This is a genomic window from Tepiditoga spiralis, assembly GCF_014701195.1.
GTDB classification, from domain to species: domain Bacteria; phylum Thermotogota; class Thermotogae; order Petrotogales; family Petrotogaceae; genus Tepiditoga; species Tepiditoga spiralis.
In genome coordinates this window covers 57,672-115,342 of record NZ_AP018712.1, presented here as the reverse complement: position 1 = coordinate 115,342, position 57,671 = coordinate 57,672, and the positions used below count along the sequence as shown (strand labels likewise).

Here is a 57,671-nt window from a genome sequence, read left to right as displayed (position 1 = left end):
AATCAAACCATATTGGAATATAAATTTAAAATTATATAATGATTTAAAAGAAGCTGGATTTATAATAATCAAACCATATTGGAATATAAATAAAATATTTCATATTAAAATAAATGGTGCATCTGAATAATAATCAAACCATATTGGAATATAAATCAATAATTTTAATTCATTGTCATGTAAAGTATCTTTATAATAATCAAACCATATTGGAATATAAATGAGGACAAAAATAATCATTGGATAGACGCTTTAAGAATAATAATCAAACCATATTGGAATATAAATAAAATTTGTTCACTAATTGCAAAACCTTTACTTTTGATAATAATCAAACCATATTGGAATATAAATGTGAAATCGGATTAAATAATAGCCAAATTCTTTTTTATAATAATCAAACCATATTGGAATATAAATAAGTTTCAATATTATTTCCTCCAACGTTTCTATCTATAATAATCAAACCATATTGGAATATAAATTTTTGGAATATAAATTTTCTGTTCGTTAATAGATTTTTTATAGAAAAATTATACAAAAAAGGCATTCTTAGAGTGTCTTTTTATTTTTTATATTTTGTTTTATCAAAATCATAATCGTATACTACTTCTAAAAATATTACTTATCTTCTCTATATATAATCTTGTTCTTTTCAATTAAAATCTTTCTTGCTTTTAATTATATAATTTTTTACTTTAATCACTAAATATTTAATCTTACCGTTTATAATTTCTTTTATTTAAATTTTTTTGGATTATTTATATAAATAAAATTATGATATATTTTAAATATATTAGTGATATATCACATATATATCATATGAAAATAAAAATAATGTATCGGGAGGTAAAGATTATGATTGAAGTAAGGTGGCACGGAAGAGGTGGACAAGGTAGTTTTACTGCTGCAAGACTTTTAGGTTCTGCTGCAGCATTATTTGAAAATAAATACTCTTTATCTTTTCCAAGTTTTGGACCAGAAAGAAGAGGAGCTCCTGTATTGGGTTTTACAAAGATAGATGATACAAAAATTTTTGATAGAAGTGAAGTAAAAGAATCAGATTATGTAATTATTTTAGATGAAACTTTAATTAATAAGGATATTCTTAATGGTATTAAAAAAGGAGCAAAAATTATTATAAATACAAAAGATGCATCTAAATATACAATTTTTAATGATTATGAAGTGTATGCAATTGATGCAACTACAATGGCGTTGAATATATTAAAAAGGCCAATAACTAATACTGCTATGCTTGGAGCACTAATAGGTGCTTCTGAAGTTGTTTCTTTGGAATCTGCAAAAAATGCTATAAAGAGTGAAATGAAAGAGTCTTTAATAGAAAAAAATATAAAAATATTAGAAATTGCTTATAATGAAATAAAAAAGGCGGTGAGATAATGAACTATAAAGAGAATAGGCCAAAAATAATAGAGTTTAAGAATCCAGAACATATAGATGATTTTCCTGTAGGAACAACTGTTCCATCTGGCCAATTGGTTAAAAAAAATTCTGGTTGGAGAACCTTTAAACCAGTAATAAATAAAGATGTTTGCGTTAATTGTTTGAATTGTTATATTTTTTGTCCAGATGGAGTTATTTATAAATCCGAAAATAAAGTTGATGTAGACTATGATTTTTGTAAAGGTTGTGGTGTATGTGCAAATGAATGTAGAGTAAATGCAATAACTATGGTCAAGGAAGGTGAAGAATGATGAAAAAATTTGTTTCAGGAGATGAAGCAGTTGCAATGGGAGTTAGGTTGGCAAGACCACATGTTATATCGGCATACCCTATTACACCTCAAACGATTGTAGTTGAAAGATTATCAGAAATGGTTGAGGATAAATCTTTAAAGGCAGAGTTTTTACATGTTGAATCAGAACATTCTGCAATGGCTGCAGCAATGGGCGTTAGTTCTGTTGGTGCAAGAGCTTTTACTGCTACGTCATCACAAGGATTGTTGTATATGAGTGAAGTTATGCATTATGTTTCTGGTGCAAGGTTTCCAATAGTAATGATGAATGCAAATAGATCAATAGCAGTACCTTGGAGTATATATGGAGATCAAAGGGATTCATTGTCTCAATTAGATTCAGGATGGATTCAAGTTTATGTTGAAGATGCTCAAGAAGCTTTAGATATGATAATTCAAGCATATAAAATAGCAGAAAATAAAGATGTTTTAACTCCAATGATGGTAAATTTAGATGGTTTTGTATTAACTCATACATATGAATTAATAAATCTTCCAAATCAAGAAAAGGTAGATGAATTTTTACCTCCTATAGATAGTATAGTTAAAATGGATATAAATGATCCAAAGAGTTTGTGTTTTTCAACTTCACCAGAACACAATATGGAGTTTAAATATAAACAGCATGTTGCAATGTTGAATGCAAAGAAAGTAATAGAAGAAGTTGATAAAGAGTATGGAGACATGTTTGGAAGATATTATGATGGTTTAATTGAAGAATACAAAACAACAGATGCAGAAGTATTATTGTTGACTGTTGGTAGTATAACAGGAACAGCAAGAGTAGTTATTGATAAGCTAAGAAAAAATGGTCAAAAAGTTGGATTGATTAAATTGAGATACTTAAGACCTTTTCCAGAAGAAGAGTTACAAAAAATATCTTCAAAAGCAAAAGTATTGGGTGTCCTTGAAAAGGACGTGTCTTTTGGTTATGAAGGAACTGTATTTACAAATGTATCTTCTGCTTTATCTAAACTTGAAAATCAACCACAAATATATAATTTTTTAGGTGGAATGGGTGGAAGAGATATATCAAAAGAAGATATAGAAGATATTATTTTAAAATTAATAGATGCTCATAATGGAAAAAAGATAGATAGAGTACAATTTGTAAATTTAAAGGCAAGAGTATAAGGGGGTTAATGTATGAATAATATAAAGCCAGTAAATCCAAGAACAATTACAGATGAAGAATTTTTTTACGGACATTATGCTTGTGCTGGATGTGGAGGTAGTTTAGCAGTTAGACTTGCATTAAAAGTGTTAGGACCTGGTGCTTTTTCAGCATTACCAGCAGGATGTATGTCGGCAGTTGGGTTTATTTATCCTCAAATGGCCTTTAAAAATAATTCTATTATAACTCCATTTGCATCAACTGCTGCTGTTATGTCTGGTATGAATGCTGGACTAAAAGCTTTGGGTGTAAAAGACTATCAAGTAGTTGGATTTGCAGGAGATGGTGGGACTGCAGATATAGGGTTTCAAGCTCTTTCAGGCGCTATTGATAGAAACGATAATGTAATATATATTTGTTATGATAATGAGGCTTATATGAATACTGGTATACAAAAAAGTGGATTGACTCCTTATGGAGCTAAAACTACGACTACACCTGCTGGTGAAAATTTGCCTGGATCTATTAGACCAAAGAAAAACATGTTTGAAATTGTTGCTGCTCATGGTATAGAGTATGCTGCAACAGCAAGTATTGCATATCCACAAGATTTTATAAATAAATTAACTAAAGCAAAAAATATAAATGGAACATCTTATATTCATATTTATGCATCTTGTCCTACTGGATGGGGTATACCAGAAAATAAGTCAATTGAAATTGCAAGAAATGCTGTTGAAACTGGATTATGGTATTTAGCTGAGTATGAAAATGAAGAATTTAAGTTAAATAAAAATCCAAAAGACTTTAAACCAATTGAAGATTATTTATTAAAACAAGGAAGATTCAAACATCTTAAAGAAAAAGATTTAAATAAGATCAAAGAATTAAGAGATAAAAAATGGGAAAAAATGAGAAAAAACTGGATTCTTCCATGAAAGGATGAATTTTATTGAAAAAAAATGACTCTATTTACAAAGAATTAGAAAGAAGAATAATTGAGTTAACTATGAAACCAGGAGAAATAATTAATGAAAAAGAATTAGCACAAGAGTTTGATGTGTCTAGAACTCCTGTTAGAGAAGCTTTATTGAAATTAGCAGAAAAAGAATTAGTAGAAATAATTCCAAGAAAAGGAACGTATGTTTCACAAATAGATATAAAAAAAATAAAAAACACATATGAAATAAAGATGTATTTAGAAGCTTTAGCAGCTTCATTAGCGGCTGAAAGGGCAACTGATGAAGAAGTTGAAGAAATGTTAAAAGTCATAGAAGAGTTGAAAAAATTAAATCCTAAAAAAGATTATAAAAAGTATATTGAATTGGATCAATTATTTCATAAGTTAACAAGAGATGCATCCAGAAACTCAATGCTAATAGAATACTTAGAAAATTTAAATATAATTACAGAAAGATTTTTACAATATATACAGTATGTAGTTTCTGATAGCACTTGGTATATAGAGTCGGTAATCTTAATAGCTCAAGCTATTAAAGATAGAGATTCCAAAAAAGCTTCAAAAGAAGCAGAAGAACATGTTGTTTATTTTTTAAAGGAATTATCTCAAAGATTTTTTATGTAGATTTATAAACAAAATTATATTAAATAAATGTATGGTTTCTTTAGAAACCATACATTTATTTTTTGAAAATCTTTAGTGTATAATAAAATAGAGGTGATCAAAATGAAAAAAGTGCCATATGGACTTCAAAATTTTGAAGATTTAATATTGGAAAATTATTATTATGTAGATAAAACTAAATATATAGAAGTATTAGAAAATATGCCGGAAAAATATATATCATTTTTAAGACCAAGAAAGTTTGGTAAGAGTTTGTGGCTCGACACTATGAGTAAATACTATGATGTTAAGTATTCAGATAAGTTTGATACTATCTTTAAAGACTTGTACATTCAAAAACATCCAACACCTAAAAAGAGTAGTTATCATATTTTAGAGTTTAATTTTTCTGGATTGAATACAGACAGTAAAGAAGAGTTGAAATTTGACTTTAATTCAGAAGTTTATGAAAAATTATCAAGTTTTATTAATAGATATAACTTAAATATAAAATTAAATAATTCTATAAAAGAGCCTTCAACTCTTTTGAGAACATTTATAAATCAGTATAAAGAATTAAACTTAAAAACAAAAATCTACTTATTAATAGACGAATACGACCACTTTGCAAATGAACTTTTGAGTTTTAAACTCGATGAATTCAAAAATATCGTCAGTAAAACAGGATTTGTTAGAAAGTTCTACGAAGTCATAAAAGAAGGAACACGATCAGTTATAGACAGACTATTCATAACAGGAGTAGCGCCAATAACCTTAGATAGTTTAACGAGTGGATTCAACATCTCAAAAAACATGTCAACAACCTTAGAATTAAATGAAATGATGGGATTTACTGAAAGTGAAGTCAAAGATATTCTAAAAGAGTATCAAATAAATGATGATATTTTACAAGACATGAAGTTTAGCTACAATGGATACATGTTTAATGAACGTGCAAGTGAAAAGGTTTACAACAGCGATATGGTCTTATACTTCATCTCTGAATACAACAGAGAAAAAAGAAAACCAAAAGATGTAATAGATATGAACATAGCAAGTGACTATAAAAAGATTCAAAATTTATTTAAACTTGGTGAAATCGTTGGAATAAATACAGAAAAAGATAGTCATGAAGTTGTAAATGAACTTTTGAATGAAATACTATTAAACTCAAAAACAGAAATTGAAGTATTAACTCAAGCTTTTAACATGGAAAGAAAACTCGATATAAAAGATATAAAAACCTTACTCTTTTATTTAGGATTTTTAACCTTTGAAAAAGAAAACTTCTATACATACTTAAAGATACCAAACTATTCAATGAAAAAGTTATATTCAGAGTACTTTGTAGAATCAATAGAAGATAGAGCAAAGAGTTATATAAATACTGAAAAGTTAGAACTTGCAGTAAAAAGGATAGTAATAGATGGAAACATAAACCCATTTGCAAATGAAATAGAAAATGTATTGAAAAAACTATCAGACAGAGACTTTCAAAGCTTTAGTGAAAAGCACATAAAGATGCTATTGTTTAGTTATTTAATCTTAACACCATGGGCATACGTTAAAAGCGAGTATCCAGTAGAAGGTGGATACATAGACTTAGCAATGTTTAAAAGATATGAAGAAGTACCCTACAATGCAATAATAGAATTAAAATACATAAAAAAGAAAGACTATACAGAAAAAGTATATCAAGAAAAGATAAAAGAAGCAGTAAATCAAATAAAGAGGTATGAAAAAACCATAAACAAAGAGTTCAATGGGCCATTAAAAAAAGTAGTGATGGTATTTGTTGGTAGAGAGCTAAAGTATCTTGATGAAGTTGAATGAGTAAAATTTTAAAAATAATAAGAATTTTTTAATTTGTTGAATGATAAAAATGAAGGGAGTTGTACTCTCTTCATTTTTTGATATATTATAAAATTATATTTTGTTAAAATTTATGTATGAAAATAGTATATTTAATATTATACAAAGAAATCGAAGTTTTATGATAAAATTAAAGATGATAATAAAATGGGGGAGGGAAATATGAAAAAATTTTTAACTTTATTCATGATTTTTTTATCAACCTTTATATTTAGTAATAAGGTTGCATTTTTTTATACTAAAGATGCAAGTATGGTTAAAATAATTGGAAATTTTACAAACTTTGAAGAAAAGAACTTTAAAAAAACAACAACGGGAATATGGAAGTATGAAATAGATTTGAAAGTAGGAAAGTATTTTTATAGATATATAGTAGATGGAAAAGAAATACTAGATCCTTTAAATACAAATTACGAAGAATATGATGGAAAATTGTATAATATTAGAAAAGTTGAAGAGATGTATATTCCTCAAAAAGGCGATTCAAAGATAAAAGATATTTACTTTGATGTATCACGAAAGTATATAAATCCTGTAAAATCAGGTGAAATATATTTATCTATTGAGTTTGATAAAAGTGATGTTGAAGATGTTAGTTTAATCTCAAATGCAGATAAAGTAGAAAAAAATTTTTATAGTTTAAAAGATAAAGACAAATATGTTTTTCATATTTTTACAAAATCAGATAAGTTAAAGTATTTATTTTATATAAAAGATGGAGAAAAAATAAAGTTTGGATACAATGATTCTTTTTTTACATTTGATTTTAAACATCCACAAATAAAATACTTTGATGTACCAACTTGGTCAAAAGGAAGAATTTATTATCAGATATTTCCTGAAAGATTTAAAAATGGAGATAAAACAAATGACTATGTTTCAACACAAAATTGGAATGGGCCATATAATAGAAATCAATTATTGTTTGATTTTTTTGGTGGAGATTTGCAGGGAGTTATAGATTCTAAGGAATATTTAAAAGAATTGGGTATAGAAGGAATTTACTTTAATCCTATTTTTGAAGCGGATTCTACGCATAAATATGATACTAAAGATTATTTAAAGATAGATCCACACTTTGGAACAGAAAAAGTCTTTAAAGATTTAATAAATACGTTTAAAAAAGAAAATATAAAAATAATTTTAGATGGTGTTTTTAATCATACTGGATCTGATTTTTTTGCAATGAAAGAAAATTTTGAAAAGCAAAAAAAATCAAATTACTTAGATTGGTACTTTATAAAAAAGTTTCCTATAATAAAATCTGCAGATAATTATGAATGTTGGTGGAACTATTCAGATTTACCAAAATTAAATATAAACAATTCTCAAGTAAGAGGATATTTTGATGAAGTTTTAGGAAAATGGATGTCGTTTGGTATAGATGGATGGAGATTGGATGCAGTTGATCAAATTCAAACATCTTTTTGGTCTAATTTTATTTATCCTGCAATAAAAAATACAAATAAAGATGCTTTAATTGTTGGTGAATATTGGAAAGATGCTTCAGATTATTTTAAAGACCCTTCTTTTGATAGCGTTATGAATTATATCTTTAGGGATTCAGCAATATCATATGCAAATGGAGGGAATGCAAGAAATTTTGTTAATACAACTAATTCTTATTTAAATAAATATCCACCTCAAGTTTTAAATAGTTTATGGAATATGTTGGGATCGCATGATACTGAAAGAATATTTACTATGCTTCATGAAAACTTATGGTCTTTAAAGATAGCAGTTGGATTACAAATGACATTTGTTGGTGCACCTGTAATATATTATGGTGATGAAATAGGAATGACCGGCGGTGACGATCCATTTTGTAGAAAACCTTTTACTTGGGATAAAACTAAATGGAATATGGATATATTTAATTATTATAAAAAATTAATTGAATTTAGAAAAAATCATAAAGCTTTAAGAGAAGGAAGTTATAAAGTTTTAAAAACTAAAATAAGTACAATTGTTTTTGAAAGAGTTTTTAATGAGGATAAGGTTATTATAATAACAAACTCAAAGAAAATAAAAACTAAGATAGATCTTTCATTAGATGGTAAGTACAAAGATATACTTACAGGAAATGAATATACAAAAATTAATTATGCAAATCCACGCAGCATTATGATTTTATACAAGGAGTAGAAAATGAATTATTATGAAGTAATACCTTTTACAAATTTAGATTATTATACATATTCAACAGAATTAAAACTTGAAGTTGGACAAAGAGTAATGATAAACTTAAGAAATAAAATGATACCAGCTTTAATTTATAAAAAAGTTGAAAAAATACCTGAATTTAAAGTTAAAGAAATAGAGTTTATAATTGATGAACTACCTTTAATTACTTTTAAACATATAAAAATAATAGAAGAAATATCTAAAAATTTTGCTATTTCTCTTGGAGAAGCTTCAAAATTATTTTTTCCTCCTATTTCTTCTGATATGTATAAATTAAAAGTAGTTCCAATTAGTCCATTAGCACCATTTCAAAAACCAATCTTTTTAAATGAATTTTATAAAAATTTTAAAAGTAAGAGTGTAGCAAATAAAAAGATTAGAGAATTATCTAAAAATGGAATTGTAAAGTTAGAACTTCATATAAAAAGAACAAAAGAAAAAAAAGAAAGTTTTTTTAAATTAAATAAAAGTATTGAAGAAATTATGAAAATAAAAATATCTAATACAGCGATGTCAGTTGTTAACTACTTAAATATGAAAGATATTATAAATGAAAAAGAACTTTATGAATTAGGTATATTAAAACATGGAACTACTGTTTTAAAAACATTAATGAAAAAAAATATAATTTGTGAAGTAAATGAATCTCAAATTTATCAATATAAAAAAATAATTCTTTCTGATGAACAACAAAAAGTTGTTAATGAAATAAATGCGTTAAATGATAAACCACATTTACTTTATGGAGTTACAGGAAGTGGAAAAACAGAAGTTTTTTTCGAAATTGCAAAACCACTTTTAGAAAATGGGAAAAAGATATTAATAACAATACCAGAAATTTCTCTAACTCCACAATTAGTGAATAGAATAAAAAATAGATTTGCTGAATACAATGTTTCGTTGTATCATTCATCTTTAACAAGCTCTGAAAAATTAAAAACATGGTATGATTCGATAAATGGAAAAACAGATATAATTGTTGGTACAAGAAGTGCTTTGTTCATACCAGTTAAAGAACTTGGTATGATAATAATGGATGAAGAACACGATACTTCTTATTATCAAAGTGAAGGAACTATTTATGATGGAGTTGAAGCTGCTTTCATTAGAAGTAAAATAGAGAATATAAAATTAGTATTAGCTTCGGCTACTCCAAGAGTAAAAGATTATTATAGAGCTATTAACAATGAATTTTATATGGAAAAAATAGAAAAAAGAATATTTTCTAAGATGCCAGAAGTGGAAATAATAAATATGAAAGAAGAAGAAAAAATAAGCTGGATATTTAGTAAAAAAGTGATAAAAGAAATAAAAAAAACTTTAGAGAAAGATAAAAAAATAATAATTTTTACACCGACAAGAGGATATGCAAATTATATTATGTGTCCAGATTGTGGATATATTTTTAAATGCAGTGAATGTGATGTATCTTTAACTTTTCACAAAAATGATATGAAATTAAAGTGTCATTATTGTGGAAAAGAAGAAAAAGTTCCAAGTGTTTGTCCAAATTGTGGAAATGTGAATCTTCAAAGCCGTGGATATGGAACTGAAAGAGTAGTCAATGAATTAATGAAACTATTTCCATCAGAAGTAATTTTAAGAGTTGATAGAACAGTTATTAGAAGTTATGAAGAACTTAAGAAAACCTTTAATTATATGAAAGAACCTGGAAAAAAAATAATAGTAGGAACAAAGATGATAACAAAAGGTTTGGATATAGAAGACTTACATTTGGTTGTTGTCCTCGATTCTGATAGATATTCAAACTTTCCAGATTACTCCGCATATGAATCTACTGGAGCTTTAATTTTACAAGTTGGTGGACGTTCAGGAAGAAAAGAAAGAGGAAAAGTTTTAATTCAAACATTTAAACCAGAAGAAGAGTTGTATAAAGCTGCAAAAAATCATGATTATACTATGATTTTAAACCATGAAATAAAAGAAAGAAAAGAATTTAGATATCCACCATTTTCTGATATGATTATTATAATGGTTTATGAAGAAGATAAAAAAAATTGTGAAAAAATTTCAAGAGAAATTTTTAATGAAGTAAAAGAAATTACAAGAGAAATTATGGGACCAGTTGATCCAATAATTTCAAGGATAAAAAATAAATACAGAAAACAAATAATATTGAGAGGTAATATAAATATAGAAAGTTTAAGAAATGTTTTAAAAAATTTTAGGAATATAAAAGTTTATGTAAATCCACCAAGTACTTTATTATAATAAAATGAGAGCTTTTGCTCTCATTTTATTAAACTTAAAAAATATTCATGAAATGATTTATCATTAGTTAATTCAGGATGAAAAGATGTTCCTATTATATTTCCTTGTTTTATACCTACTATTTTATCATTTGTTTTTGCGATTATTTCCACATTGTTATTTGTTTTTGATATTATAGGAGCTCTAATAAAAACCATTTCAAATGGATATTGTAAAACAGAAATTTTTTCTTTTTTTATAAAACTGTTTAGTTGACTTCCAAATGCATTTCTTTTTACTGTTATATCTAAAAGTTTTAGTGTTTCTGTTTTTTCATCGTTTTCTATTTTTTTAGAAAGTAGTATTAAACCAGCACAAGTTCCCCAAATTGGACCTTTAAAATTTTTAATTTTTTCAGAAAGATTGTATTTTTTTATTAATTTACTCATAGTTGTACTTTCGCCACCAGGAAGAATTAATGCATCTATACTATCTATTTGTTCTGCTTTTTTTATTCTTATGCTTTCAACATTATCAATTTTATCCAATAAATTTATATGTTCTTCAACACCACCTTGTAAATCAAGAACACCTACTTTTTTCATATTACCATCCTCTATCAGCTAATATTTGTTCTTTTGGTATTTCATTTATATCAAGACCATACATTGGTTCGCCTAAATTTTCTGAAACTTTTGCAATTAGTTCTGGATTGTTGAAGTGGGTTGTTGCTTCAACAATAGCTTTAGCTCTTTTTGCAGGATCTTCCGATTTGAAAATTCCTGAACCAACAAAAACTCCATCACAGCCAAGTTGCATCATTAAGGCAGCATCAGCAGGAGTTGCAATTCCACCAGCTGCAAAGTTTACAACGGGTAATTTCCCATTTTTTGCAACGTACATTATTAAATCGTATGGTGCTTGTATTTTTTTTACTTCTGCCATTAGTTGTTCTTTTGATAAAGTTGTTAATCTTTTCATTTCTGCACTTATAGTTCTCATATGTCTTACAGCTTCAACAACATTTCCAGTACCAGCTTCCCCTTTTGTTCTAATCATTGCAGCGCCTTCGCCTATACGTCTTAATGCTTCTCCAAGGTTTCTTGCACCACAAACAAATGGTATTTTGAAAGACGTTTTATCTATATGAAAATCTTCATCAGCTGGTGTCAATACTTCACTTTCGTCTATAAAATCGATTCCTATAGCTTCGAGTAATTGAGCTTCAACAAAATGTCCTATTCTAACCTTTGCCATAACAGGAATAGATACAGCATCTACTATTTCTTTTATCATTTTTGGATCAGACATTCTGGCCACTCCACCTTGTTTTCTAATATCTGCAGGAACTCTTTCAAGCGCCATTACTGCAACCGCACCAGCTTCTTCTGCTATTTTTGCTTGTTCTACATTTGTAACATCCATTATTACTCCACCTTTTAACATTTGAGCAAGGTTCTTATTTATTCTGTATCTTTCGTTTATATTTTCCATGAAAAATCCTCCTTTTTAAAAATTGTATTGTTAATTGTATTATCTCATAAAAAAATTGTATTGTCAATAGTGTTTAAATTTTAAAATTATACAATACAATTTGTTTTGAAGGTACAAACAATTTTTATTTTTAATTTTTATTAAATTATCAATTTTTTGAATATTATAAAACACAATAAAAAATTAATTTTTCGTATAAAATAAAGTGTTATTTATACAATTTTATTTCTAAATAACTTTTGATAAAAAATATAATGTATTTATTTTTAATCGTATAATTAAGAAACAAATTATTAACTTAAAGTTTCAATAAATTATTTTTATCTATTTGTAAAAAAATGTAAAATGTATTATAATTAAGAAAAATAACAATTAGTTATGATTAATGTAAGAGATCTTTTTTAAAGGAGAAGTTTATGAAAAATAAAATTTTTATTTTTATCTTAATTATTTTAAATATTTTATCATTTTCATTGAAAGTTGGGATTTATGAATATCCACCTTTAGTATTAAATGGTAAAACGGGTGCAACTATAGATTTTTTTAAAGAAATCGAAAAAAATTTAAATATTAATATTGAATTTGTTTATTCATCTCAAAGAGATTTGATGGATAAATTAAAAAAAAGAAAAATAGACATTCTTGCTAATATGGCTTATACACCAGAAAGAGCTAAATTTTTTAAGTTCAATTCTGAAGTTTATATACCAGATTGGGGAGTATTATACACTTCAAAAAAATCAAATATAAACTCCATAATGGATTTGAACAATAAAAAAATAGCTTATATGAAAACTGATGTGTATTTCGAAGGAGAAAATGGTTTAAAAAATATTTTAAAAAGATTCAATATAGAAGCAGAATTAATAGGTGTTGAAAATTATCAAGAAATTTTTGATTTATTACAAAGAAAAAAGGTAGATGCTGGAGTAATAGGAAGATTAAGCGGAAAAATAATTGAAAGTAATTATGATATAAAAAAGACAAATATTATTTTTAGTCCTATAAATATAAAATTTATGTTTAGAAATGATATTGATAAAAAACTTATAGATTCAATAGATGCTGAATTAATAAGTATGAAAAAAGATAAAAAATCAATTTATTATACATCTATTGGAAATAACATTTCTAAAAATGTTATTTTTAAAATACCAGAAAATGTAAGAAATATCTTGTTTTATATTATTTTTATGGTAATTATTTTATTATTTAGTCTTGTATTTTATTCTAAAAAATTAAAAAAAGAAGTTGAAAAAAGGACACAAAGTTTATCAGAAGCTTATGAACAATTAGAGGCTACTCATGAAGAATTAATGGCACAAGAAGAAGAATTGCGAGTTACAAACTTAGAACTTGAAGAAAAGCAAAAAGAACTTAGAAGTATAATAGATCTTGTTCCTCATTATATATATATAAAAGATATTGATGGTAAGTTTTTAGTTGTAAACAAAGCATATGCTGATTTTTATGGAACAACCGTTGAAGATCTTGAAAATAAGTACCATCAAGAAGTTCATTCGAAGATATCTAAAGATGAATTGAATCAATTTTTAATTGATAATATAGAAGTTATAAAATCAAAACAGATAAAATCATATGAAAGAACTTTAACAAGCCCAATTGGAGACAAAAAAATTTTTAATACAATAAAAATGCCATTTGAAAGTTATCTTACTAATAAACCTACAGTTCTTGGTGTTTCAATAGATATGACGGAAGTTTATAAAGCCAATAAAAAAATAAAAGATCAAAATCAAGAGCTTGAAGAAACTAACAAAGAACTTGAAGATGCTCTAATAGCTTCGAGAGTAGAAAAAGATAGGTTTATTAATTTAATTGGAATTGTAAAAAATATTTCTGAATCTTTAAAACAAAGAGATGAATTATTTTTATCTAAACTATTAAATGTTGCTGTTAGTGCTATTGGAGCTGATTATGGAAGTGTATATAGATATAGTGGGAAAGACTGGAAATTTGTAGATGCAATAGGGCATGATATAAAAAAATTAAAAAAATTAAATTTAAAAAGGGAATACTTTATTGAAAGTGATGATGTTGAAATAATTAATTATTTACTTGAAAATAAGGAGAGAAGATTACCAAAAGATATTTCTAAAAAATTTAATGAAGCAACCAGAACAATGAAAAATTCTATAATAATACCTCTTTATTCTAATGGAATAAAAGTTGGTGGAATGTCATTTGACTTAGATATTAATTCAATTTCTGTATTTTCTAATGAAGATTTAGAAATTGCTAAAGCTTTTAAAGAAATTGCAAGTGTATTTCTTACAGTAAAGAGGTATAATAATTCTTTAAAAAATACATATTTAAACTTTGCAAATAAGCTTGCTATGATAGCAGATGCTTATGATGATATTACGGGTAATCATATTTATAGAGTTGGAAAAATTTCGGAATTTATAGCAAGAAAACTTAAGTTAAATGTTCAAATGATCGAAGAAATCGGAAACTTCGCTCCCCTTCATGATGTTGGAAAAATTTTTATTCCAACTACTGTGTTAAAAAAAGAAGGTAAGTTAACTTCTGAAGAATGGGAAGAAATGAAGAAGCATACAGTTTATGCAAAAAAATTAATTGGAGACGATGAACATTTTAAAGTAGCTTTAAATATGGCACTTTATCATCATGAAAAATTTGATGGAAGTGGATATCCTTTTGGGAAAAAGGGTAATGATATTCCAATAGAAGCTCAAATAGTTAGTATAGCCGATATATACGATGCACTCAGATCAAAAAGACCATATAAAAAAGAATTAACGCATGAAGAAGTTATGAATATTTTAATTTTTGGTGATGATAAAACTAAACCTGAACATTTTAATCAAAAAATATTGAAAATAATGGAATACTATGGAGATAAAATAAATGAAATATATGAAAAAATGTATAATAAAGTATAAAAAGCACACCTTTAGGTGTGCTTTTTATATATACCAATAGTTGCCTTCTTCATCATACTTTAAATCTAAGTCTTTATATTGGTCTTTTATTATTTCGTAATCTTCATCATAAGCTATAAATCTTCTGTTTTCTTTTTCCATTATCTCACCTCCAAAAAAGTTTGATAAAAAACTTTATTGATAATTTAATCACATTAATTTAAAAATTTTTTTGTTTTTATTAAATAGTTACAAATAGGATATTAATTATCTTGTTTTTTATTTTTACTTCCATACACTTATATTATAGTTTGAAATCAAACAAAAGTCAAGCATTTTATGTAACAATTTTTTTAGTTTAAACTAAAAAAATATTTAATAAATAAAAAACTAATTCATAAGCTATCTTATGAATTAGTTTTTTATTAGATTAATTTTTTTGATGTTGACTCAAAAGGAGTAAATGTTTTGTTTTGTTTTAAATAGCCTATTGAAATTTCTTTAAAATTTGGATATCTTCCTATATTTTCAGTTGTTTTTACAAGAATTTCTTCATTTACAGAAGATATTACTTCTCCTTCTACTTTTTCTCCTTTGTTTAATATTCTGTGAGTTTCTTTTGCGTTGTCTATCGTATCTGTGTATAAAACCTTTCCTTCAGTTACTATTGCAAAAGAATCAGAAATTTCTTCAAGTTCATATATTTCATGTGAAGATAATATTATTGTTTTACCTTTTTCTATTGCGTAATTTTTTAATATATTCAATATATCGTATCTTATAACTGGATCCAAATTTTGAGTTGGTTCGTCTAGTATCAATAAATCAGCATTACTCGCTATTGTCAAAGCAAGGTAAAACAATGTTTTCATACCCATAGAATAAGTTTCTATTGTTTGTTCCATATTGAATTTATAATGAATTAAAAATTTATTGAAAACTTCTAAATCAAAGTTTGTATATAAAAGTTTCCAAATTTTTAAGTATTGTGTTCCTGTAAATTTTTTAAAAGTAAATCTATCTTCTGGCATAACTGCTATTTTTTCTTTTAACTTTGAACTTATATGTTGATCCATTATCTTTATTTCTCCACTGTTTGGTGTGAGTTCGTCATATATACATCTCAAAGTTGTTGTTTTTCCTGCACCATTTGGACCTATTAAAGAGAATATTTCTCCTTTTTTTACATGAAAGGTTATGTTGTTTAAAACAGGATTATTCTTAAAACTTTTGTTTACCTTGATAACATTTATCATTTTTGCACCCCCTTTTCAATAAAAAGATATCCTGCTATTATCAATAGAATAAAAGCAAATATCAAAGAGTACAGTGTGTTTTCTTGAATAAAAGGGCTTATGTTTTTGAAGATGTTGTTTGGCAAAGAGCTTAATATTCCATCGGCAAAAAATATTAATAATGGAAATACCAAATTGTTCAAAGAATTTTGAACAAATATCATTGATATTGAAAAATAAGCAGTTACAAATATTAGTGATGGAATAAGTAAATTAGTAATTGTATCAGTTAAAGAAAGCATTCCAAGAGTTCCAGCTAATAATTGAGATACAAATACTATTGAGATTAAAAATGTATATGCAGAAACAAAAATTTCTATTCTTGAAAACGGAAGTGCTCCAAGTGTGGAATACCTTCCATGATATATGTCAGAGCTTAAGAATGAAACTGAAAATAAAAATAAAAAAATAGTTTTTGATTCATAGTTTGGTATGAGCATTAATAGAAAAAAAACAATTAATTTTCCATTTTTTTCAAAAAATTCTTTCATAAAGTATGCTTCTAATTTATTGATCATGTTGTTCATTTTTCCATACCTCCTCAAATATTAGTATTGCTGTATCAAGAGACATTTTGTTGTTTTTTAATTTTTTTACGAGTGTTTTTATTAAAGTTATAAAATTTTCATCTATTGGTGCGTTATTACGAACAAAGTATCCTACTCCATGTTGAGATTCAATTAGTCCTTCTAAAGATAATTTTTCTAAGGCTCTTGATACTGTATTTATATTTACAGAAAATATTTTTTGCATTTCACGTATTGTTGGGAGTTTTTCATTGGTTTTTAAATAACCTAAATAAATTTCTTTTTTTATTTGATTCATAATTTGTATATAAGCAGGAATACCACTGTGTTTATCTATTTTAGTAAACATTACTATTCCTTTTAATTGAAAGACTCCCTGAACTTTCAATGATTAAATTTCCAGTGTTATCTTTTGGTTCATTGATAACTATATTTCCTGAAGTACCATTTATATTTAAGTGATAAGCATTTTCCCAAGGTTTTGTATAATTTATTTTAGCATTTATTGATGTTCCATTTATGTATAGATTATCTCCTCTTTCAATTACAGAATTAAATTTTATTGAAGTGCCGTTTATTTTAATATCATTTGAATTTAAAGTGGAATATATTTCTAAATGAACACATGAAACTAATAAGTTTTTTGAAATTATACTTCCGGATAATTCTGAATGAACACCTTTTAATATAATAGAATCTGCCTTTAAAGTTGAATTTAATTCCATGTGTACATCATTTATCTCTATTTTATCTGAGTTTAAATTGCCATTTAAATTAGAGTGAACGGTATTTAATTTAAAAGAAGAATATTTATTTTTTGTTCCAATAGTTATTATTATCTTTGAATTTATTTTTTTATACTCTAATTTTGTTGTATTTCCAACTTTTAATACTTTGATTTTAGAAGGAATATACAACTTTTCTGTAGTGTCATCAAATTTAATTTCTACTGAAGTACATTTTATTTCTAAATTTTTACTTCCTTCAATATATTTATCGGGTTTTAAAACTTCTGTATTTGAATAAATAAACCAATTGAAATTTTTAATATTAGAAAAAGGTTTTATGAGAGGATTAATTGATATTGCAATAAAAAAAGGAACTATTACAAAAGAAATTATTAGAGTATAGTAAAGCGTTTTTAATCTGATGAAATTTTTTCCAAAAAAAATTAATGCACCTATCAAGATTAAGCCCCTCAAAAAAAAGTTTGAAATCAACAATCCAATAAAAGCAATTAAAATTGCAATGAGTAAATTGAAAACGATAGAATATTTTTTAGTTATATTATCCATAATACACCTCCGATTTTTTTCAAAAATATTTGTTTCATAGTGTTCTACAAAATTATAACACTATAACAACAAAAAGTCAAATGCTTATTTTTTTGATAAATAGTGTATAATTATAATATATAGTTAAGAAAATATATCTTTTTTAAAATAAAATAATATAATATATATAAAATGGAGGTACATATGTTTGAATATAAATTAACTGATTTAATAAAAATATTTCAAAATCTTAGAATAAATGAATTTTCAGATTTTTTAGAACATTCTATTGATGTAGCTAAACTTTCTGTATCGATAGCAGAAGAGCTTGCACCGGGAAAGTTTTCGAAATCAATAGTTTATTTTTGTGGATTAATGCATGATATTGGATTTTTGTTAAAAGAAATCATTTTAGAAAATATAGATATTGATAAAGATTATATTTTAAATTATAAAACACTGGCAAGTATTGAAGAATTAGATAAAAAGAATTTTCATTCGTATTTATCTGCATCAGTGTTAAAATATTTTAAAAGATTTATACCACATGATTATTTAACTGCAATAGAAAATCATCATAAAGAAGATAATGAATTAATATATGAAAGTGATGAAGTAAAAATGCTTTCAAAAATATTTCATGTTGCCGATAAGTTATCTGTTATTTATAGAGTAAATTTAGAAAGCCCAGAAATTGGTATGGAAAAAATGGATGAATTTATAGATAATTGTGGATTTTTTAAAACTTCAATAAAAAACATTATAAATGATGATATGAATTATTTATATCTTTTTGATGGAAACTTAAATTTAAAAAGGTATTTTAATGTAGATATAAGTTTAACTCTTTATGAATTCATGGATTTTTTAAAGTTAATTTCAATGATTATAGATTTTAGATCACCATATACATTAAATCATACTGTTTCAGTATCTAATGTGGCAAAAGAAATAGCAAAGGAAATGCTTGATGACTATGATGCAAACTTATTGTATATGGCAGGATTGATGCATGACATAGGAAAAATAAAAACACCTTTATATATTTTACACAAAGAAGGTGGTTTAAGTTATTATGAAATGAATATTATGAGAAAGCATGTTGGAGAAACATTTAGAATTTTTGAAAACTTTTGTTCTTTAAAAGAAATAGTTTTAATTGCATCGCAGCATCATGAAAAATTAGATGGAAGTGGTTATCCATGGGGCTTAAGCGCATCTCAATTGTCTATTGGAGCAAGAATTTTGCAAATTGCTGATATGTATGTGGCGCTTAGAGAAGATAGACCGTATAGGGAAGGAATGTCTGTTGAAAAAGCACTTGGAATAATTGAAGATATGGTAGAAAAAAATAAGTTAGATAAAAAAGTATTTGATACATTAAAAAATTTAACAAAAGAAAAAGAACTTATAAAAAAGTATGACAAGTTTATAGATGAAATAGAAATAGATTTTTAAAATAAGGATTCAGCGAATCCTTATTTTAATTCCAATTTTTTTCTGGCATTTTTTTATTGTTTTTCTTTTCCCATACTTCTACAGCAATTGGTTTTTGAAGATAAAGCGGTTTTAAATCTTTAATTTCAACAGAATTACTATTTTCTAATAATTCTAAAATTTTTGTATAATTTATTTTTACTTCGTAATATTCATTTTTAAGATTATATTTTTCTTTAAAGTATAATGATTCATCACCAAGTAAGGCATAATCTTCGTATTTTTTTAATTCTTCTGCAGATATCATTTTAGGACCAAATAATCTTTTTTTGTTTTCATATAGTGAGACGTATGCTGCGTCTTCTCTTGCTCTTTTTAAAACCATTCTTTTTTTTACTTCTTTTTCAAAAGAAATATTTATTAAATCTGTTGAATAAAATGTTTTTATTTTTTTGTTACTATTTATCATTAAACCTTGTAAAAAAGCTATACTTATTCTTATTCCTGTAAAAGATCCAGGTCCGATATCGATTGCGAATTCATTAAAATCATTTATATTTATGTTCAATTCATCTATCATCTTTTTTATAACAGGAGCTATTTTTGATCCACTTCCTTTTCCAGTAATAGTTTTTAAATATATTTTTTTATTTTTAGTTATTAAAATAAATATTTCTTTTGAAGATGAGCTAATTATAAGTGTATTCATTATTCGTTACCTCCAGATTTCTTTTTTAAGTTAGTGGCTGTTTTATAAGCAGATATTGATTTTTCAAAATCTCCAATGACTTCGTATACTGTTGCTAGCAATATATAATATTTATAATAATTTGGATTTTTTAATATTAATTTTTCAGTAAGTCTAAGTCCATACTTTCCCATTCCTATTTTACATAGAAATTCAACTTTTTTTTCAGAAGGGAAAAGTTCAAATAATAACATTAATATTATTAATGTTATTATAACTAAAAAGATAAATAAATATTCAATAAAAAAGTTTGTTTTTATTTTGTTGCTTTTTTCTGTTTTATTATTAGAAGCGTTTTTTATAATATCTTTTGAATAGTTTAGCTTGAGTTTTAATTTTATTATTTCATTTGAGAGTTCTTCGTTTAAATTGTTTATTTGTATATTTGAAAAATCGACATTTAACTTTTTATCTAATTTTTCTATTCTTGTATTTAAGACTTTTACAATTGAGTATAAAATATCTTCTAACATTTTTTTTGATAAAGTTAAATTAGAAACGGAGTTTATGAGACTTAAAACATCATATGTATATTTTTCTATTTCTTGATTTTCAAATGTATAGACTGTACTTGCGTATGTTGATAATTTATTTTTAAGTTCAAAGTATGTTTTTAATTTATAATACTGTTTTAAATTTTTATCTGAAATATAATTTTTTTCATATAAGAACTTTAATAAATTATAACCCCCCATAAAATCTTTTTCTTGTATATAATACCTTGAACTTTCTATTATTTCATTCATTTTTATGATGTGCGATTTAGAAATGAATGTATTAACAAAGTTTTGCATATCTTTATCAAAAAAAGGTGGGTTTTGTATAGTTTTATCAATTAAATATTTTAAAAATAAATCATCAGATTTTTGATTTACATAAGAGTTTAAACCTTTTATTTTATAAGAATACTTTAAATTTATTTCTTCCATTTTGCCACTTTCAAGTATATTTTGAATTGTTTTTGGTAAATTTTTGAATATATATAATATTTTTTTTGTGTCTTCTTCAGAAAAGTTAAAATCAATTATTCCTATACCAATTAAAAATTCTTTTAAATCTTCTGAGATTATTGTGTTTATGAATTTAAAATTTTTATATTTGTTATACAAATATTTTTTGGCAGAAATAATTTCGCCATATCTTTCTAATTGTTGATTTGATCCATTTTTTTGAATATATAAAACTAATTCTTTCCAAGATTTATCTAGTGTAGAAGAATTTTTTGATAGATTGTATATATTTTCTAAAGTAATTGAAAATATTTGTATAGAAAAAATTATTAAAAATATAAGTATTATTTTTTTCAATTATTTAACTCCTTTCTAAGTAGGGAGAAATAAAATGGTTCCAATATGTTCTAAGTAAAATACCTATTGGGACAGCTATTAATGGGCCAATTAATCCAAATATGTATCCAAAAATTAAAATTGATACTATAACAGCTACAGAGTTTATCCTTGTTTTTCCTTTTAATACATACAAGAAAAATACAAATGCAGTTGCATGTATTATTATCATTACAATTAATAATATTAGCATTTTGGTAATTCCGCTTGATATACCAACTATTATTAAAGGAATAAATTCAAAAATTACACCAACTACAGGAATGAAATTAGTTAAAGCTGCCCAAACACTCAAAATTAAAGAGTATTTTATTCCAATTATATTAGTAGCAACAAAAGCTGCACCTCCAACAAATATTGCTGCAAAAACAGTAGATACAACGAAAGTTTCTAAATCTATGTATAAATCTTTCCAAAATAAAAGAGTGTTTTTCCTTATTGATTTAGGAAACATAAATAAAAGCTTGTTTTTAAAGGTATCAAAGAAAAAACTTCCATATATAGTTAATAAAAATAAATAAAATATAAAACTTCCAGCTTTTTGACCAACATTAGGTATTTGAAGTGCTATATAGTTTAAAAATTCAAATAATTTAGGTTGTAATCCTGAAAGAAATTCAGATATATTGTTTTCTAGTTGAGGAAATGAGTTATTGAAAAGTTTTTTCCATTCTTTATTGTTAAAAAAACTTTCTAAAAAATTTAAAAAATTTGAAACTTCATGTATGACAGTTGGTATTAACAACCCTACAACTAAACCTATAAAAATAAATAATGCTAATAATGAAAATAATATTGAAAGTTTCCTTGGGAGTTTAAAAAATTTTTGTATTATTTTTGCAAATAAATCTATTATTAAAATTGAACCTATTGAAAATACAATTATTGAAAAAACTTGCATAGATATTAAAGCTATTGAAAAAAATAATGCTAAATAAATACCAGTATAAATTGAACTTTTTGCATTTTTGGTCATGAAAACACCTCACTTATTTATTTTGAAACTCAAAATAATCTCTAATAACATTTATTTCTTTTGTTTTTGCTAAAACTACCATCATTTTTATTCGTGCTTTTTGACCAGAAACTTCTTGTCCTAAAATTATTCCATGTTTTTTTAAATCAGCTCCTCCTCCATCGTAGCCATAAACACCCAAAACTCTACCTTTAAAACATCTTGAAACAACTACTACAGGGAAATTTTGTTTTACAAGTTCTTTTAAAACATTTCCAACAGCAGGCGGAACATTTCCTCTTCCAAATCCTTCTACAACAACAGCGCTATATCCCATTTTTGGAAGATGTTTTAATGTTTCTCCATTATCTCCTGTATAAGTTTTTATTAAGGCTACTTTATCATTTATTGCATCTGCTTCAATGTGCATTCTTTCTAATGTTCTTCTAAAAAAAACAACTGTGTCTTCATCAACTATTCCAAGTGGCCCATATCCTGGAGAATCAAAAGTTGCAACGTTACTTGTATAAGTTTTAGTTACTTCACGAGCAGCATGTATTTCATCATTTAAACAGACTAAAACACCATTGTCGGCAGATTTTTCTAAACTTGCAACTCTTACAGATGCAATTAAATTCATGGGCCCATCAGCTGATGGTTCACTTAAATTTCGCATAGCTGCTGTTAAAACTACGGGTTTAACAGTATCAATAGTTAAATCTAAAAAATAAGCTGTTTCTTCTAAAGTATCTGTACCATGTGTTATTACTACTCCATCATATTCTTTGTTTTTTATTAATTTTTTTACTAATTTTGAAAGTTCCAACATGTCTTTTGGGGTTATGTGGGGACTTGGTTTATTTGCAAATTCTATTAATTCTGTTTTTGCAATATTTTTTAAATAGGGTATGTCATTTAACTTTTGATTTATTTTTTCTGAAGGTACAACCCCTAAATTAGGATCTTGTGTCATGGCAATTGTTCCGCCTGTTGTTACTATAGCAATTTTCTTCATTTTAAACCTCCTAAAAATTTAAATCACATTTCGTTTAAAATTATACCATGAAATGTTATAATTAATTGTAAAATTATGAAAACATTGGGGGCAAAAATATGATTTTAAATTTAATCATGGTTTCAAGTATAAATGGAATTATTTCAAAAACAGAAATTGAAAAGCCGTATTGGAATACTAAAGAAGACTTAAAGTTTTTTTCTACTTTAACTAAAAAATCTGGAGTTGTAATAATGGGAAGAAAAACTTTTGAAACAATAGGGAAAGCTCTTCCTGAAAGATTAAATATAGTTATGACTAAAAATCCACAAAAGTATAAAAATTTAAAAAATTTAAAGTTTATTAATGATAGTCCAGAAAATATTTTAAAGTCTTTAAAAAATTATTCTGAAGTATTTTTAATAGGAGGAAGTACTATAAATTCTTTGTTTTTAGAAAAAAATCTCATAGATTATATATATTTAACTATTGAACCATGGTTAATAAATGGTAAAATAACTTTATTTAAAGATATAAAAAAAGATATTCCTTTGATTCTTGAAGAAATAAAAAAATTAAATGATTCAACCATTGTTTTAAAATATAAAATAAAAAAGTAATAATTAAAATAATATACTTTTTGCTTTTATAAAATATATAAATTTTTATTTTTTTTGTTTTGTTTTGAAAATTTAAAAATCTTAATGTATAATATAATAAAAATAAAAAAAATAAGGAAGGAGCTTCTTAAAAGTGAAAAGTATATGGAGGATCTTTTGGGATACAAATGATCCTAATTATGAGAGAAATTTAAAAGTTTCTCGAAGTATTTCTAATGGAGCTAAAGTCAGTGAGTTTTTAGCTAAGTTAATGGTATCAAGAGGTATTACTAATACAGAAGAAGCAATAAAATTTTTGAATCCATCTGAAAAAGATGTTATTGATCCATTCAAATTAAAAGATATGGATAAAGCTGTTGATTTATTATTGAATATTTTATCAAAAAAAGAAAAAATAGTAGTTTTTGGAGATTATGATGTAGATGGGGTGACTGCCGCATCTACTCTTTATTTGGGTTTAAGAGATTTAGGTTATGATGTTGAAGCATATATTCCAAGTAGATTAGAAGAAGGATATAGTTTAAATGTTGAAGCTATTGAAGAGTTTAAAAATAATGGGTTTAATAACATTATTACAGTTGATTGTGGGATAACTTCGATTGTAGAAGTTAAATATGCTAAAAATTTAGGTATGAAAGTAATAGTTACAGATCATCACGAACAACAAGAAGTACTTCCACCAGCAGATGCTGTTATTAATCCAAAGAGAAGAGATACGAGTTATCCATTTAGGGGATTAGCTGGAGTAGGAGTTGCTTTTAAATTACTTTTGGCTATTTCATCAAAAATAAAATCTAATTTTAATCCCTATGATTATATAGATCTTGTTGCAGTGGGAACTATTGCTGATATAGTGCCTTTATTATCAGAAAATAGATACTTTGTTAAACTTGGGATAGAAAAATTGAAAACCAATCCTTTGCCAGGGTTAAATGGACTTTTAAAAGAATTAAAAGTATCTAATTCGGAAATAAAATCAAATATAATAGCTTATAAGGTTGCACCAAAAATAAATGCAGCTGGAAGAATGGCAGATGCAGTTACTGCCTTTAATTTGCTTATTTCAAAAGATAAAGAAGAAATAAATAAGTATGTATTAGCACTTTTAAAACTCAATACTAAAAGGCAAGCAAAAGAAAAAGAAATTTATTTATTTGCGTTGAGCCTTATGGATGTTAATCCAAAATTAAAAAACGATAAAGTAATAGTTTTAAGTGGTGAAAATTGGCATTTGGGTGTTTTAGGGATTGTTGCTTCAAAATTGTCTGCTCAATTTAATAAACCTGTGTTGATGATATCAAAAGAAGGCGAATTTGGAAAAGGATCTTCAAGAAGTCCACAAGGAATTAATTTAATAGAAATTTTTAAACGAGCATCTGAAAAAGGTGTTTTTAAAGAATTTGGTGGTCATGAACTTGCAGCTGGCTTTACTACATACTCTTCAAAAATAGAAGAATTAAGGATAGCGGTAAATAATGCTTATAAAGAAATTTATGGAGATAGTAAACCAACTCTTGAAGTTTCAATTGATTCAGAAATAGATAAAATTTGGTCAAATTTTTTTGATGATATAAAAAAACTTGAACCTTATGGTTATAAAAACCCTGAACCAACTTTTTTTATTAAAAATATGCATATTGAAAATTTAAAATTTTTTGGAACAGCGGTTGAAAGTTTTGCTGGAAAATCAAGAGATAAAGATTATATTATGGATACTATAGGGTATGGACTTTCTCAAAAGTTAAAAGATATAAGATTTAATGGACCAACAAGCATAAATATAGATGCTGTTGGAAATTTTAGAGAAGAACCAGCGTTTAATTCTAAAAGAACATTTTTAAAGTTTTATTTAAAAGATTTATCTTTAATAGAAAAAAATAATAAGTACTTGTCATTAAATGAATTTGATGTTAATTCATTGTTAAATGAAGAAATTTCAAAGGTATCGAAAATCAAAGCTATTATAAATAATTTAAATAGTAAAAAAGTTGCTATGTTTTTACCAAGTAAGGTAAAGTATGCAGTTATAATGAAAAAAATAGTAGAATCTTTAAATAAAAATAAAAAGATTATTATTGTTGGATCTTCTCATGTTAATTTAAAACATACTTATAATATAATATCTTCTTATATTTCACCAACGATAATTTGTTATAATAAAAAAAGTAAACTTAGTATAAAAAATTTGAATGAAAAAAATATTATATTTATAACCGTTCCATCTTTTTTTAAAAATTTAAAAATGTTTACGGGAAATAAATTTGATTTTATTGTAGACGAACCATTCTATTCAGTTGCACACCCAGCGGTAAAGTCTATAAAAGAATACTCTGAGTTTAGAAAATTTTTAAATTATAAAGAAGATAATATATCAATATTAGGATCAATATATCATGAAACTTTAAAAGAATTTTTAAAAGTTGCAGGTTATAAAGTATTAATATCAAATATCAATCAATCAAACTTTGAAATTATAAAAGAAAAAAAGAAGTTAAATGAAGTATTAAAGGATTATTTGAATTCATATAATAAAAAAATCATTGTTATAAACAACAGAAAAAAACAAGAACTTATAAAAAATTTTATCGTTGAAAAATTAAATATTCCCGAAGAAACAATAAAAATATTTAATGAAGATATAGAGTTTTCAAAAAAATTAATGTTAAGAGAAAAATTGAAAAAAACATCCTCTAATATACTCATTACTTCATATTCAAATAATGGTTTAGGTATGAAAATTAGTGATAAAAAACCAGTTTTTATATTATTAGAACCACCAAAAACACGACTTGAATTAATTGATTTGGTTTCAAACTGGAATGTAAATAATTATCATGTGAATATAGTTTTAGCTTATGATAATAAATTTAAAATGAGATTGAATTATGAGTATGCAAAAGAGTATCCATCACAAAATATTTTGAAACAATCTTTTGATTTTATAAAAAATAATCCTGATTTGAAAGAAACTGATATTATAAAAAATTTATTTAAAGATGACAGAGAAATAGGGAAAATAGTATTAGATGAACTAATTGATTCTGGATTGATTTTAAATTCATCTGGTAAATATGAGGTTTTAGATGAATTTGATTTAAAACTTCTTCATAAGAGTATAAAAATAAAAGAAAGTATTTTAGACAATTGGATAATAAAAGAAACGATTGATTTTTTTAAGGATGTAGATACGAAAAAATTTATGCAAATGTTAAAAACAAATATAACAGAAATTAGGAGATGAAATATTTGAGAACTACTTTAGATTTAGATTTAGCATTAATTATTAAAAATATGAATATAATAGATGTGAAATCTATATTAGATGAAAATAAAATATTTTCTAAAATTTATCCTGCACCTAAATCTGTTTTAGAAAGCTGCTCACCTATTTTAGTTGTTTCATCAAAAGATGAAATAAAAGTCAAAGATATTCTTGAAGGTATTTTGTATGAAAAAATAAAAATGGATAAAGACATAATTTGGGAGCTATTAAAAAGATGAAAATACTTGGTATAGATCACGGACAAAAAAAGTGTGGAATAGCAAATGCAGTTTTTAATATTGCATCACCTTATAAGACGGTATTAAATAATGAATTAATTACTTTTTTCAAAAAAGAAGGAGTAAATAAAGATACAATAATAGTATATGGATTGCCATTATCTATGTCTGGTAGGTTTTCAAATCAAACATACAATGTCATAAAATCTGCTATAGAAGTTAAGACTACTTATGGGTGCAAGATAATTTTTATAGATGAAAGGTTAACTTCAAAAACACTTTTTACAGAATTAAAAGGTGTTGTTAAATCAAAAAAAATAAAAAAAACTAAAGATCAGAATAGTAGTTCATTAATTTTATCTGTGTACCTTGCAAACAAAAATGCTGGTATTGAATTAAAAGAAAAAAAAGTGTATAATATTGTGCATCAAATAAAATCAAAAAAAACACTGGTATATGAAACGGCAATAAAAAATATTAAAGACATAGAAAATTTTTATATTTTTACAAAAGATCCTTGGATATTTTGGTATTACTTTTCACAAGGAATAAAAAGTATTAATATAGAAAAAGATTTAGAAGAATATGATGTTTTAATTTGTAGTGAAGAAAAAAATATCGATTTAAAATACAATGAAAAAATGTGCCTGTAGCTTAATTGGATAAAGCGTTGGACTCCGGATCCAGAAATGCGGGTTCAAATCCCGCCTGGCACACCAACTAAAATCGGGGAGGTAAAAAAATGGCTAAACACGATCTCGGAATTGATTTGGGAACAGCAACTTTTGTTGTATATTCAAGAACAGAAGGTATTTTTATTGAAGAACCATCTGTTGTAGCAATAGATAAGAAAAAAGGTCAAATTATTGCAATAGGTCACGAAGCAAAAGAAATGCTTGGAAAAACTCCCGATGAAATTGAAATAATAAGACCAGTTCAAGATGGAGTTATAAACACACCAGAAATAATAGAAGATGTTTTGAGGTATTTTTTAAAAAAAGCAAAAAAAGGTATTTCATTTTCTAAACCGATTTTTGTTATAGGAATTCCAGCTTTAACAACAGATGTTGAAAGAAGAGCTGTTAAAGAAGCTGCCGAAAAGGTTGGAGCTTCAAAAGCGTATTTAGTTTTAGAACCTGTTGCTGCTGCTATTGGAACTGAAATAGATATTACAAAACCAAATGGACATATGGTTGTTGATTTAGGTGGAGGAACAACAGATATAGCAGTAATAAGTTTGGGTGGAAGTGTTATGAGAGAATCAATAAAAGTTGCTGGTCAAGCAATGGATAATGAAATAATTAAGTACATAAAAAAACAATATAGATTTTCAATAGGTGAAGCAACTGCTGAACAATTAAAAAAAGAAATTGGAAAAGCTTATTCAATGGAGGAAAATATTGAATTAGAAATAACTGGACAAAATATAAAAACTGGATTACCTTCATCATTAATAATAAATTCAGATGATGTATTTAAAGCAATAAAATCTGTATTAGGTGAAATAATATCAAAAATAAAAAATGTACTTGAAAAAACTCCTCCAGAATTAGCAGCTGATGTTATGAAAAATGGAATAATTCTTGCTGGTGGGGCATCTAAAATTCGAGGATTAGATAAATTAATATTTGAAAAAACAGGCGTAAAAACAAAGGTTACAGAAGAACCTCATCTTACTGTTGCAAAAGGTACAGGAATTCTACTAGATAATATAGAATTATTAAATAGAGTTTCTGTAGACTGAATGTGGAGGTAGTAATATGAGGGGTATCTATAGTGCTGGAATGGGAATGTTGAATTCTCTTCAAAGATTGAACTCAATTTCTAACAATCTTGCCAACGTCAATACGAATGGTTATAAAAAAGACACGTCTCTTTTTAAAGCCATTTTGGAAAAAGAATTTTATTCTTTTCCTAAAAATTCACAAAAAGGAATTGGTATTGGAAAAACAGAAACAGCAGTAGTATTAGATAAAGTTGTTCCCGAAATGACACAAGGAAAATTAGTTGAAACCAATAACAATTTTGATATGGCAATTTTAGGTAAAGGTTTTTTTAAAGTTCAATCTGGAAAAGATATTTTTTATACACGAGATGGAGAATTTAAACTCTCAGCTGATGGATATTTAGTTGATAATAATGGAAATAAAATTTTAGATGAAACTAATAATCCTATAAGAGTTCAAAAGAACCTTGAAATTAATGAAAATGGAAATATTAATAACACATCCAATAAAATAGGTATTGTTGAATTGAAGAATTTATCAAAAAAAGGTACAAATTATTTTATTGGAACTGAAGTAAAAGATACAATCTCCAAAATAAAACAAGGATATGTTGAAAAATCTAATGTTGATACCCTCAAAGAAATGGTTAATATGATAAGTGCAAACAGAGAGTTTGAAATATTACAAAAAGCTGTTCAGTCTCAAGATTCTTTGAATGCAAAAGCAATTGAAATAACAAGAACATAATAGGAGGGGTAATAATGATAACATCTCTTTATACAGCAGCTTCAGGAATGAATGCTGAACAAAAAAAGTTAGATATTATATCAAATAATTTATCAAATGTAGATACAACTGGTTATAAATCAATGAGAGCAGAATTTCAAGATTTGTTGTATCAAGCAGTAAAAGAGGCGGGAACTCCAACTGCTCAAGATTCAACACTTCCAACAGGTTTGTATATAGGACATGGTACACGACTTGCTGCAACAAATAGATTGTTTACTATGGGGAACTTAGAAGAAACTGGAAATTCTACAGATATAGCAATAACTGGAGATGGTTTTTTTCAAGTACAGTTACAAGATGGAAAGATAGGATATACAAGAGACGGTTCGTTTAAAAGAGATGCAAATGGCAGATTGACTACAAGCAATGGACTTTTAGTAGTACCAAATATAACAATCCCTCAAAGTGCATCTGGATTGAGTATATCACCAGACGGAATAATAAGTGTAAAACTTGGTGATGGTACTATACAAAATTTAGGTAATTTAACACTTGTAAGATTTGTAAATCCAGCAGGTCTTGAACCTACAGGAAATAATATTTATCTTGAAACACAAGCATCTGGAGCTCCTATAGAAGGTGTATCTGGTCAAGATGGATATGGAGCTTTACAACAAGGATATCTTGAAAAATCTAATGTTGAGGCAGTAAAAGAAATGGTTAACATGATAATTTCTCAAAGAGCTTATGATATGAATTCAAAAGCAATAACTTCTGCTGATGAGATGCTTAGAACAGTTGCTTCATTGAAGAGATAAAATGAAAATTAAAGTTTTTTTTATTACTTTTATCTTTTTTATTTCTTTAATATATGCTAAAACAGTATTTACTGTTCCTTCTACTGTTATTACAAATGATAATAGATTTTCTCTTAAAGATATTTTTCAAGATATTCAATATGATAGAACTATATGTTATATTAATAATTATAAAATTTATCAAAAAGAAGAATTAGAGAAGATATTGAAAGGATTTTTAAGTATTTATTATAAGGACTATCAATTAAGCTTTAATTCTAATACAATAAAAGTTATAAAAGAAGTATCTGATGTAATAAAAAAAACAAACTTTAATTTTAATGAATTTATAATAAATACAGTAAACAATTATAATAAAAATTTTAGAGTGTTGAAAATAGAAAAAAAAATAACTGTTTCTTCTACTCCAACAATAAATAGAATATTTAGAAGCGGAAATACATTGTATATTTCTGCTTCTTATTTAAAAAACAATCAAAAACATTATTTTAATGTATCAGTTAAAATTTCTGAAGAAAAAAAAATTCTTTTGTTTTCAAAAGATATTTTAAGAAATGAAATTTTAAAATTAGAAGATACAAAAGAGAGTACTGTAAATATATTATCTTTAAATTTTCAACCGTTGTATTTGAAAGAATTTAAAGAAGGAAAATTTAAATTAATAAAAAATGGATTAAAAAATGAAATAATAAATAAAAATTTTTTAAAAGTAATTCCAGATGTATTAGCAGGAAATACTATAACAATTGTAGTTAAATATAACGGAGTCGTAGTTAAAAGTTGGGGAATTGTTTTAAAAGATGCTAATTACGGCGAAATTATTTCTGTTAAAAATACTCAAACAAAAAAAGTAGTTACTGGCTTATTAAAAGAAGGACCATATCTTTTAATAAATCTTGGGAGTGATGTAAATTGAAAAAAATTTTTTTAATAATAATAATAATTATTTTGACTACTATTTCTTTTTCAGATTCATTGTGGAATAAATCTTCAAAAACTTCTATTGTTTCAAATAATAAAAATTATTCAGTTGGAGATTTTATTACAGTTATAGTAAGAGAATCACCAACACTTTCAATGGATGATAATATTCCAGGTTATAAATCAACTACCATTGATACATTAGGTTCCATTGTTAAAAATATAGGTGGAACAGACTTGACAAAATTTTTACCTTTAGGATCAACAGATCCATCATCTTTGAAAGTTTCTAATAATAAAGTTAAATCTTCTACAAAAGCAAATGTAAGTTTGTATATTACAGCAAAAATTACAAAAATTGATAAAAATATATATACTATACGTGGTGAAAAAGAAATAAAAATTGATAATCAAAGGAAAAAGATGATAATAGAAGGAGACTTTGCTAAGGACTCTATAAATGATGGATACATAGAATCTTCAAAGATTGCAAATGCAAAAATTTGGTATGCTGGAGATATAATATTTCAACAAGATCCAAAAGAGCCTTCTTGGATATCTTGGATTCTTTCTGGTATAGCTAATGTATTTTATTAATGGAGGTGTGTTTTGAAAAAAATAATTTTAGTATTGATATTAATTGTATCTATACTATCTTTTGCAAATGTTAGAATAAAAGATATTTCTGATTTTAGAGGTGCAAGAGATAATCAACTATTTGGAATAGGAATAGTAACAGGTTTAAATGGAACTGGAGATTCTGGAAATATTCCGTCTGAAATGTTAAATAACTTATTTAAAAATCTTGGAATGCAAATAAAAAATCAAATCACCTCTAAAAATACTGCAGTTGTAATAATAACAGCTGATATTCCATCTTTTTATAAAGAAGGAATGAAACTTGATGTAACTGTATCTGCTGTTGGAGATTCAAAATCAATAGAAAATGGTGTTTTAATTCAAACACCATTATACGGTGCAGATAATAATGTATATGCTGTTGCTCAAGGTAATGTTTTAACTGGTGGTGCTGAAGTAAAGAGTACAAATCTTCAAAAAAAATACAAAGTTTCAGGTTATATTCCACAAGGAGCTATTGTTGAAAAAGAAATTCCAGCAAATATTGTTTCGAATAATACTATAACTTTAAATTTGAAACATCCTGATTTTTCTACAGCGGCAAGAGTTTCAATGGCTATTAATGTAACCTTTTCAGATAAAATTTCAAAAGCAATGGATTCATCATCTATAAAAATAAAGATTCCAGATGTTTTTTATGATGATGTAGTATCTTTCTTAGCTTTAATAGAAGAAATTGAAGTACAACCAGATGTAAAGGCACAAATAATAATAAATGAAAAAACGGGAACCATAGTTCTTGGTGGAAAAGTAAAATTAGCTGATTTTTCGTTGAGTTATGGAAATTTTGTAATTAGTGTAAATGATGGTAGTATAAATGGTAATCCTGCAACTATAGATAATGTAATTGCAGCTTTAAAGGCATCTGGAGCAACTCCTCAAGATATTATAGCTATAATACAAAACTTATCTAAAGCCGGTTATATTTACGGTGAAGTTGTGGTGATGTAATATGATAGGCCCTGTATATAATTTATCTTATGATACAAAGGGAATGAATGAAAAAAAAGCTGCAGAAGCATTTGTTTCCGAATTATTTGCTAAGGTATTAAATTCAATGAATGATAATCCTTTAGTAAAAGATAATAAGCTATTTCCAAAGTCTAATACAGAAAAATGGTTTAAAGAAATGTTGAATGCAGAGTATGCAAAATCTCTTTCAAAAAAAGAGTTAAAACCTTTAGTTAATCAAGTTGTTAATTCTATAAAACCAAATAGAAAGTAAATTATTTTAATAAAAAATTAATCTTTTTGTAATTTAATTTTGATAATCATTGTGGTATCATATAGACGTAACAAATTTTAATTTTCGAGGTGAAAGTATGAAAGGTACAGTTAAATGGTTTGACGCAAAAAAAGGATTTGGATTTATTACTTCTGACGATGGAAAAGATGTATTCGTACATTTTTCAGCAATAACAATGGATGGTTTCAAAACTTTAGAAGAAAACCAAAAAGTTGAATTTGACGTAGTAGACGGCGAAAAAGGACCACAAGCTTCTAACGTAAGAACAGCTGAATAATAATTGAAAAGATGCACTTAGTGCATCTTTTTTTTTATTGAAATTAAATTTCTAAATACTTAATGAGTTAAAAAAAATAAACTTTAAGGTTAATCATAAGTTAACTAAAAAGAAATAAGAAAACGAATCATATATGGTATTATATAAGCGTAGCAAATTTTAATTTTCGAGGTGAAAGTATGAAAGGTACAGTTAAATGGTTTGACGCAAAAAAAGGATTTGGATTTATTACAGCAGAAGATGGAAAAGACGTATTCGTACATTTTTCAGCAATAACAATGGATGGTTTTAGAACTTTAGAAGAAAATCAAGAAGTTCAATTTGACGTAGTAGACGGCGAAAAAGGACCACAAGCTTCTAACGTAACATCTGCATAATAATCAATTATGGCTTGCATTTGCAAGCCATTTTTATTTATTTTGAAAGTTTATTTTTTTATCAATTGCTTTTTTCTTAGCTTCAAGTTCTTCTAATTTTCTATTTGCAACAACATATAATTCTTGAAGTTTTTCGTAAAGCATTATTGCTTCTTCTAATTCGTCTTCACTACTTTCTTTAAAATATTCTTCAATTGTTTTCATATAATTTACTATTTCTTTAAACTTCAAATCTATTAAATCAGATTTTTCTAATTCTATTATTTCTTTTAAATTTTCATGCATTTACAAATCCCTCCAATGAATTTATTATTTTTTCTTTGTTTTTTTCAGATAGCTCTTTTGTTTTTATTAAGCTTAAAATATCTTTTGTTATATTTTTTATATTGTCATATTTTTTATTTACTATAAAGCAATTAATTTTAAATATGGAACTATTAGTTATTTCGAATTTAAATAAACCAATTTCCGCTAACATCATTTCTGAATTTAAAATTTTATTTTTTAAAATTAAAGAAGTATTATTCATGATATTATTTAAATTTATTTTCATGCTTTTTAAGCAATATTCAGTTTTTAAATTTATTTCTTCATAATTTTTTATTTGTATATTTTGAAAATTTTTATTTATATATAGCCTTGAATTTTTTAAAATATTTTTATTTTTTTCTTTTTTATTTTTTAATTCATTTTGTATATATGTATTAATTTTATTATTTAATGTACCATATAAAACAAACAAACTTTTAGAGTTCATTCGCTTTTTTAATAATGTAGAATAATCTTTAATTATGATTTTAGGGAGAGGTTTGTTTTTATCAAATTTAGTATTTAAATAATAAAAACATGTTTTTAAATTACTTTTTTCATTTTTTAATGTATGCTTTTTTTTTAAAATTTTGTTATTCAGTACATTTTGAGAATTTATTTGAAGTGTATTTATTTTATTTCTAGAAGAAGTTATATTTTTATAAACTTTATTAGAAATTATATATTGTGATTTGTTTTTAAACATATTTTTTTTTGAATTAATTTTTATATTAAAAGTTTTATTAAATTTTAAAATAATCATATTTAATATATCTTCATTGTTTTTATTTTTTAGAGTATTCATTAAAGTATAAATACTTTCATTAAAATTTTTATTTTTATTTATATTTTTTTCAAAAGAAATTTTTACTGAATAGTAAATTGCATTAATATTTTCATTAGAGTTCAATATTAATCCCCACCTTTTTTTTATTATAACATAATTTAATAATTAATTAAAACATATTTATTTAGTAATTCTGTTATCATTTTATAATCATTAAAAAAAGTTTCGTGATTTCTTCCATTTATATAATTTGAATCTCTTCTTACATTATATCCATACATCATTTGACTGGCAACTGTAACTGCTCCATCATTTTCTATTTCATATTTAGATGAATTTGTTATTCTTCCAAAAAATTCTAAAACTGAGTGAGAAAAGTTAAATGTAACTATTGGATCATAATCATCAATTTTTGAATAAATTAAGAGTAATTTATTTAAGTATTTATCATTTTTATTTAAATTAATTATGTCTTTTGAAGGTGTAAATAAATTCTTTTTAAAAAGTGTATTATTTAATTTATTTAATTTTTTAGTATTTGAACTTCGTATAGAATATCCTCCATTAAAAGTATCTAATATATTATATTCAGAAAGAATTGCTGGTATTAAGTATGGATAAGTTTTAAATAATATTTTTAACTCATTATCTAAATTTAATTTTTTTTGAGAAATAGTATCATTTAATGAATTTTCTAATATTTTAATAGCACTTTCTATATTTTCATCAATTTTTTCATCAAAAGATTTATAAGCAAAAAGTTCTATTAGATTTTGTAAAGATGAGCCATAATTAACTGCATCTATATTTATTATATTAACTATATTCGTATAATTTGAAAAATTAAGTGCATATCTAGTAACTAATCCTCCCATGCTGTGAGATATAAAATAAAGTTCTTTATAATCTTTAAACTTTCCTTTTTCCATTAATTCATAAAGTTTTTTTCCAAATTCTTTTGCTGTCATGGTATGAGAATCATAAATAAATTCGTAAAAATCAAAATTTTTAAATTTTTCATCATTTTCGTATATATATCTAAAGAAATTATTAAAGGTTCCAAACCGTTGTAAAGTTCTCCAAGGAAATTTTTCTTTAAAAAAATTTTCTAAATATCTATTTATTTGAATTCCGTGAACAAAAATTATAGCTTTCCTTTTTTTATTATAAACTTCAGTATTTATAGATTTTTCTGGAATTCTATAACCATATCTTATACCAGATATTTTTTTGTGTAAAATCATAGCTTCTTCTTCATAAGTTTGTCTTGAAAATTTTGGTTTTACTTTCCAAAGTTCAGAATAACTTTCATCTTTAAATTCATTTTTATAAAACAATCTTATATTTATTGAATTGAAGTTTAAATTTAATTTTTTTGATATGTATGATGCTGGTATTATTGGAAATATTTCGTGAAATCCACTTTTAGTTATTTCTGGAGAAATGAGTGGATATTTCGTTTCAAAGTTAAATGATATATTGCTATTAATAAATGAAACTTTAGTTCGTTCTTTTACAAAAGAAGCAATTGTTGAATCTGATGTGTATCCTATTGGGAAAACTATTGAGTTTGATTTTAAGTTTAATGCGTTTATTTCTAAAAAATCTTCTTCTTTTTTTCCAAAATAAATTAAAGTATTTTTATTTTTTTCAAATAAATTTTTATATATTAAAAACTTTTTATTTTTATATGAAATAATTTTGTTTTTTTCATTGTTGTAGAAAATATAAACGTCTTTTATTGTACTATTGTAGATACTTCCATCTTTGTCATAATTTTGAATTATGAAACTATTTTTTTTGTTTTTCAAAACTTTTATACTTACAGAATTTTGAAAAGCTGATAAGCTTTTAATAATTTTAAAGCCATTTCCATTGTTCAATAAAACTCTTGTCCCAGATAAAAAAATATTTTTTATATTCCAATGTATTTTTATAAAACATTCATTAGAGTTAATATCTTTTATTGATAATACTTCAAAATTATTTGATGTATTTATTTCTTTTGGATCGTATTTTACATTTAAAAATTTAAATGTATCTTCTAAAGGATTTGAAAAAACAAAAATGTTGATAAATAAAAAAATAAAAAGAACAAATTTTTTCATATAAATCACCTCTTTATATGGTATCATGTTATGATATCATATAAAGAGATATTTAGTTTGATTTTGATAAAAAGAATATAAAAATTTATAAAAAAATTTAAATTTAGTAAAATATTTTTTAGTTATTTTTTTGTTGGAATTTTAAAGCTAAAATCCCAACAGATAAAACAACAAATATAGTTCCAATTAATTTTAATTTATTTGGAACTTCATTTAAAAAATAATAAGCTAGTATTGTTGAAATTACAGGTTTTAATAAAAAAGAAAAAGAACCTAAAGAAGCATCTAAGATAGTTAATGCTTTAAAGAAGGTAATATAAGCTATACCAGTAACAAATATACTTATATAAAATAACATCAAATAAATTTGAAAGTTTCCATTGAATTCAAATACAGGTATTTTTAATATTTTTAATACTATATAAAAAGGTATTGAAGACATTAAAAAAGAAAAAGCTACAAAAATATTTGAAGGAATATTTGATAAATATCTTTTTACCATTACTGTATAAAAAGCAAAGCTGAATGTAGATAGAAGTCCAAATAAAAGGCCTAAATAACTATCTCCAGTATTATTAGAAAGTAATATTATTATAATGCCAATTATACCAACTATTAGAGAAATAATTTTTTTTAAAGTTATTTTTTCATTTAGAATAATTGATGCTAATATTAAAACAAAAATTGGGTTTGCACTTATTAAAATTGCTGCAGTTGAAGCATTTGAAAATTTTATAGAAAACTGTAATAAAGACATTGAAAGTAAAGAATTTAAACTTCCTATAAAACACATCAACATTAAATTTTTGAATGAAAATTGAAAATTTTTAATTTGTTTTGTTAAAAAAAGATATAATAAAATAAATAGTCCACCAATAAAAAATCTTAAAAAAGTTATTTGAAAAGGATTGAAAATATTTAAAAAAGGTTTAGTAGCTACTTCAATAGTACTAAAAAAGAAAATTGTTATAAAAAGATATGCCCATCCTAAAAATTTTTTTGAATTCAATTTATATTACCCTCTTTCATTATAATTAATGTTATTATAACATAATACTATTAATTATAATGGTGATTTTTTATTTTATAATTAGTTTAAAATTGATACTAGGAGGAACATATATGTCTAAACTTACACAAAAAGCTTTATCTGAATCATTAAAAAAACTAATGCAAACAATACCATTATCTAAAATAACGGTTAATGATGTTGTTAAAGAATGTGGATTAAACAGAAGAACTTTATATTATTATTTTCATGATATATATGATCTTTTAGAATGGACTTTTAAAACGGAAATACTTAATGTTCTTGGAAAAAATAGAACTTATGAAACTTGGCAAAAGGGTTTTTTAAAAATACTTTATTATTTACGTGAAAATAAAAAAATAGTTTTAAATGCATATAATTCAATTGATAGAGATCATTTAGAAAATCATTTGGATGAAAGCGTATATAAACTTATTTTTGGGGTTATAAATGAACTTTCAAAAGATATGAATATAACTGAAAAAGATAAAAAATATGTAGCAAAATTTTATAAAATAGCACTTACTAATACAATTATTGATTGGGTTAAGGAACATATGGAAGAAGATCCAAAAGAAATAGTAGATAATTTAACTAAAATATTAGATGGAGATCTTTATAGAGCTTTATTAAAATATGAAAAAGAGAAACCAAATAAATGATTTCTCTTTTTATTTTTTAAATTAATCCTTCTAATGTTGTATCTTTTATTAATTTTTTTATTATAGGTTCGCCTGGTAAAGGTTTTCCGCTATACAATGTTTTTGTAGCTGCTGTAAGTGCTCTAACATCATATTGACTTGGATAAATTTCTGGTACTTCTTTTTCAAGATTTAATAATTTATATACACCCATGATTGCAGAACGAACAGAGTATTCAACTGTAAATACACAATCATCTTTTATTTCTGCAAATTGTCCTAAAAATGCTAAATTAACACTACCTTCTGGAACAACATCAGGTCTGTCTCCCTTTACTCTTGGCATGAATTGACTTGTGATGTATGGCATCATTACTGGAATTACTATTGCACTATCAACAATTTCTTCCATTAATTCGCCTTCAACGTTTAAGTGGTACAAAACTTCTCTTAATAATTCTTCTCCTGTACATTCACTCATTTTTTTCTTTATAAAGTCTCCTTCATTATCTGGGAATAATCCATATGCCCACAATACGATTACATTGTCTGGTTGATTTGCAAAATGTGGTTGTCTACTGCCAGTAAAACTCATTCCCCAGTTTGAATCTTTAAAAGTTACAACACTTCCAGTAATACCTCTTCCTGAACGAGGATCATTACCTGTTAATTTTTTCAAAACATCTTCCATTTTAGAATCTTTGAATGTCATAGTAAATGATTCCCATTTGGTTTTGTCTATATTACCACAAAAAACTTCAGGGTTTCCAAAAGCTTTGTCTTTTTTTGCAATGTTTTTCCATAAATTCCAAACTGGTCCAGGTTCTCTATTGAGTTCTGGAGCTTTATTCATACTTCCAATTGTTGAATTTTCTGTCATTGAACCATTGGTAACAAAAACTAAGTCATTTCTTGTAGTTTTTATTATTTCTTCTTTTCCATTTTTTATAATATGTATACCTGTAACTACTTTTTCGGAATCAGTTATATCCATATCTAAATCAGTAACCAATGTTTCATTTTCAAATTTAACTCCACGTTCTTTTAACCAACTTAACAAAGGTAAAACAAATGAATCATATTGATTGTATTCAGAGAATAATATGCCTTTTAATTTATTCATACCAGGTAATAAATGAATAAATCTTTGCATATATCTTTTCATTTCTACAACACTATGCCATGTTTCAAAAGCAAACATACTTCTCCAAAATAACCACATATTTGTTTCAAAAAATGATGGATCAAAAAATTGTTTTACAGTAATATTTCCAAGTGCTTCTTCAGTTGCTAAAGAAAGTTTTGTTAATTGTTTAATGTGTTTTTCTTCTAAGCCTAAAGTAGAAGAATCTGCTCTTTCACCTCTGTTATGAAGTAATCTACAAACTGACTCATTTGGATCCCAAACATTTATTTCGTGAAATTCATCTAAAATAGTTCTACCAGGTCTTTTTAAAGATGGAATATCTCCAAACATATCCCAAGTACATTCATAATGAGCTTCCATTTCTCTTCCACCACGAATAACATATCCTTCTTCTGCATTTCCTGCTCCGTCTAAAGCACCACCATTAATGTTTTTTCTTTCTAATATTGTTATATTTTTTCCATCCATATGTCCATCACGAATTAAATAAAAAGCTGCTGAAAGTGCTCCTATTCCAGAACCAACTAAATAAGCTTTTTTAGTTTCAATACCTTCTGGTTTTTTTGGATTTATTCTTTGATAGTTTCCCATATTTTACAACTCCTTTCAGTTCATTTTGATAACATATAAAGTATATAAAAAAATTTTTTATATGTAAATTACCAAAATAGTAGGAGTGTGTAAAATTGAAACAAATTTAGTTGTTTGTGTAATTGTTATATATTTAATTTTATTTTTGAGGATAAAAAATTTTTAAAGAAATTATATTTTAATAGTGCATCTATAAACCATTGTATAACCATTGCTCCCCAGACATAAACTAGATTTAATTTTAAAATAAAGATTATAATAAATATTAAAGGAAGCCTTATTCCCCAATTAGTAAATAAAGATACCTTAAAAGGCGTTTTTGTATCTCCAGCTCCTTTTAAAGATCCACCATAAATCATACTTATTGCCATTGTTGGTTGTTCAAAAGCTGTTACTATTAAGCATAGTACTCCAAGTTCTATTGTTTTTGGATCTGTTATAAAAAAATTCATAAAAAGTTTTGGAATTAATATAAACAATATTCCAAAAAAACTCATTATTACAGTTCCCATTAATGCAGAAATATTTGCGTACTCTTTAGCTTTTTTATAGTCCTTAGCTCCAATCATTTGACCAACTAAAGCAGTTGCTGCAACACTAAATCCCCAACCTGGCATAAAAGATATGCTTTCTATTGTTGTAACTATTTGATTAGTGGAAGCAGATAATTTTCCAAGACCACTCAATACCCAAGAAACAGATAATAATCTTGCTAAGCTAAAAGCTCCTTCTTGAAGCCCAGAAGGAACTGCAAGATAAAATAATTTTAAAATATATTTTTTGTTTAAATTTTTTATATATTTAAATCTGATTTTTACTTTTGAAAAAAATACATAATAAAATACTAAAAATAAAAATCCAATAATTGCTGCAAGAGAGGTTGCAATGGCAGCACCTTTAACTCCCATTTCAGGAAATCCAAACTTGCCAAAAATAAAAATCCAGTCTAAAATTATATTTATAGTGTTTATAATTAATGCTGAAATCATTGACATAAAAGTATTTCCTATTCCTCTTAAGCCTGAGCTAAGTAATGAAACTAACATTTGAAATACTGATCCAAAAGCTACTATTTTTGTGTAAGAAAGTCCATAGGATAATACAATTTTTTTAGCTCCTAAAATAATTAATATATTTTTACTAAATAAAAAAATAAAGGTTGATACAATTAATGATATGAAAAAGCCGAAGAAAAAACCAGAAGATAAGTATTTTTCAACTGTATTTATTTTTTTAGCTCCATAACTTTGAGCAACCATAGTTGTTATTGCAGTACTCAACCCTATTGTTATTATTATACCTGTAATAGTATATATTAGTTCTGTACTCAATCCAACAGCACTTACTGCATCATTCCCGCCCCAATGACCTATAAAGGCTGTGTCTGATACAAAAACGAGCATATATAAAAGCATTTCTCCAACAGCAGGTAAAGCGATTTTCAATACTTTAAAGTATTTTTTTGACATAAATCACCTCAATATAATTATTAGTTAAGCTAACTGATTATAACAAAAATTATTTATTTTTACTATTAAAAAGTGTAACATATGATACGGATTTTTATATGAAAATAATATATAATTTTTATATACGATAAAAATTATCTGGATAAAGGAGTGTTTAAAATGGAAAAGTTTAAAGTTTTAAAAGAGAAATGTATAGCTTGTAGAGCATGTGAAAGAGTTGCTGAAGAAAATTTTAAAATAATAGATGGAAAAGCTATAGTTTATAAACAACCAGAAAATGAAACAGAGGAAACTAAATCAATTAAAGCATTAAAATCATGCCCAACAAATGCTATTGAAATAAAAAATATTGAATTAATAACTGGCAGTTCTAATGTAAAAGAAACTCTTGAAAAACATCCAAAGTTAAAAGAAAAATTAATTGAACTATCTCCAAAGTTTAAAAAGATGCAAACACCGTTTATGTGGAATACTCTTGCAAAATTTGCAACTTTTGAAAATGCTTCTAAAATGACAAAGATATCTTTGTGTGAAATCTTACATACTTTAAATGAAGAATTAGGTTTAGTAAAAGAATTGTCAAAAAAATTTCCAGAATGTATAAAAGAATTTAATGAAGAAAAATTTAATAATACAGATATATTTTGGGATGAAAATGAAGTTTTAAAAGTAGAAAATAATAATTTTGAAAGTATTGAAAATGTTTTAAATAAATTAAAAAATTTAAAACGTGGTGAAGGATTTGTATTTGAAGGAGAGTTTGTAATAGATCCTTTTATAAAAAATATTGAAGAGTTAAAATATTTGTACAATGTAAAAAAAATAAACAAATTTGAATATAGAGTATCTGTTTTTAATAAGAGCAATAAAGATAATCTTAATATTTTAGATGTTAGAACTATGCAAGTTGATCCATTTGATGTAATAATTAAAAAAGCCTATAGCATAAAACCAGGTGAAGAGTTTATATTAGTTCAAACCTTTGAACCAACCCCTTTGATAAATATGTTAAATGGAATGGGATTTGATCATAAAACAGAAATTAAAAGTGAATTTGAAGTTTGGGTTTATTTTAAAAAAACAATTGAAGAAGAAGAAAAAAATGAAAACTCAAATAAACCTACTATTACAATACAATCAGCAACACCAGTTGGTTATCCTATAATTATGAAACTTTTACAGTCTAAAAAAATTAAAAATGCAGTAAATATAAAAGAGTTAAAAGTTTGGGAAGAAACAGAAAAACATTTGGGTTGGATTGTAAATGGGAAAGCAGATATAAGTTTTTCTGCATTAATAACAGCTTCAAAATTTAAAGGTATGGATGTAAAGATGCCAGTTGTATTTGTTTGGGATAATTTTTCTATTTTAACAAGAGGGTATAAAGCAAAGTCAATAGAAGATTTAAAAGGTAAAAAACTTTATTTACCTTTATTTGAAGATGCACCACCAGCTAAAATAACAAAGTATTTAATACAATCAAAAGGATTTGATGTAAATGATTTTGAATTTGTGTTTGGTAAACCTTTTGGAAGACCTAAACAAATTATGAATGATTTTATTAATGGAAAAGTGGATACTGTATTACTTAGAGAGCCTGAAGCAGGGTTTGCTATAAAAACATTAAAAAATAATAATATTAAATATTCAGAATTATCTTATGGTAAACTTTGGAATGAAATAAATAATAATTTTGGGTTATTTCCAAATGCAGGAGTTATATTTAAAGGAGAGTTTGTTAGAAAATATCCAGAAATATCCAAAGTTGTATTAGATGAATTAAAAAATAGTATTGAATGGGTGAATAAAAATAAAAAAGAAGCAGCAAAACTTTCTTTTGATATGATGAGAGCAAATATTGAAAATGTTGAAGAATTTTTAAATAGAGTAACTTTTAAATATGTTGAAGGAGAAGAATTAACTAAAAAAATAAATCAATTTTATTCACTTCTAATTGAAAATGATATATTAAATTTTGAAATTGATAATGATCTTATGAATATGTTTAAAATATAATTTAAAAATAAAAACTCCACACTATTAGTGTGGAGTTTTATGAAAGGAATGATTTTATGAAAAATGAAAAAAAATACGATAAAGCTATTTTAGCAGCAGGATGTTTTTGGGGAGTTGAAGATTTATTAAAAAATTATGAAGGAATAATTGATACAAGAGTTGGATATACAGGTGGAAAAACACCTAATCCAACTTATGAACAAGTATGCTATGGGTTTACAGGTCATGCTGAAGCTATAGAATTAATTTATGATAAAGAAAAAATTACTTATGAACAAATATTAAAAATATTTTTTGATATTCATGATTTCACACAAATTAATAGACAAGGTGTAGACATTGGAGAACAGTATAGAAGTTCAATTTTTTATATCAATGAAGAACAGAAACAAATAGCAGAAAACATAATTTCTTTTCTTAAAAAGAAAGGATATGATGTTGCCACCAAACTTGAAAAGGCTAAAGAATTTTGGCAAGCAGAAGATTATCATCAAAAGTATTATGAAAAAACAGGGAAGAAATCTTACTGTCATTACAAAAGAAATATCTTTAAAGATGAATAAATCGATTTAAAAAGAATTGAAAGAATTTAAAAATATGGTATAATATAAATGAATTTAGTTTTACGAGGGAGGGAAAACTCGTGGCATATGTAAATACAAAGGTTATACTAGATAAGGCAAACAAAGAAGGATATGGAGTTGGAGCTTTTAATGTAAATAATTTAGAGTTTATTCATGCAATAATTGAAGCTGGTGTTGAAAAAAAATCACCTGTTATTATTCAAACTTCACAAGGTGCTTTAAAGTATGCAGGTGATGGTGATGTTTATAGAGGTGCAAGATTATTTGTAAAAATGGTTAGGGAATTTGCAGATTCTGTAGAAATTCCAGTTGCACTAAATCTTGATCATGGTTCAAAATTAGAAAACATAATGGCTTGTATACAAGCTGGATATTCTTCAGTTATGATCGATGCTTCTCATTCACCTTTAGAAGAAAATATTGCAATAACAAAAGATATTGTTAGAATAGCACATGCTGCAAATGTTTCTGTTGAAGCAGAATTAGGTCAACTTGCAGGTATAGAAGACGATGTTGTAGCTGAACATTCTGTTCTTGTAGATCCTAATGAAGCAAAAAGATTTGTTGAAGAAACAAAAGTTGATTTTTTAGCTCCAGCAATAGGAACATCACATGGTGCATTTAAATTTAAAGGAACAGCAAAGTTAGATTTTGATAGATTAAAGGAAGTTAAAGAACTTACAAAAATACCTCTTGTTCTTCATGGTGCGTCAAGTGTAGTTCAAGAAATGGTAAAAATTGCAGAAGCAAACGGTGCAGATTTTGGAGGTTCAAAAGGCGTTCCTTCTGATATATTAAAAGAAACAGTTAAATATGGAATAAATAAGGTAAATACAGATACAGATTTAAGAATGGCATACATTGCAGGTTTAAGAGAATTTTTAAATAATAATCCAAAAGAATTTGATCCAAGGAAATACTTTGCAACAGCAAAAGAATATACAAAAAAAGTTATAATGGACAGAATGGAAGTTCTTGATTCTGTAGGAAAAATTTGACGGTATCCTAATAGGATACCGTTTTTTTTCATCTTGAAAAAAATAAGTTAAACCTCCGAATTTTATTAAAAAAATATTAAAAATATGAGTTTCTATATTTAAAATATATGGGAGGAAATAAAATGAAAATTCTTGTTATCAACACTGGAAGTTCTTCTTTAAAGTATCAAATATTGAACATGAAAGATGAAAAACTTTTGTGTAAGGGTTTAGTTGAAAGAATAGGTGGAAAAGATGCAAAAATAATTCATAAGATCGATGGGAAAAAACATGAAGAAGTCATTGAAATAAAGGATCATGAAAAAGCTTTGAATGAGGTTTTAAAATTAATAATTAATAATGAATTTGGTTGTTTAAAGGATATTAAAGAAATTGTTGCTGTTGGTCATAGAGTAGTACATGGGGGAGAAAAATTTGCTTCATCCGTTTTGATAACTAATGAAGTGAAAAAAGCACTTGAAGAAAATATAGAACTTGCACCTCTTCATAATCCTCCAAATCTTTTAGGGATTGAAGCTGCTGAGAAATTATTACCAGGTGTACCTATGGTTGGAGTTTTTGATACTGCTTTTCATCAAACAATGCCTCCAGAAGCTTACTTATATCCAATACCTTATGAGATATATCATAAGTATAAAATAAGAAGATATGGATTTCATGGTACGAGTCATAGATTTGTTTCTCAAAGAGCAGCTGAAATTTTGAATAAAAATATAAAAGAACTAAAAATAATAACTGTTCATTTAGGTAATGGAGCTTCAATAGCTGCAATTGATGGAGGAAAAGTAATTGATACATCAATGGGATTTACACCACTTGAAGGTGTTGTTATGGGTACAAGAAGTGGAGATATTGATCCTTCAATTCCTATTTATTTAATAAGAAAAGGTTATACTCCTGATGAAGTTGATAATATTTTAAATAAAAAAAGTGGAATGTATGGCCTTTCTAATTATTTGAGTAATGATATGAGAGATATTAGAGAAGCAAAAAGCAAGGGCGATGAACACTGTAAATTTGCAATAGACGTATATGTTTATAGAATTGCAAAGTATATAGGAGCTTATGCAACTGCACTTGGAGGAGTAGATGCAATTATTTTTACAGCAGGTGTTGGAGAAAATTCAACTTCTATAAGACGTCATGTTTGCAATAGGTTAAAGATTTTTGGAGTTGAATTAGATCAAGAAAAGAATGTAAAATTAAATTCAAGTGAGGCAATTATTTCATCAGAAAATTCAAAGGTAAAAGTATTAATAGTACCAACAAATGAAGAATTAATGATAGCAAGAGATACAAAAGATATAATAAGTAAAAGAGTAGAAGCATAAGCTTCTACTCTTTTACTTATTGATAAAAAATTTTTATTATAGTATAATAACTTTTGATAGGGGGGATTTTATGAAATATAATGAAGTAAAAAAAATTATGGAAACAGGGGATTTAATACTATTTAGTGGGCAGTATGAAATGAGTAAACTTGTAGAAAAATTAGAAGAATGTCCTTGGTCACATGTTGCAATGGTAGTTAAGTTTGATGAGATTTCAGAACCTTTTTTATGGGAATCAACATCTTTAACTAATTTAAAAGATGTTTTATTTGATGATCATAAAAAAGGTCCAAAATTAGTTGAACTTTATAAAAGATTAAAATCATATGGAAATGATGTAACTCCATATAAACCACCGATTTATTCTTTTAGAAAATTAAATTTGAAAAGAACATCTGAAATGTTAGATGATTTATACAAATTATTTTATAATGTTTATGGAATACCCAATCCAGGCGAATTAAAAATGATTTGGGAAGTTTTTGAAGGAAAAATATTTAACTTACCATCAAAAAAAGATAATTATACCTGCAGTGAATTGATTGCTGAATCTTATATAAAAATGGGATTATTAGGCACTAAAAAAGTTATAAATTCATATATGCCAAAAGATTTTTCTTCTTATGGTAATATTTCATTATTAAAAGGTTCTTTTGATAAGGAAGTTATCATTGAGTTATAAAAAGATTATATTTTTTATTATAATTTTAATTATATCAAGTTTTTCTTTTACACAAATTTATTATGTAGAAGATAAAAAGGATTTATATACTCCATTAGAAGTTTTGAAAATGGATAAAAAAGTGTTAAATCAAACAACTTTTGGTTTAACTAATTCTTCTTATTGGTATTTTTTTTCTTTAGAAAATTATGAAAAAAACAAAGAATTTTTTGTTGAAATAAATAAACCACAATTATCTTATATTGACTTTTATGTAATAGAAAACAATTCTATAAAAACATGTATAAAAACAGGAATTAATAGAGGTTATGATTCTAAACCTTTAAAGGTTAATACATTTGTTTTTCCAGTTAAAATAGAAAGTAAAAAAACAAATATATTAATAAAAGTAAAAACAAGTAGTTATATGACTGTTCCTATAAAAGTTTTGGAAAAAAACGATTTTTTTTATAAAAAAATAAATGAAAACATAGTTTTAGGTTTGTATTATGGGATAATAATATCAATGATTTTATATAACTTTTTTATTTTTATCTCAACCAAAAATATTTCATATTTTTATTATATACTTTATTTATTTAATTTTGTAATGATGCAATTAGTTTGGGATGGACTTACAAATGATATTTTTTCAAAAAATATATGGTGGTTTGAACATTCAAACTCGTTTTTTATATTTTTAACTATAATCTTTTATCTTTTATTTGTAAAAAAGTTTATAAATTTATCAAAAATAAAAAAATCTTTAAATAAAATATTTATTTTTTCTATACAAATTTTCTCAATTATGCTTTTTATTTCATTATTTTTAAGCTCTACCTTGAGTACAAATATTGCTACTATTTCTGGATTGATTAGCGTGTTTTTATTGTCATTTTTAATGATAAAATTAAAGATGAAAACTTTAACAATAAAACTTTTTACATATGCTTGGTTTTTTTTTGTTTTAGGTATTTTTATAAATATTTTAGCAGCTTTAAAGATTATTCCAACAAATATTTTAACTATTTATTTTCCTAAAATAGGATCTACATTAGAAGTTATTTTACTTTCTTTATCATTAGGAAATAAAATTAATATAATAAGAAGAGAAAAAGAATTAAATCAAAAAATGAAAAATTTTTTGTTGAAACTTCATAAAGTTTCTAAAATTCTAACAGAGATAAAGAATGAAAAAATACCCGAAAAATTATTAGATCAATTAATAAATGAATTAGAGTTAGATGGAGGAATAATTTATTTAGAAGATAATAATACTTATATTTCTAAAAATTTTAAAGAAAAAATTATAGATTTTAATTATTTATTAAATAAAGTTTTTGATAATAATAAAGAAAGTTGTATTTTAAATGATTTTTATATAGAAAATACTTTATATAAAACTGTTTATCTTTTTAAAATAAAAAATGGAAAAATAATCTTATTTTCATTAAAAAAGTCACAATATACAAAAGAAGAAGTTAAAATACTAAATGAATTTATGAATTATGGAGGAGTAATTATAGAAAATAACAAATTATTTTTAAAAACAGAAAAATTATCAAAAATAGATAGCCTTACAGGAATTTATAATAGGTATGCTTTTTTTAAGGAAACTGAAAAAATTGTAGAAAGTAATAAATATAAAAATTATAGTTCCATAATGGTGGATATTGATTATTTTAAAAAAATTAATGATACTTATGGACATTTAATAGGAGATATAGTATTAAAAATTATTGTTGAAAGAATTCAAAGTTGTATAAGAAAAACAGATATTTTAGGTAGATATGGCGGAGAAGAATTTGTTATAATATTACCAAATATATCAAAACAAAGATTAATGGAAGTCAGTGAAAAAATATTAAAAAATATTTCTGATTTTCCAATAATTGTTAATAATAATTCTTTGAGAGTTACAGTTAGTTTGGGAGTTATTTTTACAAATAGAAAAATTGAATTATCAACTTTATTGTTATATGTAGATGAACAACTTTATAAAGCAAAGGAAAACGGAAGAAATAGAATAGAAGTAATGGAAAAATAAAAAAAGATTCCTTTTAAGGAATCTTTTTTTTAGTTTAAAACATGAATTAGGGTGAGGGCATCATGTTTAAAAAAATTAATTAAAATTTAATAATATAATTAAAGTAATCTTTTAATTCTACGATTCTATCAAAACCTTCAGAGTATGATGTACATCTTTTTTCTTTATATTTTTTCATAAAAACCCCTCCTTTTTTTAGTTTTTTATAATAAAATTTAAATTCAATAATATTGTACATTATTTTTTTAAAAAAGTCAAGAGATATTTTAATTTTTTTTATTTTTATATAAAATTTATTGTATAAATTTTAATTTTTTATAAAATTATATAAAAAATTAAAATATAAAATAAAGTTTTTTCTTTTTTCGGTTAAATTTATATATTTTATTACTAAATATACCATAATATCAAAATAAATAAATTTTTTTAGTTTTTGTGTTAAAATATTTTATAAGGAGGGGATTTTTATGAATATAATAGAGGTTAAAAATTTAAAAAAATATTATAAAGGTATAAAAGCTGTTGATGGAATAAATATTGAAGTAAAAAAGGGGTATGTTGTAGCTATATTGGGACCAAATGGAGCAGGAAAAACTACAACAGTAGAAACTCTTGAAGGACTAAGAGTTCCAACTTCTGGAGAAATTTACTATTTTGGAGAAAAAATTAATGTTGTTGATGAAAAAATAAAGGAAAAAATTGGAGTTCAGCTTCAGAGTACTAATTTTTTTACTAATTTAACTGTTCACGAAACCTTAAAAGCTTTTTCTGGTTTGTATAAAAAAACTGTTGATGTAAATGAACTTTTGAAAAAATTTAATTTAATAGAAAAAAAGAAATCAAGAATAAAAAATCTTTCTGGTGGGCAATTGCAAAGAGTTGCACTTGCAACAGCTGTTGTTAATGATCCAGAAATAGTATTTTTAGATGAACCAACAACAGGTCTTGATCCACAAGCAAGAAGAAATTTATGGGATGCAATAATTGAATTGAAAAAGAATGGAAAAACAATAATTCTTACAACGCATTACATGGAAGAAGCTGAAAAACTTGCAGATATGATTTATATAATTGACCACGGAAAAATTATATTAAAAGGTACAGTAAAAGAATTGATTGAAAATACTAAAATGAAGTCGGTTATTACATTTTATTCAGAAAAAAATATTAAAATTGATATGTTAGATTTAAAAAATATAAATGGATTTTATGAGTTAGAGACAAATGATGTAGAAAGTGATATAATAAAAATTCTTGAATATTCAAAAGAAAAAGGGCATAAAATAGAAGATATATCCATAAGAAAACCAAATTTAGAAGATGTTTTTTTACAACTTACTGGAAGAACACTTAGAGAATAGGGGGATGGATGTATGAAATTATTTTCTTTAACAAAAACAATGATAACGGATAATTTTAGACAATTTGAGATAGTTTTTTGGTCTATAGTTTTTCCAGCAGTTTTCTTTTTATTTTTTAATGCTCTTTTTAGTGGAGTTCAAAATGGAGACATGAATACAAATTTAAAAATTGGTGTTTATTATGAAGAAAATTTAACTGGCATGGCTGAACAAATATTTGAAGGTACATTCAAAGAAATTTCTAAATCAAATATGATAAAATTTTCGACTTTAAAGTCTAAAAATGAAGGAATAAATTTAATAAAAGAAAAGAAAATAGATAGTTTTATAGTATTTCCAAAAAATTTTAACAGTTTAAATTTGAATATGGTTTTTAATTTGGTTAAAGTACCATCCATTGAATTTTATTATTATCCTGGCAATGATTCTATTTTTTCTAAAAATATTTTTAAATCTATTGTAGATGAAATGAATGTTAGAATTGCAAATAAAGGAAAAGAGTTTAAAGTAAATTCTTCAGAAGAAGCAATAAACCTAAAAAAATCACTCAAATATAAAGATTTTTTATTTCCAGGTATTTTAATGATGTCGATCTTGACTATTTCAATTTTTAATATGCCAATTGGTATAATAACAGACGTTGAAAGTGGTATTATAAAAAAATTAAACACATCACCCATAAAGTCCTATCATTATTTTTTTGCATTTGGTTTATCAAATTTTTTAGTTTTAATACTGTCAATTTCATTATTTTATTTTGAAGCATATTTATTAAAAGTTACTAATGTAATTTATTCTATTCAATTTATAATTTTTTTAATTTATAGTGCTATAACAGCTCTTTCTTTTGGATTATTGTTTGCATCATTTTTTAAAAAAATTTCTACAATTTCAGTTGTTTCAAATGTAGCTTATCAAATGACAATATTTTTGAGTGGTTTATATTTTAGTGTAAAAACAACGCCTTGGTTTATAAGGTGGTATGTATATTTTAATCCTGCAACTTATTTAGTTGACGGTATGAGAAACTTATTAGAAGGAAAAAGTGTTGGAGGTATCAATTATCTTATACCTGCAATATGGTTTGTTATTGGGATAGTTACATTTTCTATAAATTATAAAAGGGTGATGAAATATGAATAAATCTTTTAAAACAATGATAAAAGTTTTTTTTCTTGAAACCTTTAAAAACAAAATTGAAGTTTTTTTTACTTTGTTTTTTCCAGTTTTGTTTTTAGTGATTTTTGGTTTTTTATTTACTCAAAATAATATAGTTAAAACTTATACTTATGGTATTTCTGGAACTATAAACGATGATGTAAAAAATTACTTTAAACCAAACAAGATTTTAATTTATGAAAATGAAGAAAAATTAAAAGAAGCAGTTAATAATAATAAAGTTGATTATGGAATCTATATGAACAATAATGAAGTTAAATATTATTATGTTTCAAATATGAATTCAAATATTCAGTGGATAAAGTATGGAGCAAATAGTGGAGTAAAAAAATACTTATTGAAATTAAAAAAAGATTATATAAGTGTTGATGAAAAACTAATTAAATTAGGGAAAACTCAAACAAATCCAATGGAATATTTGTTAACAGGAATAATAGCTATTTCAATACTTTCTGGTGGAATGTTTTCTGTGATAAATGTTTTTGGAAGATATAAAAAGCTAGGAATAATAAAGAGATTTATGGTTGCTCCAGTAAAACCATATCAATTTGTAATTTCTGCATCTTTTAATAAATTAATTTTGAATTTTGCATCTATATTTTTTATAATAATATTAGGAAAAATGTGGTTTAATTTATCCTTTCAATTTAATTGGTTTTTATTAATTATAGTTGGATTATCAACAACAATAGGAATGATGGGGGTTGGTATTTTAATTTTAGTATTATTTAAAGAAACTGAAAGTGCAAATACAGCATCATCTATTTTATTTACAATTATGATGTTTTTTGCAGGTATATACTTTCCAATTTCATTTATTCCAGGATATTTGAGGTGGCTTTCTTATATATTACCAGTAAAATATGTTGTTGATATAATAAGATATGTAGCGGGTGTAGAAAGCATGAATATATTGGTATTTTGGTTTATAAATATAATTTTTATACTTTCAGGAACCTTATTGTTAATTATTGCTTCTAAAAACTTTGTTAAGGAGTCAAAATAAATTGAATGATTTTCCGTATAAATTTATATCAGATATTTCTAAAAAGGAAGTAGTTCATAGAAAACCTATTTATTCTGTTCATAAATGGTTTTCAAGAAAAACAGATTCATTAATACGTGGGATCTTGCTTTCTTTAATGAATAAAAATGTTGAAAAATCTTTTTATTTAAATAATGAAATGTTATTAAAGAATAAAATTGTCTTAGATCCATTTTTTGGTGGAGGCACAATTCCAATAAATGTTTTGAGAATGGGAGGAAAAATTGTAGGATATGATATAAATCCAGTTTCTTGGTTTATAACAAAGTGTGAATTAGAATCCGTTGAAATTGAAGAATTAAAAAAAACTTTTAATAAAATTGAACTTGAAGTAGGTAAAGAAATTAGTAATTATTATAAAATTAAAAATGAAAATGGAGAATTGTGTGACGTAATTTATTTATTTAGATCAAAAAAAACAAAATGTAGTAAATGTGGAAAAGAAATAAAAATTTTTCCAACATATAGATTAACTAATATAAAGAGAAAAAACTTTATTAATTATACCATATGTAAAAATTGTGGTTCTTTAATAAAGTCAAATGATGAAATAGTAACTTGTAAAAATTGTGGAATAAAATTTAATTCATTTTTAGGAAATTATAAAAGAGGAAAAGTAACTTGTGAATGTGGAAATATTTTTAATTTAAGAGATCAAAAAGATGTAGAAAATGAAATAATTGCCATTGAATATTATGATAATAAAGAAAGAAAAATAAAAATACCAGATAATGATGATATTAAGCATTTTTCAGAAAAATTTAATATAGATTTTGATTTTATTCCAAATCAAAAAATTCCTTATGGAGATGAAACAAAAAGACTATTTAATCATAATTATTTTTATTGGAAAGATATGTTTTATGAAAGTCAATTATACTTTCATTCATTATTATTAAAAAATATAAAAGAAATAAGAAACGTAAAAATAAGAGAACAATTTTTATGTTTGTTTTCAAACTTTTTAAATTCTAATAATGCATTTTGTTCTTTTCAAAAAGATTATAATAAAAGTGAACCTCTATTTGGTGATCATCACTTTGCTCCTATTGTAATTAGTGTTGAAAATAATATGTGGGGAGCAAAAGTTGGATCGGGGACCTTTAAAAAATTTTTTCAAAATTATATAAAAGCAAAAGAATTTAATTATAATATTTTTGAAAAAAATTATAATAAGAATGAAAAAATATTTTTAGAAAAAGAAAAAATAAATGCAATATTTGCTAAAAATTTTGAAGATTTGAAAGATAAAAATACTTTTTTAATTTGTAATTCTTCAAAAAATATGAAAGAACTTCCAGATGAGTCTATAGATTATATTATTACTGATCCACCTTATTTTTCATCGATTAATTATTCAGAACTTTCAGAATTTTTTTATGTTTGGCAAAGAATTTTATTAAATAATGAATATATTTATTTTAAAAATGATTCTTTAAAAAAAGATAAAGAAATAGTAGTTAATAAGAGTAGAAATTATAAAAAAGATGATTATATAAAAGAATTAAAGCATGTTTTTTTAGAAGGAAGAAGAGTATTAAAAAATAATTCTTATATGGTTTTAACCTACAATAATAATAGTATAGATGGTTGGGTTTCAATTATTATACCTATTATTGAATCAGGGTTTAAAATAATAAAAACTTATCCAGTAGATATTGAAAAAAATAGTGGATTAATAGATAATATAAGAAATAAAATGAATTTTAATTTGATAATAGTATGCCAAAAAACATTATTTGAGTTAAAAGAAATAAAATTCCAACAATTTTTAAAAAAAGTGAAAAAAGAAATATTAAAAAATATTTATTATAAAAAGTCAATTAGTTATTCAGATAAAGTTGTTATAATAATGGGAAAAATATTTGAAGTATATTCGGAATATTCAAAAGTTTATTTAAATAAAAGCCTAATTAATATAGAAGAAATTATAAAACTTTATTATGAAAAATATTTAGACGAATTAATATATGAATAAAAAAAATAACGATTTAATCGTTATTTTTTTTATTCATAATATTCAATTTTTATTCCAACATTTTTTAATTTTTCTTCAATTTTTTCATAACCTCTAAATATATGATCTACATTGTTTATTATTGTTTCACCTTCAGCAACGAGTGCAGCTAATAATAAAGCTGCAGAAGATCTTAAATCTGTTGCTTGAACTGGTGCCCCACTTAAAAATCTAACGCCATCTACTATTGCTAAGTTATTATTCTCAGCTTTTATATTAGCTCCCATTCTGTTCAATTCATCTATTATAGAAAGTCTATTACTAAAAATATTTTCTTTTATGGTTGTTCTTCCATCGATTAAAGAACAAAGTACCATCATTTGAGATTGCAAATCTGTTGGAAATCCAGGATAAGGAGCTGTATCTATTATTGTGGCATTTAATTTTTTATTTAATGAAGAAGATATTTTAACTTCATTTCCTTTTAAATTATATTCTATATTCATTTCATCCAATTTTGAAAATAAACTTTCAAGGTGTTCAGCATTTATATTCTTTATTGTTAAATTTTTTCCTATTAAAGCTCCCATTATTATAAAAGTACCTGCTTCTATTCTGTCAGGGATAACTTTATAATCAATTCCGTGTAATTTTTTAACACCATGAATTATTATTTTTGAAGTTCCAATGCCTTCTATATTAGCTCCCATTTTATTTAAAAAGTTTGCAAGATCATCAATTTCAGGTTCCATAGCGCAATTATTTATTATTGTTTTAACTCCATCAATTAAAGTTGCAGTTGTCAATATATGTTCGGTTGCTCCAACGCTTGGAAAATCTAAACTTATATGAACTTCTGATTTTTCTATAGGTTTTATTTTACCATATACAAATCCATGTTCTATTTTACTTTCTATTCCTAGTTTCATTAATCCATCAATATGGAAGTTTACAGGTCTTGCACCCAAAGAACATCCACCAGGAAGAGCTACTTTTGATATTTTGTTTATAACAGTTAATGGTCCATAAACATTAAAGGAAGCACGCATCTTTCTAACGGGTTCATAAGGGATTTCAGAGTTTATTTTTTCGGATTTTTCAATATATAAAGTATCTTTAACTCTATTTACTGTTTTTCCAGAACTTTCAAGTATTTCAATCATAGTATTTACATCTGATATGTCTGGAACGTTTCTTAAAATTATTTTTTCGTCAGTTAAAATACAAGCAGCCATTATCGGTAAAACAGAATTTTTAGCTCCTGAAATTTCTAAAATGCCATTGGCTTGTTGCATACCTGAGACAATTAATTTACCAGTATTATCTATTCTCAAACTTTCCATAATCTCCTCCAATTACCTTAAATCATTTAAAATATCTTCTGTTTTAACGTCATCAACAGGTATATAATATCTTTTCATTTTAAAATTATTGCTGTAATCAGTTAAAGTTGTAAGTCTTTTTTTAATTCTTTCAGAAATAGTATCAAAAACATCTTTAGTAATATCTGTTAGAAGTATTACAAAACTAACATTTGAATAACGTGCAATTATGTCTAAAGGAATTCTTACGCTTTCTCTTAAAATTTTTCCAATTTCTCTTTCTACTACTTTTTTTTCTTCTCCACTTACTTTATCAAAGTACGGAAGTCTTATAGTTATAATTCCACATTCTTTATCCATTTCAAATGCTTTTTGGTAATAAATAGAAAATAATTTTTCAAAAAATTCTTTTGAATAAACTCTTGTGTTTTCATCTATTATTTTTCTTGTTACAAGATTCATTACAAATTCATCAAAAGAATCAAATTCATCTTTAACTAATGAATTATATTGTTCTATTAAAAATTCCATTTCTTGTTCTCTATTTTTATAA

Annotated in this window: 52 protein-coding genes, 1 tRNA gene and 1 CRISPR repeat array (2 of these 54 cut by a window edge); of the genes, 35 read left to right on the top strand and 18 right to left on the bottom strand. The window is 24.8% G+C overall.

Translation table 11 applies throughout. The features are described 5' to 3' along the window. A CRISPR array of direct repeats spans positions 1–485; the repeat unit is 30 nt; unit sequence ATAATAATCAAACCATATTGGAATATAAAT (it extends 337 nt beyond the left edge of the window). 373 nt (positions 486–858) lie between these two features. The 8 genes from IGS63_RS00535 (at position 859) to priA (ending at position 10,725) form a co-directional block, all read left to right on the top strand. Continuing rightward, on the top strand, positions 859–1,404 hold the full coding sequence (locus IGS63_RS00535; RefSeq protein WP_190615110.1) for a 2-oxoacid:acceptor oxidoreductase family protein: 546 nt from the start codon (positions 859–861) through the stop codon (positions 1,402–1,404). After that, on the top strand, positions 1,404–1,718 hold the full coding sequence (locus tag IGS63_RS00530; RefSeq protein WP_190615109.1) for a 4Fe-4S binding protein: 315 nt from the start codon (positions 1,404–1,406) through the stop codon (positions 1,716–1,718). Before IGS63_RS00535 ends, IGS63_RS00530 begins: the two co-directional genes overlap by 1 nt. After that, the gene (locus IGS63_RS00525) at positions 1,718–2,893 is read left to right on the top strand and encodes a transketolase C-terminal domain-containing protein (RefSeq protein ID WP_190616064.1); all 1,176 of its coding nucleotides are present in this window, start codon (positions 1,718–1,720) and stop codon (positions 2,891–2,893) included. The genes IGS63_RS00530 and IGS63_RS00525 overlap by 1 nt, the downstream gene beginning before the upstream one ends. A gap of 12 nt (positions 2,894–2,905) precedes the next feature. After that, positions 2,906–3,811: a thiamine pyrophosphate-dependent enzyme gene (locus IGS63_RS00520; RefSeq protein ID WP_190615108.1), complete on the top strand. Its 906-nt coding sequence runs from the start codon at positions 2,906–2,908 to the stop codon at positions 3,809–3,811. 14 nt (positions 3,812–3,825) lie between these two features. Then, positions 3,826–4,458 (top strand): GntR family transcriptional regulator, encoded by a 633-nt coding sequence (locus IGS63_RS00515; protein WP_190615107.1) that lies wholly within the window; start codon positions 3,826–3,828, stop codon positions 4,456–4,458. A 102-nt stretch (positions 4,459–4,560) separates the two neighbouring features. Continuing rightward, positions 4,561–6,270, top strand: coding sequence for an AAA family ATPase (locus IGS63_RS00510; RefSeq protein ID WP_190615106.1), 1,710 nt, complete (start codon positions 4,561–4,563; stop codon positions 6,268–6,270). A 201-nt stretch (positions 6,271–6,471) separates the two neighbouring features. Next, a complete protein-coding gene (locus IGS63_RS00505; protein WP_190615105.1) occupies positions 6,472–8,454 on the top strand; it encodes an alpha-amylase family glycosyl hydrolase in 1,983 nt (660 codons plus the stop codon). 3 nt (positions 8,455–8,457) lie between these two features. After that, on the top strand, positions 8,458–10,725 hold the full coding sequence (priA, locus tag IGS63_RS00500) for a replication restart helicase PriA (protein ID WP_190615104.1): 2,268 nt from the start codon (positions 8,458–8,460) through the stop codon (positions 10,723–10,725). 20 nt (positions 10,726–10,745) lie between these two features. On the opposite strand, the gene pdxT is transcribed toward priA, so the two are convergent. Both pdxT and pdxS read right to left on the bottom strand, forming a co-directional pair. Further along, complete coding sequence (gene pdxT, locus IGS63_RS00495; protein WP_190615103.1) at positions 10,746–11,309, bottom strand: pyridoxal 5'-phosphate synthase glutaminase subunit PdxT; 564 nt, start codon at positions 11,307–11,309, stop codon at positions 10,746–10,748. A gap of 1 nt (position 11,310) precedes the next feature. Further along, a complete protein-coding gene (gene pdxS, locus IGS63_RS00490) occupies positions 11,311–12,189 on the bottom strand; it encodes a pyridoxal 5'-phosphate synthase lyase subunit PdxS (protein ID WP_190616063.1) in 879 nt (292 codons plus the stop codon). Positions 12,190–12,614: 425 nt separating this feature from the next. Between pdxS and IGS63_RS00485 the strand changes: the two genes are divergently transcribed. After that, positions 12,615–15,125: an HD domain-containing phosphohydrolase gene (locus IGS63_RS00485; protein ID WP_190615102.1), complete on the top strand. Its 2,511-nt coding sequence runs from the start codon at positions 12,615–12,617 to the stop codon at positions 15,123–15,125. 404 nt (positions 15,126–15,529) lie between these two features. Here IGS63_RS00485 and IGS63_RS00480 read toward each other — a convergent pair whose 3' ends face one another. From IGS63_RS00480 to IGS63_RS00465, 4 genes are read right to left on the bottom strand one after another with little or no spacing between them, the layout of a single operon-like run. After that, positions 15,530–16,360 carry an ABC transporter ATP-binding protein gene (locus IGS63_RS00480; RefSeq protein ID WP_190615101.1) on the bottom strand — a complete coding sequence of 277 codons (831 nt, stop codon included), beginning with the start codon at positions 16,358–16,360 and terminating at the stop codon, positions 15,530–15,532. Beyond that, on the bottom strand, positions 16,357–16,926 hold the full coding sequence (locus IGS63_RS00475; protein ID WP_190615100.1) for a hypothetical protein: 570 nt from the start codon (positions 16,924–16,926) through the stop codon (positions 16,357–16,359). The genes IGS63_RS00480 and IGS63_RS00475 overlap by 4 nt, the downstream gene beginning before the upstream one ends. Then, entirely contained in the window at positions 16,907–17,275 is a 369-nt protein-coding gene (locus IGS63_RS00470; protein ID WP_190615099.1) for a GntR family transcriptional regulator, read from the bottom strand. The genes IGS63_RS00475 and IGS63_RS00470 overlap by 20 nt, the downstream gene beginning before the upstream one ends. After that, positions 17,265–18,221, bottom strand: coding sequence for a hypothetical protein (locus tag IGS63_RS00465; protein ID WP_190615098.1), 957 nt, complete (start codon positions 18,219–18,221; stop codon positions 17,265–17,267). Before IGS63_RS00465 ends, IGS63_RS00470 begins: the two co-directional genes overlap by 11 nt. Before the next feature lie 183 nt (positions 18,222–18,404). Between IGS63_RS00465 and IGS63_RS00460 the strand changes: the two genes are divergently transcribed. Continuing rightward, entirely contained in the window at positions 18,405–19,658 is a 1,254-nt protein-coding gene (locus IGS63_RS00460) for an HD domain-containing phosphohydrolase (protein WP_190615097.1), read from the top strand. A 25-nt stretch (positions 19,659–19,683) separates the two neighbouring features. Here the strand turns inward: IGS63_RS00460 and tsaB are convergent, their stop codons facing one another. From tsaB to IGS63_RS00440, 4 genes are read right to left on the bottom strand one after another with little or no spacing between them, the layout of a single operon-like run. Then, positions 19,684–20,346, bottom strand: a complete 663-nt coding sequence (tsaB, locus tag IGS63_RS00455) for a tRNA (adenosine(37)-N6)-threonylcarbamoyltransferase complex dimerization subunit type 1 TsaB (protein ID WP_190615096.1) — start codon at positions 20,344–20,346, stop codon at positions 19,684–19,686. Beyond that, positions 20,346–21,692 carry a tetratricopeptide repeat protein gene (locus IGS63_RS00450; protein ID WP_190615095.1) on the bottom strand — a complete coding sequence of 449 codons (1,347 nt, stop codon included), beginning with the start codon at positions 21,690–21,692 and terminating at the stop codon, positions 20,346–20,348. The genes tsaB and IGS63_RS00450 overlap by 1 nt, the downstream gene beginning before the upstream one ends. A gap of 4 nt (positions 21,693–21,696) precedes the next feature. Beyond that, positions 21,697–22,707, bottom strand: a complete 1,011-nt coding sequence (locus tag IGS63_RS00445; protein WP_190615094.1) for an AI-2E family transporter — start codon at positions 22,705–22,707, stop codon at positions 21,697–21,699. 13 nt (positions 22,708–22,720) lie between these two features. After that, positions 22,721–23,701 (bottom strand): asparaginase, encoded by a 981-nt coding sequence (locus IGS63_RS00440; RefSeq protein WP_190615093.1) that lies wholly within the window; start codon positions 23,699–23,701, stop codon positions 22,721–22,723. Positions 23,702–23,799: 98 nt separating this feature from the next. Here IGS63_RS00440 and IGS63_RS00435 point away from each other — a divergent pair, with 98 nt between their 5' ends. The 14 genes from IGS63_RS00435 to IGS63_RS00370 all read left to right on the top strand — a co-directional run bounded on the left by IGS63_RS00435 (position 23,800) and on the right by IGS63_RS00370 (position 34,535). Continuing rightward, complete coding sequence (locus IGS63_RS00435) at positions 23,800–24,300, top strand: dihydrofolate reductase family protein (protein WP_190615092.1); 501 nt, start codon at positions 23,800–23,802, stop codon at positions 24,298–24,300. Between the two features lie 133 nt (positions 24,301–24,433). Beyond that, positions 24,434–27,541: a single-stranded-DNA-specific exonuclease RecJ gene (gene recJ / locus IGS63_RS00430; RefSeq protein ID WP_190615091.1), complete on the top strand. Its 3,108-nt coding sequence runs from the start codon at positions 24,434–24,436 to the stop codon at positions 27,539–27,541. Positions 27,542–27,546: 5 nt separating this feature from the next. Continuing rightward, positions 27,547–27,801: a hypothetical protein gene (locus IGS63_RS00425; RefSeq protein ID WP_190615090.1), complete on the top strand. Its 255-nt coding sequence runs from the start codon at positions 27,547–27,549 to the stop codon at positions 27,799–27,801. Continuing rightward, on the top strand, positions 27,798–28,454 hold the full coding sequence (gene ruvX / locus IGS63_RS00420; protein WP_190615089.1) for a Holliday junction resolvase RuvX: 657 nt from the start codon (positions 27,798–27,800) through the stop codon (positions 28,452–28,454). Before IGS63_RS00425 ends, ruvX begins: the two co-directional genes overlap by 4 nt. Then, positions 28,445–28,520: transfer RNA gene (locus IGS63_RS00415), tRNA-Arg, on the top strand. The genes ruvX and IGS63_RS00415 overlap by 10 nt, the downstream gene beginning before the upstream one ends. A 23-nt stretch (positions 28,521–28,543) precedes the next feature. Continuing rightward, the gene (gene mreB / locus IGS63_RS00410; RefSeq protein ID WP_190615088.1) at positions 28,544–29,545 is read left to right on the top strand and encodes a rod shape-determining protein; all 1,002 of its coding nucleotides are present in this window, start codon (positions 28,544–28,546) and stop codon (positions 29,543–29,545) included. A gap of 16 nt (positions 29,546–29,561) precedes the next feature. Further along, positions 29,562–30,275 (top strand): flagellar hook-basal body protein, encoded by a 714-nt coding sequence (locus tag IGS63_RS00405; protein WP_190615087.1) that lies wholly within the window; start codon positions 29,562–29,564, stop codon positions 30,273–30,275. Between the two features lie 14 nt (positions 30,276–30,289). Beyond that, complete coding sequence (flgG, locus tag IGS63_RS00400) at positions 30,290–31,075, top strand: flagellar basal-body rod protein FlgG (RefSeq protein WP_190615086.1); 786 nt, start codon at positions 30,290–30,292, stop codon at positions 31,073–31,075. Position 31,076: 1 nt separating this feature from the next. Continuing rightward, on the top strand, positions 31,077–31,991 hold the full coding sequence (flgA, locus tag IGS63_RS00395) for a flagellar basal body P-ring formation chaperone FlgA (protein WP_190615085.1): 915 nt from the start codon (positions 31,077–31,079) through the stop codon (positions 31,989–31,991). Beyond that, the gene (locus IGS63_RS00390; RefSeq protein ID WP_190615084.1) at positions 31,988–32,593 is read left to right on the top strand and encodes a flagellar basal body L-ring protein FlgH; all 606 of its coding nucleotides are present in this window, start codon (positions 31,988–31,990) and stop codon (positions 32,591–32,593) included. Before flgA ends, IGS63_RS00390 begins: the two co-directional genes overlap by 4 nt. 12 nt (positions 32,594–32,605) lie before the next feature. Next, positions 32,606–33,586: a flagellar basal body P-ring protein FlgI gene (locus IGS63_RS00385; RefSeq protein ID WP_190615083.1), complete on the top strand. Its 981-nt coding sequence runs from the start codon at positions 32,606–32,608 to the stop codon at positions 33,584–33,586. Position 33,587: 1 nt separating this feature from the next. Next, the gene (locus IGS63_RS00380) at positions 33,588–33,860 is read left to right on the top strand and encodes a rod-binding protein (RefSeq protein WP_190615082.1); all 273 of its coding nucleotides are present in this window, start codon (positions 33,588–33,590) and stop codon (positions 33,858–33,860) included. 97 nt (positions 33,861–33,957) lie between these two features. Further along, positions 33,958–34,158, top strand: a complete 201-nt coding sequence (locus IGS63_RS00375) for a cold-shock protein (RefSeq protein WP_190615081.1) — start codon at positions 33,958–33,960, stop codon at positions 34,156–34,158. Positions 34,159–34,337: 179 nt separating this feature from the next. Continuing rightward, the gene (locus tag IGS63_RS00370; protein ID WP_190615080.1) at positions 34,338–34,535 is read left to right on the top strand and encodes a cold shock domain-containing protein; all 198 of its coding nucleotides are present in this window, start codon (positions 34,338–34,340) and stop codon (positions 34,533–34,535) included. Positions 34,536–34,568: 33 nt separating this feature from the next. Here the strand turns inward: IGS63_RS00370 and IGS63_RS00365 are convergent, their stop codons facing one another. The 4 genes from IGS63_RS00365 to IGS63_RS00350 form a co-directional block, all read right to left on the bottom strand. Beyond that, on the bottom strand, positions 34,569–34,820 hold the full coding sequence (locus IGS63_RS00365) for a hypothetical protein (RefSeq protein ID WP_190615079.1): 252 nt from the start codon (positions 34,818–34,820) through the stop codon (positions 34,569–34,571). Further along, positions 34,813–35,754: a hypothetical protein gene (locus IGS63_RS00360; protein ID WP_190615078.1), complete on the bottom strand. Its 942-nt coding sequence runs from the start codon at positions 35,752–35,754 to the stop codon at positions 34,813–34,815. Before IGS63_RS00360 ends, IGS63_RS00365 begins: the two co-directional genes overlap by 8 nt. A 35-nt stretch (positions 35,755–35,789) precedes the next feature. Continuing rightward, a complete protein-coding gene (locus IGS63_RS00355) occupies positions 35,790–37,739 on the bottom strand; it encodes a lipase family protein (protein ID WP_190615077.1) in 1,950 nt (649 codons plus the stop codon). Between the two features lie 118 nt (positions 37,740–37,857). After that, positions 37,858–38,748 (bottom strand): DMT family transporter, encoded by an 891-nt coding sequence (locus IGS63_RS00350; protein ID WP_190615076.1) that lies wholly within the window; start codon positions 38,746–38,748, stop codon positions 37,858–37,860. 113 nt (positions 38,749–38,861) lie between these two features. Between IGS63_RS00350 and IGS63_RS00345 the strand changes: the two genes are divergently transcribed. After that, a complete protein-coding gene (locus IGS63_RS00345) occupies positions 38,862–39,431 on the top strand; it encodes a TetR/AcrR family transcriptional regulator (RefSeq protein ID WP_190615075.1) in 570 nt (189 codons plus the stop codon). A gap of 16 nt (positions 39,432–39,447) precedes the next feature. Here IGS63_RS00345 and IGS63_RS00340 read toward each other — a convergent pair whose 3' ends face one another. Next, positions 39,448–41,148: an oleate hydratase gene (locus IGS63_RS00340; RefSeq protein ID WP_190615074.1), complete on the bottom strand. Its 1,701-nt coding sequence runs from the start codon at positions 41,146–41,148 to the stop codon at positions 39,448–39,450. A gap of 125 nt (positions 41,149–41,273) precedes the next feature. Beyond that, positions 41,274–42,617: an MATE family efflux transporter gene (locus IGS63_RS00335; RefSeq protein WP_190615073.1), complete on the bottom strand. Its 1,344-nt coding sequence runs from the start codon at positions 42,615–42,617 to the stop codon at positions 41,274–41,276. 159 nt (positions 42,618–42,776) lie between these two features. Between IGS63_RS00335 and IGS63_RS00330 the strand changes: the two genes are divergently transcribed. From IGS63_RS00330 to IGS63_RS00285, 10 genes are all read left to right on the top strand, one after another. Beyond that, positions 42,777–44,633 carry a DUF1858 domain-containing protein gene (locus IGS63_RS00330; protein WP_190615072.1) on the top strand — a complete coding sequence of 619 codons (1,857 nt, stop codon included), beginning with the start codon at positions 42,777–42,779 and terminating at the stop codon, positions 44,631–44,633. 56 nt (positions 44,634–44,689) lie between these two features. After that, complete coding sequence (gene msrA / locus IGS63_RS00325; protein WP_190615071.1) at positions 44,690–45,196, top strand: peptide-methionine (S)-S-oxide reductase MsrA; 507 nt, start codon at positions 44,690–44,692, stop codon at positions 45,194–45,196. Positions 45,197–45,276: 80 nt separating this feature from the next. After that, positions 45,277–46,215, top strand: coding sequence for a class II fructose-1,6-bisphosphate aldolase (fba, locus tag IGS63_RS00320; RefSeq protein WP_190615070.1), 939 nt, complete (start codon positions 45,277–45,279; stop codon positions 46,213–46,215). 122 nt (positions 46,216–46,337) lie between these two features. After that, a complete protein-coding gene (locus tag IGS63_RS00315) occupies positions 46,338–47,546 on the top strand; it encodes an acetate/propionate family kinase (RefSeq protein ID WP_190615069.1) in 1,209 nt (402 codons plus the stop codon). Between the two features lie 70 nt (positions 47,547–47,616). Continuing rightward, positions 47,617–48,228, top strand: a complete 612-nt coding sequence (locus tag IGS63_RS00310; RefSeq protein WP_190615068.1) for a hypothetical protein — start codon at positions 47,617–47,619, stop codon at positions 48,226–48,228. Then, positions 48,218–50,254, top strand: a complete 2,037-nt coding sequence (locus IGS63_RS00305) for a sensor domain-containing diguanylate cyclase (RefSeq protein WP_190615067.1) — start codon at positions 48,218–48,220, stop codon at positions 50,252–50,254. Before IGS63_RS00310 ends, IGS63_RS00305 begins: the two co-directional genes overlap by 11 nt. Before the next feature lie 467 nt (positions 50,255–50,721). Then, complete coding sequence (locus IGS63_RS00300; RefSeq protein WP_190615066.1) at positions 50,722–51,615, top strand: ABC transporter ATP-binding protein; 894 nt, start codon at positions 50,722–50,724, stop codon at positions 51,613–51,615. Between the two features lie 12 nt (positions 51,616–51,627). After that, entirely contained in the window at positions 51,628–52,758 is a 1,131-nt protein-coding gene (locus IGS63_RS00295) for an ABC transporter permease (protein WP_190615065.1), read from the top strand. Beyond that, entirely contained in the window at positions 52,751–53,800 is a 1,050-nt protein-coding gene (locus IGS63_RS00290) for an ABC transporter permease (RefSeq protein WP_190615064.1), read from the top strand. Before IGS63_RS00295 ends, IGS63_RS00290 begins: the two co-directional genes overlap by 8 nt. Position 53,801: 1 nt before the next feature. After that, positions 53,802–55,817, top strand: a complete 2,016-nt coding sequence (locus IGS63_RS00285) for a hypothetical protein (RefSeq protein ID WP_190615063.1) — start codon at positions 53,802–53,804, stop codon at positions 55,815–55,817. Between the two features lie 29 nt (positions 55,818–55,846). Here IGS63_RS00285 and murA read toward each other — a convergent pair whose 3' ends face one another. Continuing rightward, positions 55,847–57,139, bottom strand: coding sequence for a UDP-N-acetylglucosamine 1-carboxyvinyltransferase (gene murA / locus IGS63_RS00280; RefSeq protein ID WP_190615062.1), 1,293 nt, complete (start codon positions 57,137–57,139; stop codon positions 55,847–55,849). Positions 57,140–57,151: 12 nt separating this feature from the next. Further along, on the bottom strand, positions 57,152–57,671 hold the 3' portion of the coding sequence (locus IGS63_RS00275) for a diguanylate cyclase domain-containing protein (protein ID WP_190615061.1). It continues 62 nt past the right edge of the window; only the last 520 of its 582 coding nucleotides appear in the window; its start codon lies beyond the right edge, outside the window; it ends in the stop codon at positions 57,152–57,154.

What these genes read in the sequence shown, in the direction of transcription:
- IGS63_RS00460 (WP_190615097.1), top strand. Translation starts at nt 18,405, where the DNA reads ATGTTTGAATATAAATTAACTGATTTAATAAAAATATTTCAAAATCTT.
- IGS63_RS00335 (WP_190615073.1), bottom strand. Translation starts at nt 42,617, where the DNA reads ATGTCAAAAAAATACTTTAAAGTATTGAAAATCGCTTTACCTGCTGTT.
- murA (WP_190615062.1), bottom strand. Translation starts at nt 57,139, where the DNA reads ATGGAAAGTTTGAGAATAGATAATACTGGTAAATTAATTGTCTCAGGT.
- IGS63_RS00440 (WP_190615093.1), bottom strand. Translation starts at nt 23,701, where the DNA reads ATGAAGAAAATTGCTATAGTAACAACAGGCGGAACAATTGCCATGACA.
- IGS63_RS00295 (WP_190615065.1), top strand. Translation starts at nt 51,628, where the DNA reads ATGAAATTATTTTCTTTAACAAAAACAATGATAACGGATAATTTTAGA.
- IGS63_RS00480 (WP_190615101.1), bottom strand. Translation starts at nt 16,360, where the DNA reads ATGATAAATGTTATCAAGGTAAACAAAAGTTTTAAGAATAATCCTGTT.
- IGS63_RS00345 (WP_190615075.1), top strand. Translation starts at nt 38,862, where the DNA reads ATGTCTAAACTTACACAAAAAGCTTTATCTGAATCATTAAAAAAACTA.
- IGS63_RS00340 (WP_190615074.1), bottom strand. Translation starts at nt 41,148, where the DNA reads ATGGGAAACTATCAAAGAATAAATCCAAAAAAACCAGAAGGTATTGAA.
- IGS63_RS00470 (WP_190615099.1), bottom strand. Translation starts at nt 17,275, where the DNA reads ATGTTTACTAAAATAGATAAACACAGTGGTATTCCTGCTTATATACAA.
- IGS63_RS00310 (WP_190615068.1), top strand. Translation starts at nt 47,617, where the DNA reads ATGAAATATAATGAAGTAAAAAAAATTATGGAAACAGGGGATTTAATA.
- IGS63_RS00300 (WP_190615066.1), top strand. Translation starts at nt 50,722, where the DNA reads ATGAATATAATAGAGGTTAAAAATTTAAAAAAATATTATAAAGGTATA.
- IGS63_RS00535 (WP_190615110.1), top strand. Translation starts at nt 859, where the DNA reads ATGATTGAAGTAAGGTGGCACGGAAGAGGTGGACAAGGTAGTTTTACT.
- IGS63_RS00365 (WP_190615079.1), bottom strand. Translation starts at nt 34,820, where the DNA reads ATGCATGAAAATTTAAAAGAAATAATAGAATTAGAAAAATCTGATTTA.
- flgG (WP_190615086.1), top strand. Translation starts at nt 30,290, where the DNA reads ATGATAACATCTCTTTATACAGCAGCTTCAGGAATGAATGCTGAACAA.
- msrA (WP_190615071.1), top strand. Translation starts at nt 44,690, where the DNA reads ATGAAAAATGAAAAAAAATACGATAAAGCTATTTTAGCAGCAGGATGT.
- tsaB (WP_190615096.1), bottom strand. Translation starts at nt 20,346, where the DNA reads ATGAATACACTTATAATTAGCTCATCTTCAAAAGAAATATTTATTTTA.
- IGS63_RS00375 (WP_190615081.1), top strand. Translation starts at nt 33,958, where the DNA reads ATGAAAGGTACAGTTAAATGGTTTGACGCAAAAAAAGGATTTGGATTT.
- pdxT (WP_190615103.1), bottom strand. Translation starts at nt 11,309, where the DNA reads ATGAAAAAAGTAGGTGTTCTTGATTTACAAGGTGGTGTTGAAGAACAT.
- IGS63_RS00510 (WP_190615106.1), top strand. Translation starts at nt 4,561, where the DNA reads ATGAAAAAAGTGCCATATGGACTTCAAAATTTTGAAGATTTAATATTG.
- IGS63_RS00355 (WP_190615077.1), bottom strand. Translation starts at nt 37,739, where the DNA reads ATGAAAAAATTTGTTCTTTTTATTTTTTTATTTATCAACATTTTTGTT.
- IGS63_RS00520 (WP_190615108.1), top strand. Translation starts at nt 2,906, where the DNA reads ATGAATAATATAAAGCCAGTAAATCCAAGAACAATTACAGATGAAGAA.
- IGS63_RS00370 (WP_190615080.1), top strand. Translation starts at nt 34,338, where the DNA reads ATGAAAGGTACAGTTAAATGGTTTGACGCAAAAAAAGGATTTGGATTT.
- IGS63_RS00445 (WP_190615094.1), bottom strand. Translation starts at nt 22,707, where the DNA reads ATGACCAAAAATGCAAAAAGTTCAATTTATACTGGTATTTATTTAGCA.
- IGS63_RS00475 (WP_190615100.1), bottom strand. Translation starts at nt 16,926, where the DNA reads ATGAACAACATGATCAATAAATTAGAAGCATACTTTATGAAAGAATTT.
- priA (WP_190615104.1), top strand. Translation starts at nt 8,458, where the DNA reads ATGAATTATTATGAAGTAATACCTTTTACAAATTTAGATTATTATACA.
- IGS63_RS00435 (WP_190615092.1), top strand. Translation starts at nt 23,800, where the DNA reads ATGATTTTAAATTTAATCATGGTTTCAAGTATAAATGGAATTATTTCA.
- IGS63_RS00485 (WP_190615102.1), top strand. Translation starts at nt 12,615, where the DNA reads ATGAAAAATAAAATTTTTATTTTTATCTTAATTATTTTAAATATTTTA.
- ruvX (WP_190615089.1), top strand. Translation starts at nt 27,798, where the DNA reads ATGAAAATACTTGGTATAGATCACGGACAAAAAAAGTGTGGAATAGCA.
- IGS63_RS00315 (WP_190615069.1), top strand. Translation starts at nt 46,338, where the DNA reads ATGAAAATTCTTGTTATCAACACTGGAAGTTCTTCTTTAAAGTATCAA.
- flgA (WP_190615085.1), top strand. Translation starts at nt 31,077, where the DNA reads ATGAAAATTAAAGTTTTTTTTATTACTTTTATCTTTTTTATTTCTTTA.
- IGS63_RS00525 (WP_190616064.1), top strand. Translation starts at nt 1,718, where the DNA reads ATGAAAAAATTTGTTTCAGGAGATGAAGCAGTTGCAATGGGAGTTAGG.
- IGS63_RS00330 (WP_190615072.1), top strand. Translation starts at nt 42,777, where the DNA reads ATGGAAAAGTTTAAAGTTTTAAAAGAGAAATGTATAGCTTGTAGAGCA.
- IGS63_RS00530 (WP_190615109.1), top strand. Translation starts at nt 1,404, where the DNA reads ATGAACTATAAAGAGAATAGGCCAAAAATAATAGAGTTTAAGAATCCA.
- IGS63_RS00380 (WP_190615082.1), top strand. Translation starts at nt 33,588, where the DNA reads ATGATAGGCCCTGTATATAATTTATCTTATGATACAAAGGGAATGAAT.
- mreB (WP_190615088.1), top strand. Translation starts at nt 28,544, where the DNA reads ATGGCTAAACACGATCTCGGAATTGATTTGGGAACAGCAACTTTTGTT.
- IGS63_RS00405 (WP_190615087.1), top strand. Translation starts at nt 29,562, where the DNA reads ATGAGGGGTATCTATAGTGCTGGAATGGGAATGTTGAATTCTCTTCAA.
- IGS63_RS00505 (WP_190615105.1), top strand. Translation starts at nt 6,472, where the DNA reads ATGAAAAAATTTTTAACTTTATTCATGATTTTTTTATCAACCTTTATA.
- IGS63_RS00465 (WP_190615098.1), bottom strand. Translation starts at nt 18,221, where the DNA reads ATGGATAATATAACTAAAAAATATTCTATCGTTTTCAATTTACTCATT.
- IGS63_RS00290 (WP_190615064.1), top strand. Translation starts at nt 52,751, where the DNA reads ATGAATAAATCTTTTAAAACAATGATAAAAGTTTTTTTTCTTGAAACC.